The 55,212-nt window shown below is 70.1% G+C and carries 58 protein-coding genes, 1 tRNA gene and 1 riboswitch (2 of these 60 running past the window's edge); of the genes, 11 read left to right on the top strand and 48 right to left on the bottom strand.

Annotated features, from left to right (window positions below; all coding sequences use genetic code 11):
* The 11 genes from tatC to F9288_RS17570 form a co-directional block, all read right to left on the bottom strand.
* Positions 1-266, bottom strand: the 5' end (the start) of a protein-coding gene (gene tatC / locus F9288_RS17520; RefSeq protein WP_174837970.1) for a twin-arginine translocase subunit TatC. The gene continues 505 nt to the left of window position 1, outside the view; the window shows 266 of its 771 coding nt (coding positions 1-266); it begins with the start codon at positions 264-266; its stop codon lies beyond the left edge, outside the window.
* On the bottom strand, positions 263-649 hold the full coding sequence (gene tatB, locus F9288_RS17525; RefSeq protein ID WP_174837971.1) for a Sec-independent protein translocase protein TatB: 387 nt from the start codon (positions 647-649) through the stop codon (positions 263-265). The genes tatC and tatB overlap by 4 nt, the downstream gene beginning before the upstream one ends.
* 44 nt (positions 650-693) lie before the next feature.
* Positions 694-927, bottom strand: a complete 234-nt coding sequence (locus F9288_RS17530; RefSeq protein ID WP_174837972.1) for a twin-arginine translocase TatA/TatE family subunit — start codon at positions 925-927, stop codon at positions 694-696.
* A gap of 30 nt (positions 928-957) precedes the next feature.
* Positions 958-1,533, bottom strand: coding sequence for an SMC-Scp complex subunit ScpB (gene scpB / locus F9288_RS17535; protein ID WP_174837973.1), 576 nt, complete (start codon positions 1,531-1,533; stop codon positions 958-960).
* A complete protein-coding gene (locus tag F9288_RS17540; RefSeq protein ID WP_174837974.1) occupies positions 1,530-2,261 on the bottom strand; it encodes a ScpA family protein in 732 nt (243 codons plus the stop codon). Before F9288_RS17540 ends, scpB begins: the two co-directional genes overlap by 4 nt.
* 104 nt (positions 2,262-2,365) lie before the next feature.
* Complete coding sequence (gene nagZ, locus F9288_RS17545; protein WP_174837975.1) at positions 2,366-3,373, bottom strand: beta-N-acetylhexosaminidase; 1,008 nt, start codon at positions 3,371-3,373, stop codon at positions 2,366-2,368.
* A gap of 42 nt (positions 3,374-3,415) precedes the next feature.
* Positions 3,416-4,156: an SPOR domain-containing protein gene (locus F9288_RS17550; RefSeq protein ID WP_174837976.1), complete on the bottom strand. Its 741-nt coding sequence runs from the start codon at positions 4,154-4,156 to the stop codon at positions 3,416-3,418.
* A gap of 3 nt (positions 4,157-4,159) precedes the next feature.
* On the bottom strand, positions 4,160-5,884 hold the full coding sequence (gene argS / locus F9288_RS17555; protein WP_174837977.1) for an arginine--tRNA ligase: 1,725 nt from the start codon (positions 5,882-5,884) through the stop codon (positions 4,160-4,162).
* A gap of 90 nt (positions 5,885-5,974) precedes the next feature.
* Positions 5,975-6,769: a LysR family transcriptional regulator gene (locus F9288_RS17560; RefSeq protein WP_174837978.1), complete on the bottom strand. Its 795-nt coding sequence runs from the start codon at positions 6,767-6,769 to the stop codon at positions 5,975-5,977.
* Positions 6,766-7,164, bottom strand: a complete 399-nt coding sequence (apaG, locus tag F9288_RS17565; RefSeq protein WP_174837979.1) for a Co2+/Mg2+ efflux protein ApaG — start codon at positions 7,162-7,164, stop codon at positions 6,766-6,768. The genes F9288_RS17560 and apaG overlap by 4 nt, the downstream gene beginning before the upstream one ends.
* A complete protein-coding gene (locus F9288_RS17570; protein WP_174837980.1) occupies positions 7,161-8,369 on the bottom strand; it encodes a PLP-dependent aspartate aminotransferase family protein in 1,209 nt (402 codons plus the stop codon). The genes apaG and F9288_RS17570 overlap by 4 nt, the downstream gene beginning before the upstream one ends.
* Positions 8,370-8,454: 85 nt before the next feature.
* On the opposite strand from F9288_RS17570, the gene F9288_RS17575 reads away from it, so the two are divergent.
* Positions 8,455-9,708 carry a glycosyltransferase family 39 protein gene (locus F9288_RS17575; protein WP_174837981.1) on the top strand — a complete coding sequence of 418 codons (1,254 nt, stop codon included), beginning with the start codon at positions 8,455-8,457 and terminating at the stop codon, positions 9,706-9,708.
* Between the two features lie 10 nt (positions 9,709-9,718).
* Here the strand turns inward: F9288_RS17575 and leuB are convergent, their stop codons facing one another.
* The 6 genes from leuB to uvrC form a co-directional block, all read right to left on the bottom strand.
* The gene (gene leuB, locus F9288_RS17580; RefSeq protein ID WP_174837982.1) at positions 9,719-10,762 is read right to left on the bottom strand and encodes a 3-isopropylmalate dehydrogenase; all 1,044 of its coding nucleotides are present in this window, start codon (positions 10,760-10,762) and stop codon (positions 9,719-9,721) included.
* A gap of 45 nt (positions 10,763-10,807) precedes the next feature.
* Complete coding sequence (gene recO, locus F9288_RS17585; RefSeq protein WP_174837983.1) at positions 10,808-11,539, bottom strand: DNA repair protein RecO; 732 nt, start codon at positions 11,537-11,539, stop codon at positions 10,808-10,810.
* Positions 11,540-11,572: 33 nt separating this feature from the next.
* Positions 11,573-12,451 (bottom strand): GNAT family N-acetyltransferase, encoded by an 879-nt coding sequence (locus tag F9288_RS17590; protein WP_254620932.1) that lies wholly within the window; start codon positions 12,449-12,451, stop codon positions 11,573-11,575.
* The gene (locus F9288_RS17595) at positions 12,448-13,395 is read right to left on the bottom strand and encodes a polysaccharide deacetylase family protein (protein ID WP_174837985.1); all 948 of its coding nucleotides are present in this window, start codon (positions 13,393-13,395) and stop codon (positions 12,448-12,450) included. The genes F9288_RS17590 and F9288_RS17595 overlap by 4 nt, the downstream gene beginning before the upstream one ends.
* Before the next feature lie 76 nt (positions 13,396-13,471).
* Positions 13,472-16,267, bottom strand: a complete 2,796-nt coding sequence (locus F9288_RS17600) for a DUF3857 domain-containing protein (protein ID WP_174837986.1) — start codon at positions 16,265-16,267, stop codon at positions 13,472-13,474.
* A gap of 62 nt (positions 16,268-16,329) precedes the next feature.
* Positions 16,330-18,252: an excinuclease ABC subunit UvrC gene (gene uvrC, locus F9288_RS17605; protein ID WP_174837987.1), complete on the bottom strand. Its 1,923-nt coding sequence runs from the start codon at positions 18,250-18,252 to the stop codon at positions 16,330-16,332.
* A gap of 75 nt (positions 18,253-18,327) precedes the next feature.
* Here uvrC and F9288_RS17610 point away from each other — a divergent pair, with 75 nt between their 5' ends.
* Entirely contained in the window at positions 18,328-19,104 is a 777-nt protein-coding gene (locus F9288_RS17610) for a class I SAM-dependent methyltransferase (protein WP_174837988.1), read from the top strand.
* Here the strand turns inward: F9288_RS17610 and F9288_RS17615 are convergent, their stop codons facing one another.
* From F9288_RS17615 to F9288_RS17630, 4 genes are read right to left on the bottom strand one after another with little or no spacing between them, the layout of a single operon-like run.
* On the bottom strand, positions 19,105-19,785 hold the full coding sequence (locus F9288_RS17615; RefSeq protein WP_254620933.1) for a M24 family metallopeptidase: 681 nt from the start codon (positions 19,783-19,785) through the stop codon (positions 19,105-19,107).
* Positions 19,782-20,651, bottom strand: a complete 870-nt coding sequence (gene nudC / locus F9288_RS17620) for an NAD(+) diphosphatase (protein WP_174837990.1) — start codon at positions 20,649-20,651, stop codon at positions 19,782-19,784. Before nudC ends, F9288_RS17615 begins: the two co-directional genes overlap by 4 nt.
* Positions 20,648-21,997 carry a serine hydrolase gene (locus tag F9288_RS17625; RefSeq protein WP_174837991.1) on the bottom strand — a complete coding sequence of 450 codons (1,350 nt, stop codon included), beginning with the start codon at positions 21,995-21,997 and terminating at the stop codon, positions 20,648-20,650. Before F9288_RS17625 ends, nudC begins: the two co-directional genes overlap by 4 nt.
* On the bottom strand, positions 21,988-23,019 hold the full coding sequence (locus F9288_RS17630) for an A/G-specific adenine glycosylase (RefSeq protein ID WP_254620934.1): 1,032 nt from the start codon (positions 23,017-23,019) through the stop codon (positions 21,988-21,990). The genes F9288_RS17625 and F9288_RS17630 overlap by 10 nt, the downstream gene beginning before the upstream one ends.
* Positions 23,020-23,045: 26 nt before the next feature.
* Here F9288_RS17630 and F9288_RS17635 point away from each other — a divergent pair, with 26 nt between their 5' ends.
* From F9288_RS17635 to F9288_RS17650, 4 genes are read left to right on the top strand one after another with little or no spacing between them, the layout of a single operon-like run.
* A complete protein-coding gene (locus tag F9288_RS17635; RefSeq protein ID WP_254620935.1) occupies positions 23,046-23,555 on the top strand; it encodes a DUF721 domain-containing protein in 510 nt (169 codons plus the stop codon).
* The gene (locus F9288_RS17640) at positions 23,552-24,223 is read left to right on the top strand and encodes a thioredoxin domain-containing protein (protein ID WP_174837994.1); all 672 of its coding nucleotides are present in this window, start codon (positions 23,552-23,554) and stop codon (positions 24,221-24,223) included. Before F9288_RS17635 ends, F9288_RS17640 begins: the two co-directional genes overlap by 4 nt.
* Before the next feature lie 23 nt (positions 24,224-24,246).
* Positions 24,247-24,981 carry a thioredoxin domain-containing protein gene (locus F9288_RS17645; RefSeq protein WP_174837995.1) on the top strand — a complete coding sequence of 245 codons (735 nt, stop codon included), beginning with the start codon at positions 24,247-24,249 and terminating at the stop codon, positions 24,979-24,981.
* Positions 24,982-25,018: 37 nt separating this feature from the next.
* A complete protein-coding gene (locus F9288_RS17650) occupies positions 25,019-28,411 on the top strand; it encodes a chromosome segregation SMC family protein (protein WP_174837996.1) in 3,393 nt (1,130 codons plus the stop codon).
* On the opposite strand, the gene F9288_RS17655 is transcribed toward F9288_RS17650, so the two are convergent.
* Complete coding sequence (locus F9288_RS17655; RefSeq protein ID WP_174837997.1) at positions 28,378-29,172, bottom strand: GGDEF domain-containing protein; 795 nt, start codon at positions 29,170-29,172, stop codon at positions 28,378-28,380. The two genes, F9288_RS17650 and F9288_RS17655, sit on opposite strands and share 34 nt — an antisense overlap.
* 235 nt (positions 29,173-29,407) lie before the next feature.
* Between F9288_RS17655 and F9288_RS17660 the strand changes: the two genes are divergently transcribed.
* Positions 29,408-30,046: a DedA family protein gene (locus F9288_RS17660; protein WP_174837998.1), complete on the top strand. Its 639-nt coding sequence runs from the start codon at positions 29,408-29,410 to the stop codon at positions 30,044-30,046.
* On the opposite strand, the gene F9288_RS17665 is transcribed toward F9288_RS17660, so the two are convergent.
* The 11 genes from F9288_RS17665 to F9288_RS17715 form a co-directional block, all read right to left on the bottom strand.
* Positions 30,037-30,720, bottom strand: coding sequence for a DJ-1/PfpI family protein (locus tag F9288_RS17665; protein WP_174837999.1), 684 nt, complete (start codon positions 30,718-30,720; stop codon positions 30,037-30,039). The two genes, F9288_RS17660 and F9288_RS17665, sit on opposite strands and share 10 nt — an antisense overlap.
* A gap of 24 nt (positions 30,721-30,744) precedes the next feature.
* Positions 30,745-30,825, bottom strand: a riboswitch (ZMP/ZTP riboswitch).
* A gap of 36 nt (positions 30,826-30,861) precedes the next feature.
* A complete protein-coding gene (locus F9288_RS17670) occupies positions 30,862-31,392 on the bottom strand; it encodes a hypothetical protein (protein ID WP_174838000.1) in 531 nt (176 codons plus the stop codon).
* Positions 31,393-31,404: 12 nt separating this feature from the next.
* Positions 31,405-31,938: a demethoxyubiquinone hydroxylase family protein gene (locus F9288_RS17675; protein ID WP_174838001.1), complete on the bottom strand. Its 534-nt coding sequence runs from the start codon at positions 31,936-31,938 to the stop codon at positions 31,405-31,407.
* Positions 31,935-32,417, bottom strand: coding sequence for a disulfide bond formation protein B (locus F9288_RS17680; RefSeq protein ID WP_174838002.1), 483 nt, complete (start codon positions 32,415-32,417; stop codon positions 31,935-31,937). Before F9288_RS17680 ends, F9288_RS17675 begins: the two co-directional genes overlap by 4 nt.
* Entirely contained in the window at positions 32,414-33,781 is a 1,368-nt protein-coding gene (locus tag F9288_RS17685; RefSeq protein ID WP_174838003.1) for a S41 family peptidase, read from the bottom strand. The genes F9288_RS17680 and F9288_RS17685 overlap by 4 nt, the downstream gene beginning before the upstream one ends.
* A gap of 97 nt (positions 33,782-33,878) precedes the next feature.
* Positions 33,879-35,033, bottom strand: a complete 1,155-nt coding sequence (locus F9288_RS17690; RefSeq protein ID WP_174838004.1) for a murein hydrolase activator EnvC — start codon at positions 35,031-35,033, stop codon at positions 33,879-33,881.
* 4 nt (positions 35,034-35,037) lie between these two features.
* Positions 35,038-35,460, bottom strand: coding sequence for a 23S rRNA (pseudouridine(1915)-N(3))-methyltransferase RlmH (locus F9288_RS17695; RefSeq protein WP_174839156.1), 423 nt, complete (start codon positions 35,458-35,460; stop codon positions 35,038-35,040).
* Between the two features lies 1 nt (position 35,461).
* The gene (gene rsfS, locus F9288_RS17700; RefSeq protein WP_174838005.1) at positions 35,462-35,848 is read right to left on the bottom strand and encodes a ribosome silencing factor; all 387 of its coding nucleotides are present in this window, start codon (positions 35,846-35,848) and stop codon (positions 35,462-35,464) included.
* Positions 35,849-35,850: 2 nt separating this feature from the next.
* Complete coding sequence (locus F9288_RS17705; RefSeq protein ID WP_174839157.1) at positions 35,851-36,483, bottom strand: nicotinate-nucleotide adenylyltransferase; 633 nt, start codon at positions 36,481-36,483, stop codon at positions 35,851-35,853.
* A gap of 30 nt (positions 36,484-36,513) precedes the next feature.
* Complete coding sequence (gene aqpZ, locus F9288_RS17710) at positions 36,514-37,248, bottom strand: aquaporin Z (protein WP_174838006.1); 735 nt, start codon at positions 37,246-37,248, stop codon at positions 36,514-36,516.
* A gap of 140 nt (positions 37,249-37,388) precedes the next feature.
* Positions 37,389-38,651 (bottom strand): glutamate-5-semialdehyde dehydrogenase, encoded by a 1,263-nt coding sequence (locus F9288_RS17715; RefSeq protein WP_174838007.1) that lies wholly within the window; start codon positions 38,649-38,651, stop codon positions 37,389-37,391.
* A gap of 85 nt (positions 38,652-38,736) precedes the next feature.
* Between F9288_RS17715 and ispH the strand changes: the two genes are divergently transcribed.
* The 3 genes from ispH to rnhA are packed head-to-tail and all read left to right on the top strand — an operon-like array spanning position 38,737 to position 41,109.
* Positions 38,737-39,684, top strand: a complete 948-nt coding sequence (ispH, locus tag F9288_RS17720; protein ID WP_174838008.1) for a 4-hydroxy-3-methylbut-2-enyl diphosphate reductase — start codon at positions 38,737-38,739, stop codon at positions 39,682-39,684.
* A 10-nt stretch (positions 39,685-39,694) separates the two neighbouring features.
* A complete protein-coding gene (thrB, locus tag F9288_RS17725) occupies positions 39,695-40,654 on the top strand; it encodes a homoserine kinase (protein WP_174838009.1) in 960 nt (319 codons plus the stop codon).
* On the top strand, positions 40,651-41,109 hold the full coding sequence (gene rnhA, locus F9288_RS17730; protein ID WP_174838010.1) for a ribonuclease HI: 459 nt from the start codon (positions 40,651-40,653) through the stop codon (positions 41,107-41,109). Before thrB ends, rnhA begins: the two co-directional genes overlap by 4 nt.
* Before the next feature lie 66 nt (positions 41,110-41,175).
* Here rnhA and F9288_RS17735 read toward each other — a convergent pair whose 3' ends face one another.
* From F9288_RS17735 to F9288_RS17805, 15 genes are all read right to left on the bottom strand, one after another.
* On the bottom strand, positions 41,176-42,228 hold the full coding sequence (locus tag F9288_RS17735) for a Glu/Leu/Phe/Val dehydrogenase (protein ID WP_174838011.1): 1,053 nt from the start codon (positions 42,226-42,228) through the stop codon (positions 41,176-41,178).
* Positions 42,229-42,322: 94 nt separating this feature from the next.
* Positions 42,323-42,399: transfer RNA gene (locus F9288_RS17740), tRNA-His, on the bottom strand.
* A 49-nt stretch (positions 42,400-42,448) separates the two neighbouring features.
* The gene (gspN, locus tag F9288_RS17745; protein ID WP_254620936.1) at positions 42,449-43,165 is read right to left on the bottom strand and encodes a type II secretion system protein N; all 717 of its coding nucleotides are present in this window, start codon (positions 43,163-43,165) and stop codon (positions 42,449-42,451) included.
* On the bottom strand, positions 43,162-43,635 hold the full coding sequence (gene gspM, locus F9288_RS17750) for a type II secretion system protein GspM (protein WP_174838012.1): 474 nt from the start codon (positions 43,633-43,635) through the stop codon (positions 43,162-43,164). Before gspM ends, gspN begins: the two co-directional genes overlap by 4 nt.
* The gene (gspL, locus tag F9288_RS17755) at positions 43,632-44,720 is read right to left on the bottom strand and encodes a type II secretion system protein GspL (protein WP_174838013.1); all 1,089 of its coding nucleotides are present in this window, start codon (positions 44,718-44,720) and stop codon (positions 43,632-43,634) included. The genes gspM and gspL overlap by 4 nt, the downstream gene beginning before the upstream one ends.
* Positions 44,717-45,688 carry a type II secretion system minor pseudopilin GspK gene (gene gspK / locus F9288_RS17760; RefSeq protein ID WP_174838014.1) on the bottom strand — a complete coding sequence of 324 codons (972 nt, stop codon included), beginning with the start codon at positions 45,686-45,688 and terminating at the stop codon, positions 44,717-44,719. Before gspK ends, gspL begins: the two co-directional genes overlap by 4 nt.
* Positions 45,678-46,292 carry a type II secretion system minor pseudopilin GspJ gene (gene gspJ / locus F9288_RS17765; protein WP_174838015.1) on the bottom strand — a complete coding sequence of 205 codons (615 nt, stop codon included), beginning with the start codon at positions 46,290-46,292 and terminating at the stop codon, positions 45,678-45,680. Before gspJ ends, gspK begins: the two co-directional genes overlap by 11 nt.
* Positions 46,289-46,672, bottom strand: a complete 384-nt coding sequence (gene gspI, locus F9288_RS17770) for a type II secretion system minor pseudopilin GspI (protein ID WP_174838016.1) — start codon at positions 46,670-46,672, stop codon at positions 46,289-46,291. The genes gspJ and gspI overlap by 4 nt, the downstream gene beginning before the upstream one ends.
* Positions 46,665-47,132, bottom strand: a complete 468-nt coding sequence (locus tag F9288_RS17775; protein ID WP_174838017.1) for a GspH/FimT family pseudopilin — start codon at positions 47,130-47,132, stop codon at positions 46,665-46,667. Before F9288_RS17775 ends, gspI begins: the two co-directional genes overlap by 8 nt.
* Positions 47,107-47,556, bottom strand: coding sequence for a type II secretion system major pseudopilin GspG (gspG, locus tag F9288_RS17780; protein ID WP_174839159.1), 450 nt, complete (start codon positions 47,554-47,556; stop codon positions 47,107-47,109). The genes F9288_RS17775 and gspG overlap by 26 nt, the downstream gene beginning before the upstream one ends.
* Before the next feature lie 9 nt (positions 47,557-47,565).
* Positions 47,566-48,789: a type II secretion system inner membrane protein GspF gene (gene gspF / locus F9288_RS17785; protein WP_174838018.1), complete on the bottom strand. Its 1,224-nt coding sequence runs from the start codon at positions 48,787-48,789 to the stop codon at positions 47,566-47,568.
* Complete coding sequence (locus F9288_RS17790) at positions 48,782-50,296, bottom strand: GspE/PulE family protein (RefSeq protein ID WP_174838019.1); 1,515 nt, start codon at positions 50,294-50,296, stop codon at positions 48,782-48,784. The genes gspF and F9288_RS17790 overlap by 8 nt, the downstream gene beginning before the upstream one ends.
* Complete coding sequence (gene gspD / locus F9288_RS17795) at positions 50,293-52,494, bottom strand: type II secretion system secretin GspD (RefSeq protein ID WP_174838020.1); 2,202 nt, start codon at positions 52,492-52,494, stop codon at positions 50,293-50,295. Before gspD ends, F9288_RS17790 begins: the two co-directional genes overlap by 4 nt.
* Positions 52,491-53,279, bottom strand: a complete 789-nt coding sequence (locus F9288_RS17800) for a type II secretion system protein N (protein ID WP_368076164.1) — start codon at positions 53,277-53,279, stop codon at positions 52,491-52,493. The genes gspD and F9288_RS17800 overlap by 4 nt, the downstream gene beginning before the upstream one ends.
* Before the next feature lie 255 nt (positions 53,280-53,534).
* Positions 53,535-54,935 carry a short-chain fatty acyl-CoA regulator family protein gene (locus tag F9288_RS17805; protein WP_174838022.1) on the bottom strand — a complete coding sequence of 467 codons (1,401 nt, stop codon included), beginning with the start codon at positions 54,933-54,935 and terminating at the stop codon, positions 53,535-53,537.
* A gap of 104 nt (positions 54,936-55,039) precedes the next feature.
* On the opposite strand from F9288_RS17805, the gene F9288_RS17810 reads away from it, so the two are divergent.
* Positions 55,040-55,212, top strand: the 5' portion of a protein-coding gene (locus tag F9288_RS17810; protein ID WP_174838023.1) for a hypothetical protein. It continues 118 nt past the right edge of the window; 173 of the gene's 291 nt are visible here — the first part of the coding sequence; the start codon lies at positions 55,040-55,042; the stop codon falls past the right edge of the window.

Here is a 55,212-nt window from a genome sequence, read left to right on the forward strand (position 1 = left end):
TTGGCGATCACCGGGAAGGAGACCATCGCCGCCGCGAAAAAGGCGACCTTCACCTTGACGAAGAACGCCTCGAATATCTGCGTGTAGATCAGCCGGGTCTGCCCCGCCTGCAACAGCGGGCGGACGAGGACCGCGAAAATGTCTTCCGCGAAATAATAGCAGACGAAGAAGGCGACGATCAGCGCCGCGATGCAATAGAGCAGCCGTCGGCGCAGCTCGAGCAGATGCTCGAGCAACGGAGCCTTGGTGTCGTCGATATCCTTCATGGCGCCGGCTTTTCCACAGCCGCCGTATCGGCATCGGTCGGAGAGGTTTCCGGCGCCGGCGCGACGACCGGCTTCTCGACCATTACCGGCGGGCCATCCTCGTCATCGGCGGGCGTGGGCGCATGCTCGATCGTTTCGGGAGGCGTGGGCGGGTGCATGCGCATGATCCGCTCATTCTCCTCCTTCCACTTCTTTTCCATCTCGGCGAGTTCGGCCTCGCGGATCATCTCGTCGAAGCCGGCGCGGAACTGGCGCGCGACCGAGCGTGCGCGGCCGACCCAATAGCCGAGCACGCGCATGGCCTTGGGCAAGTCCTTCGGCCCGATGACGACCAGCGCCACCAGGGCGACGACCGCCCATTCGGAGAAGTTGAAATCAAGCATGATCGGGCCGGCAGCGCGGGCGGGTCAGCGAGCGCGGCAGGCGATCAGTGCGCCTTCTCGTCCTGGATGATCGTCTCCGCCGGGCGCACCGGCTGCTGCGCCTCGATGCGCGGCGCCGGCTTGGCGGGAACGTCTTCGTCCTCCTCCGCCATGCCCTTCTTGAAGTTCTTCACGCCCTTGGCGACGTCCCCCATCAGGTTCGAGAAGCGCCCGCCTCCCAACAGAAGGATGGCTATGATGGCGACGACGATCCAATGCAGCGGGCCAAACGTGCCCATGACAACTCTCCTGAGAAGCGAACCGCCTATCTAGTCGTCCTCGTCGTCCTTTTCCACCGCGAGTTGATCGAACGCCAAATCAACCGGATCGAGCAGGCCGGCCGCCCTCAGATCGTCGATGCCGGGCAGGTCTCGGCGGCTCTCGAGGCCGAAATGATCGAGGAAGCCCGGCGTGGTCGCGAACATCAGCGGCCGCCCAGGCACCTCGCGCCGCCCGGCGGGGCGCACCCAACCCGCTTCCATCAGCACGTCGAGCGTGCCCTTGGATATCTGCACGCCGCGGATCGCCTCGATCTCCGCGCGCGTCACCGGCTCATGATAGGCGATGATCGCCAGCGTCTCGATCCCCGCGCGGGAGAGCTTGCGCGCCTCCTCGCGATCACGGCGCAAGAGGTGGGCGAGATCGGGCGCGGTCTCGAAATGCCAGCGATCGGCGCGCTGGACGAGGTTGATCCCGCGCCCGGCATAATCCGCCGCCAGCGCGGCGAGCGCGCTTTTCACGTCGCCCTCGCCGACATGCGCGCGGATCGCCTCCGCCGTCATCGGCTCGGTCGCGGCGAACAGCACCGCCTCGACCGCCCGGACGAGATCATCGGGCGGGTTCATGCCGGCGCCCGCAGATAGAGCGGTGCGAACGGCGATTTCTGGGCCAGTTCCACCCGCCCCTGCCGCGCCAGTTCCAGCGCGGCGAGGAAGCTCGACGCCAGCGCCGACTTGCGGAACGTGCCCGACGCGCCCTCCGGCAGGAAGCGCTCGATCGCGGCCCATTCGATCGCCGTGCCGATCAGCGCCGAGACGCGCTCGATGGCGGATTCGAGCGTCATCACCTGCCGGTCATGGACGACGTGCATCACCGGGCGGGTGCGCGCGGAGATGCGGCCGTATGCGGCGATCAGGTCGTAGATCTCGGCCGTCCAGCGCGCCTTGCGCACGGTGCGCAACCCCTCCGGCGCGGCGCGGAGGAACACGTCGCGGCCGAGCCGGTCCCGCGCCATCAGCCGCGCGCCCGCCTCGCGCATCGCATTGAGCCGTTCGAGGCGGAGTTGCAGCCGCAGCGCCAGTTCCTCGGGGCTGGGCTCCACCTCGGGATCGCGCGGCAGCAGTAGGCCGGATTTGAGATAGGCGAGCCACGCCGCCATCACGAGATAATCCGCCGCCAGCTCCAGCCGCAGCGAGCGGGCCTGATCGATGAAGGCGAGATATTGCTCGACCAGCGCGAGGATCGAAATCTGCTTCAGATCGACCTTCTGCGACCGCGCGAGCGCGAGCAGCAGGTCGAGCGGCCCCTCCCATCCGTCGAGATCGAGCGTCAGCGTGTCGGCGTCGTCGGTCAACGCGGGGCTTCGGGGCGAAGGGACAAGGCCATCGCCTTATGCTGGCAGAACCATGGGGCCTTAGACAAGCACGGTCCGGGAACGATTTTCATACGGCGAGATTCTCAGCCCTCGGCCACCGCCAGCAAGGCGTCGCGCTTCGCGATCAACGCGGCGAGGTCGCCTTTCGCCGGGGCGGCGCTCGGCATCGCGCGATCGAGGCGTGCGCGAGAGATGGCGGAAATATCCTCCAGCCGCCCGGCGATCTCGACCATCTCGTCCATCCGCGCCCAGCAATCGAGCACCAGATCGCATCCGGCCGCGATCGCCCCGGCGGCTTTCTCCCCGGCGGTGCCGGATAGCGCCTTCATGTCGACATCGTCGGTCATCAGCAGGCCGTCGAAGCCGATGCGGCGGCGAATCACGTCCCCGATCACGACCGGCGAGAGCGTCGCGGGGCGTTCGCGGTCCCATGCCTCGAACACGATATGGCTGGTCATCCCCATCGGCGCGCCGGCCAGCGCGCGGAACGGCGCCAGGTCTTCCTCCAACTCGGCGTCGGATGCGGTGACGGTGGGAAGATGATGATGCGAATCGACGATCGCCCGGCCGTGCCCCGGCATGTGCTTGACCACGCCTACCACTCCCGCCGCCGCCAGCCCCTCCAGCGTCGCCCGCCCCATCGCCGCGACGCGCTTCGGCTCATGGCCATAGGCGCGCGAGGCTATCGCCTCGGTCGTCCCTTCACGCGCGATGTCGAGCAGCGGGAGGCAATCGACCGTGATTCCGACCTCCGCCAGCACCAACCCGATCGCCTGGGCATTGGCGCGCGCCGCTTCGATCGCGGACATCGGCGCGCGCTCATATAGTGCGTCGAACGCGGGGCCGGCGGGAAAGGCGGGCCATTCCGGCGGCCCGAGCCGCGCGACCCGCCCGCCCTCCTGATCGACGAGGATCGCGACGTCATCGCGCCCCTCCAGTTCACGCAGCGAATCGGTCAGCGCACGAAGCTGGGCGCGATCGGCGACGTTGCGCTTGAAGAGGATGTAGCCGGCCGGGCGCGCCTCGCGGAAGAAAGCACGCTCGTCATCGCTGAGAACCGGGCCGGCGAGGCCGAAGATCACTGGCTTCATGCCGCCGCGATACCGCCCCCGCCCGCGCCGGGAAAGCGCCGATCAGCCGCCCGTGACGAAGCAGCGCTCGCCCGCCACCTTGAGCCGGCCGCAGATATCCGCCGCCGCGTCCGCGCTGCCCGCGTTGACGCGCAGGCGATAGACCTTCCTGCCGTTGACCTCGGCGGCCTGCACCGATTTGCCCAGGGTCGCGAGATAGCTGAACCTCTTGGCCAGCGCGCTCCACGCCGCATTCGCCACCGCCTCGCTCGGGAAGGCGCCGAGCTGGACGAGCGCGCCGCCCGATCCCGCGCCCGGCACCGGCGCGCGCGGCGCGGAAACCGGCTCGGCGGCTGTCAGCTTCGGCGCGGAACGGGGCACCTCGGCCGCGACGGTGCGGCCGCCGGCGGTCGGCGCGGAGGTCGGCTTGCCGGCGGTGCGGCGGCCGTCGATCGGCGCTTCGGGCACGGCGGTGAGGTCGATCGCGGCGGACGAATTGGCGCCCGCGCTGGCGGCGATGGCCGAATCGCCCTCTCCGCTTACCTTCAGCCCGCCCGGCTCCTCCGGCTTGACCTTGTAGTCGCCAGCCGGCGCCTTGATCAGCGCGCCGTTGCCGTCCGTGGAAGCCGGGTGGCGCTGCATCTTGTAGACGCCGAAGATCACCCCCGCGAGGAGCAGCAGCCCCAGGATCACCCAGGCGACGGTGCGCAGCAGGCCGGGCTCTTCCTCTTCCTCCGGCTCCGCCGATTCCAGCCAGGGCAATCGATCGAGGTTGCCCAGATCAATCTCGTCCAAGCCCGTCATGGCTCACATCTCCGTGACCGCTTCCACCCCCATGATGGATAACCCGTTCCGGATAATTTGCGCGCACCCGTCCGCCAAGAGCAGACGCGCCGCGCTCGACGCCGAATCTTCAGGGACGAGGAAGCGGCGATCCGTGCGATCGTTGCCGACATTCCATAGCGAGTGAAAAGCAGCCGCCAAATCATATAGATAAAAGGCAATACGGTGCGGCTCACGCGCGGCGGCGGCGGTTTCCACGACGCGCGGGAATTGCGCGGCGAGCTTCACCAGCGCCAGTTCCTCCGTATCAAGACGGGACAGATCGGGGCTGGTCGCGTCAATTCCCGCCTCCGCCGCGCGGCGATGCAGCGAGGCGGTGCGGGCATGGGCGTACTGGACGTAGAAGACGGGATTGTCCTTCGACGCCTCGACCACCCTGGCGAAGTCGAAATCCATCTGGGCATCGGCGCGGCGGGTGAGCATGGTGAAGCGCACCACGTCCTTGCCCACCTCGCGCACCACGTCCGCCAGCGTGACGAAATTGCCGGCGCGCTTCGACATCTTCACCGGCTCGCCGCCACGCATCAGGCGAACCATCTGGACGAGCTTCACGTCGAAACGGGTACGCCCCTCGGTCAGCGCGGCCACGGCGGCGGTGATGCGCTTCACCGTGCCGGCATGGTCCGCGCCCCAGATGTCGATCAGCTCGTCGGCGCTCTCCGCCTTCTGGAAATGATAGGCGAGGTCGGCGCCGAAATAGGTCCAGCTTCCGTTCGACTTCCTGATCGGGCGATCCTGATCGTCACCGAACTTCGTGGAGCGGAACAGCGGCAGCTCCACCGGCTCCCAATCGTCCGGCACCTCGCCCTTGGGCGCGTCGAGCACACCGTCATAGACGAGATCGCGCGCGCGCAGCCATTTCTCGGCCGCCTCGGGCTTGCCCGCCGCCTGCAACTCCGCCTCCGAGGCGAACACCGCATGGTGGATGCCGAGCAATGCGAGATCGGCCTTGATCAGCGCCATCATCGCCGCAACCGCGCGGGTGCGGAACAGCACCAGCCATTCGCTTTCCGGCGCCTTCGCGTAGCGGTCGCCAAACTCGTCCGCCAGCGAGCGGCCCACCGGAACAAGATAGTCGCCGGGATAGAGGCCCTCGGGAATCCCGCCCACATCCTCGCCCAGCGCCTCGCGGTAGCGCAGATGCGCCGAGCGGGCGAGCACATCGACCTGCCCGCCGGCGTCGTTGACATAATATTCGCGCGTCACGTCATAGCCGGCGAACTCCAGCAGCGCGGCGAGCGCATCGCCCACCACCGCGCCACGGCAATGCCCCATGTGCATCGGCCCGGTCGGATTGGCGGAGACATATTCGACATTGACGCGCACGCCACGCCCGCGACTCGACCGGCCGTAATCGCCGCCGGCGTCGCGGATCGCGGAAAGCTCGGCGCGCCAGGTATCGTCGGTGAGGCGCATGTTGATGAAGCCGGGGCCGGCGATCTCGACCGCCGCCACCTCGTCCAGCCGGCGCAACTCCTCGGCGATCTGCTCGGCGAGCGCGCGCGGATTGGCCCTGGCGGCCTTGGCGAGCACCATCGCGGCATTGGTGGCGAGATCGCCGTGGCTCGCGTCGCGCGGCGGCTCGACCGTCACATTGCGGCGATCGAGATCGGCCGGCAGCGAGCCGGCGGCGGCCAAGGCGTCGAGCGCCGCATCGACATGCGCGGCAAAGCGGGAATAAAGTGTCATGGTTTCCGTTCAGGTGCCGGGAATGGGCGCGCGATAGACCAAGGCGGCGCGCGCTTCAAATCCGGGGCATGGAAAGGGCTTGAACCCGCCTCACGCCGTCAGCGCGTCGACCAGCGCCTGCACCTTCTTCTGCCGCCATTGCGGCAGCGGGGCGACCAGCCAATAGCCGAGCCGCGAGAGCCTTGCCTCGCCGACGCGCACGACGCGGCCCGCCGCCAGATCGCGCGCGGCGAGCAACTCCGGCACGGTCGCGCGGCCCAGCCCCTCGGCGGCGGCATCGATCGCGAGGCCGGCATCGGCCACGCGGACGGGCGACGACGCATCCTCCGCGCCGCAGCCGGGCCAGCCGATCCGCACGTCGCTCGCCGCGCCGCCCGGCCGCGCGACGGTGATCATCCCCTCGCTCTCCAGCGCCTCGCCCTCGTGCGTGCCCGGCCCCTCGCCCCAGCGGATCGCGAGATCGAGGTTGGCTTCGGTGAAATCGACCACATCGTCCGCCGCGACGAGGATGAAGCGCATTTCGCCATCCGCCCGCGCGATCTCGGCGAGGCGCGGCATCAGCCATTTCTGCGTCACATCGCGCGGCGCGGCGATGGTGAGCGACTTGGAGGACTGGCCCGCCTGCATCGCGCGCACCGAATCCTCGAAATGGAGGAAGCCGTCGCGCAGCGCCGCCAGCCCGGCCTCGCCCTCCGGCGTCAGCTCAAGCCCCTTGGTGGTGCGGCGGAACAGCACGACGCCGAGCGTATCCTCCAGCGCGCGGATCTGCTGGCCGACCGCCGCCGGCGTCACCGCCAGCTCGTCCGCCGCGCGGGTGAAGGACAGGTGCCGCGCCGCCGCATCGAGCACGCGCAGGCCATTGAGCGGCAGATGCGTGCGCTTCATGCCCCCACCGCCGGCGCGAGCAGCGCGAATTTGGGGATCGTGACATCGAACGTCGCGCCATCCTCCCCCACCATGCGATAGCTGCCCCGCATCGAGCCGGACGAGGTGGCGAGCGGGCAGCCGGAGACGTAGTCGTAGCTGCCGCCCGGCGCGATCACCGGCTTCTCGCCGACCACGCCCTCGCCCTCCACGGAATGCTGCGCGCCGCGCGCGTCGGTGATGATCCAGTGGCGCGTGAGAAGCTGGACAATCCGCTCGCCGCCGTTCTCGATGCGGATGTGATAGGCCCAGAACCAGCGCCCGCGCGCCGGCTCCGACTGCTCCGGCAGATAGCTGACGGCGACGCGCACCGTCACGCCGCGCGTGGTTTCGTCGTAGGGGAAGAGCGCCTTCACAACCCCGCCACGCGAAGCGCCTGATCGAGATCCTCGATCAGGTCGTCCGCGTCCTCCAGCCCGACATTGAAACGCAGCATCCCGTCGGTGACGCCCATCTCCAGCCTTTTGTCCTCGGCGACCGAATGATGCGTCGTGGTGGCGGGATGGGTCATCAACGACCGCGAATCGCCGATATTGTTCGAGATGTCGATCAGTTGCAGCGCGTCGAGCAGCGCATGGGCCTGCCTGCGCCCGCCATCCACCTCGAACGCGAAGATCGGGCCGGCGGCATCCATCTGCGACATGGCGAGATTGTGCTGCGGGTGGCTCGGCAGGCCGGGATGCAGCACCTGCGGCACGCGGCCTTCCATGAAGCGCGCGACCTTCATCGCATTCTCCGACTGCTGGCGCGCGCGCAGGTCCAGCGTCTCCAGCCCCTTCAGCACCACCCAGGCGTTGAATGGCGACAACGTCGGCCCGGTGTTGCGGGTGAAGGCGAGCAAGGTGTTCTCGACGAAATCCTTCGTCCCGCACACCGCGCCGGCGAGGACGCGGCCCTGCCCGTCCATCAGCTTGGTCGCGGAATAGGCCGTCACGTCCGCGCCGAACTCCAGCGGGCGCTGGAGCGCGGGGGTGGCGAAGGCATTGTCGACCACCGAGGTGATCCCCCGCTCCCGCGCGATGCCGCACACGGCGCGCAGATCGACGATATCCATCGTCGGATTGGCCGGCGTCTCGAAGAAGAACACCTTGGTTTCGGGCCGCGCCGCGTCGGCGAATGCCTGCGGGTCACGCGCGTCGATCACCGTCGTCGCGATGCCGAACTTCGGCAACAGGGTATCGACCAGCCAGCGGCACGAGCCGAACGCCGCGCGGCCGGCGACGACGTGATCGCCCGCCTGGAGCTGGCACAACAGTACCGCCGTCATCGCCGCCATGCCGGATGCCATGGTGCGGCACGCCTCCGCCCCTTCGAGCAGCGCGATCCGCTCCTCCAGCATCTGCACCGTGGGGTTCTGGAGCCGGGAATAGGTCATCCCCTGCTGCTCGCCGGCAAAGCGCGCGGCGGCGTCGCCCGCGCAATCGTAAGTATAGCCGGAGGTGAGGAACAGCGCCTCGGACGTCTCGCCGAATTCCGATCGCATGGTGCCGCCACGGATCGCGCGGGTGGCAGGGCGCCAGTTGGTGGTGATCGAGCGGTCTTGTCCGGTGCGGCGTTTCATGGCTTGCCCTTTGCCCGCAAACCGCCATCCACCGCAAGCGCCGTGGGCTTGTCGGCGCGACGCGCGCGGCGCTACAGCGCGAGGGATGAGCGAGAGCATCCGGCGGACGGTCGACCCGTGGCTTCCCCGCAAGCCGCTGCCGGTGGCGATCCTGCTCGGCGCGGTGGCGGAGGCGCTGTTCCTCATCCGCGTCGGCATGCCGCACAAGATGGTGTTCGACGAAATCTATTACGTCCCGGCGGCACGCACCTTCCTTGCCCGGTCGCGCCTGCTCAACGTCGAGCATCCCCCGCTCGCCAAGGAATTGATCGCGCTGGGCATCCGTTTGCTGGGCGATTCGCCGCTTGGCTGGCGCTTCATGTCGACGCTGGCGGGCACGGCGACGGTGGTCGCGGTGTTCGCGATCGTCCAGTTGATGACCGGGCGGCTGCGCGCGGCGCTGATCGCGGGCGTGCTGGCGATCCTCAACTTCACCATCTTCGTGCAGGCGCGGATCGCCACGCTCGACGTGTTCATGGCCGCCTTCCTCACGGTCGCGATCGCGATGATCGCCTGGGCGATGAAAAGCGGCGGCTGGGGGAAGTGGATCGCGGCGAGCGTGCTGCTCGGCGCGGCGACGGCGTGCAAATGGGCGGCGGCGCCCTATGTCGCCTTCGCCGCGCTGGCGTTCGTGCTGCTGAAGCGCGGCGACCCGCGCCGCTGGCCGGGGCTGCGCCCGCTGCCGGCACTGGCGCTGCTCGGCATCGTCTCGATCGCGACCTATTTCGCGACCTTCCTGCCGATCTTCCATTTCTCCGCCGACCCGCTGACCTGGCAAGGGCTGCTGCCACTCCAGAAATACATGTACGAGCAGCAGGTGCAGGTGCTGCCGTCGCACATCTATCAATCGAGCTGGTGGTCGTGGCCGCTGCTGATCCGGCCGATCTGGTATCTCTACGAGCCAATCGAGGGCGCCCAGCGCGGCATATTGATGATCGGCAATCCGCTCATCATGTGGAGCGGGCTGGTCGCGGTGGCGGCGTGCCTGTGGGGCTGGCTCAAGTCGCGCAGCCCGCGCCTGCTCGCCGCCTTCGCCCTGTGGACGGCGAGCGTGGCGATCTTCGCGATCATCCCCAAGTCACTGGGATTCTATTATTATTACTACCCGTCCAGCATCTTCCTGGTGATCGCCATCGCCGCCGCCTTCGATCACTGGCGCGATCGGCTCGGGCGGTGGGACACGGGCTTCACGCTCGCGGCTTTGGTGCTGGCGCTGTATTTCTTCCCCGCGCTGTCGGCCCTGCCGCTCGACGGGCCGAAGGCGTTCCATCACTGGACCTGGCTGCCCTCGTGGGTGTGAGGCGACGGGGTCAGAGCGCCGCCAGCACCGCCTCGCCCATCTCGCGCGTCGAGCAGGCACCGCCGAGATCGCCCGTCCGCTTGCCCGAGGCGAGCGCCGCCGCCACCGCCGCCTCGACGCGATCGGCCGCGTCCGCCTGCCCGAGCGAGTGGCGCAGCATCATCGCGGCTGAGAGGATCGCGGCGCACGGATTCGCCTTCCCCTGCCCGGCGATATCGGGCGCGGAGCCGTGGATCGGCTCATACAATCCCTTGCCCGCCGCATCGAGCGAGGCCGACGGCAGCAGCCCGATCGAACCGACGCACATGCTCGCCTGATCGGACAGGATATCCCCGAACAGATTGCCGGTCACGATCACGTCGAACTGCCCCGGCGAACGCACGAGTTGCATGGCGGCATTGTCGACATACATATGGGTCAGCTCGACATCGGCATAGTCCGCCGCCGTCTCGATCACCACGTCGCGCCAGAGCTGCGAGGTTTCCAGCACATTGGCCTTGTCTACCGAGCACAATTTGCCGCGCCGCCGCCGCGCCGCCTCGAAACCGGCGACGGCGATGCGGCGCACCTCCGCCTCGTCATAGCTCATCACGTCATAGCCCTGGCGCAGGCCGGCGGGGGTGGTGCGCATCCCCTTCTCGCCGAAATAGACATCACCGTTCAGTTCGCGGACGATCAGCAGGTCGATCGCGCGCGCCACTTCGGGGCGAAGCGCGGAGGCGTCCTCCAGCCCGGCGAACAATTTCGCAGGACGAAGGTTGGCGAACAGGGTGAGTTCCTTGCGCAGCCCGAGGATCGCCTGCTCCGGGCGCAAATGTCGCTCCAGCGAGTCGCAGGCCGGATCGCCGACCGCGCCGAACAGGATCGCATCCGCGCGCCGCGCCACGTCGAGCGTCTCCGGCGGCAGCGGGTGCCCGGTCGTGTGATAGGCCGCGCCGCCGACCAGCGCCTCCTCGAACGACAGGTCCAGCCCGAGCGCCTCCAGCACGCGCCGCGCCTCGGTGGTTACTTCGGGGCCGATGCCGTCGCCGGCGAGGATCGCGATCGTTGCCATGAGAGTCCCTTTCGTTCGGGCAGCGCTCTTACGGCGTAATCGGGGTCACGCAACCGCCCTTTTCAGCCGGTCGAGCAGCCGCGCGCGGGCAACCAGCGGCTCGGCGCGGCGGTCGGTCAGCACATCGCGGGCGAGGAAATGGCCGGTGAGATCGAGCGCGGCGAGCACATCGTCCCACCCCGCCTCGCCGCCTTCGCGCATGAAGGAGGGCAGCGCGAACAGCCGCGATTCATATCCCGCCGCCGCCGCGCGACTCACCGCCGCGCCGCTTTTCGGGCTGACGAAGGCGAGATCGTCCGCCCCGCCCGTCGCCACGCAGCGATCGAGATCAAGGCCGAAGCCGAGTTCGGCGAGCAGCAGCAATTCGTAGCGCGCGATGCTCCCCGCCCAGCCGCGCGCGGCCGGCGCGGCCTCGATCGCGTCGAGCACCCCGGCCAGCGCGGCGTGGAGGCGCGGAAAGGGCTGCGCCTCGGGCAAGGCGACGGCGGTGAGCGCGGCTAGCCACTCGATCGCGGCGGCGGGCAGCGGCGCGGCGAACAGGGCTGCGCGGCTGTGGAGCAACTCGACCGTCAGCACGGGTAGCTGCTCGTCGCTGCGCGCGCGCCACTCGCCCCGGATCAGGTTCGCCGGCTGGAGGATCGGCCCGATGCGGCGCGAGCGGCCGCCGCGCACATAACCCGCCCGCACCCCGTCCGCCGGGGTCAGCGCGCGCGCCACCGCGCCATGTTCGCCATGCGCGCGAACCGCGAGGACGATGGCATCGGCGATCAGGTGCATGACGGCGAATGTAGGCGGGCGCGGCGGCGCGCGCTATCGCCGTATGCGTCGGGCGAGGCCAGCCAGCGCGGGCGTCCGCGCGGCGCGTGAGGCGACCCGCATCGCCGCGTCGAACCCGCCGACCGCCGCCACCGCCGCGCGGTTGGCGAGCGTCGGACGGAGCAGCAGCAGGTCGCGGCAGGCCACGCCACCGCTCGCCAGCGCGCGCTTGTGCTGTCCCTCACCCTCGGTGAAGTCGAAGCGGTGGAAGCGATCGTCGAACAAGCCCATCAGCGCCTCGCCCAGAAGCACGCTCCCCGGCGACAGCGCATTGTGCGCCGGATCGTGGCCGACGTGCTCATAGCGCAGGGTATCGCCATCCGCGCCGCACCACAGATAGGCGATCGGCCGGTCGTGGAGGAACATCAGCCACGCGCGCACCTCGTCCCGCGCCGCCGCCTCCGTGCCGTGCGCGGGATCGTCCGGCAGCCCCGCGCCCATCAACCGCTCCTGATAGGTGGTGGCGGAAACGGCGCGGGCGAGCGGATGGAACACCGCCAGCTCCGCCGGCGTGCGATAGCGGCGCACGTCGAGCCGTCCACCGTTCGCCGCCGCCAGCTTCCGCGCCTTGCGCTTCAGCGTCGCGCGCGCCTGCCCCGAAAGCCCGGCGCGCCACGCATCCGCGCCTGCCGCGAGATCGACATGATAGCGGACGTAGCGCTGGCGGACGAAGGAGATGCCCGGCCATTGGAGCGCGACTGACTCCGGCAGCGAGGTAACGAGGAAGCCGTCCGCCCGCCCGTCGAGCGGCGGCAGTGCGGGCGCCGCGCCGGCCAGCGCCTGATCGAGCGACAACGCCACGCGGACGAGCCGGCGCGGTATCTCGCCGAGAGTGCGCGCGCCGATCTGGAACCTGAGCGCGCTGGCGCTCACACCGCGCGTTCCTCGACGATGTTCGACCATGCCTGCTCCACCTGCCGAAGGCGACGGCGGCTATAGTGCGGCGGCAGCGGCAGGTCGTCGCGGTCGAGCGGCAGCGTCGGGCGATCGATGAAATGCGCGGTCGGTGCCTCGGCGCGGCGCGCGTCGAGCAGCGCGCACAATTGCGCGAAGCGGCGCGTGTGGATCATGTTCGGGCGCGTCCCGCCACGCACCGCCAGCTCGAAGCTGTGACCGACGATGGTGGTCGCGACATGGCCGGCGGCGATCGCATGATCGAGCGCGGCGGCCTGTTCACGAATAGACAGCGCACAGACCTGGAACGGGCGGCGCTGATCCGGTTGATCCTCGATCACCGTCACCGGCACCTCGACCACGCCGTGCCGCGCGACCGGCGCGATCCGCGCCGGCGACAGGCCGATCGCGCTGGGCCACGGGTGTTCAGCGCCGTTGTGACTGCTGTCGTAGGCGAAACCGAGCGACGCCAGCGTGAGGAGCGTATCGTCGTTCGCGGCGTAACTGCCGCCGCGGAAGGCGATCGGCAACGGCGCGCCGGCTTCGGCCAGCAATTCCATGCCGCAGACGATCAGGTCGCGCTGCACGTTGCGCGGAAAGGCGCTCAGCTCGAACGCATCGTGCAGCCCGCGATCCTCCAGCGAAGCGCCGCGCCAATTGGGGTGGAGATGAAGCTGCACCTCCTGCCCCGCCGCCAGCACCGCCGAGACGACCGCGCGAAGCTGCGCGATGCCATAGACCAGCGCGGGCATCGGATCGACGAAGAAGGTCGCCTTCAGCCGATGCCGCGCGAGCAGATCGAGCTGATGCGCGATTCCCACCCCCGCCGGCTCGAGCGACCGCGCGACCACCTCCTCCGGCGGCAGGCCGGCGGCATGGTGCCTCCAGCTCAGCTCGGTGTCGATCGTCAGAAAAACGTGCATCCCGCCAAAGGTATATGATGCGGGGATGAACAAACCGGAAAGGCCGGACGGCCCGGAATCCAATGAATTGCGACGATCAGGGCACGATCCCGTAGCGGCTGTAGTCCCGATCGATCCGTGGCGACAGGAGTCGCGCCGCCGCGAGATCGGCCTCGCCTTCCTTCGTCTTTCCGGCCCGCCGACGGACCACCCCGCGCATGTAGAGGCTGGCCGCCAGATCGGGATCAATCGCCAGCGCCGCGTCAAGATCGGCGAGCGCGTCATCCAGCCGCCCCATGCGGAAATAGACCATCGCCCGGCTGTCCAGAGCCTGCGACGCGCCGTCGGCCAACTCGATCGCGCGGGTGCAGTCCTTGAGCGCGCTGTCCATCCCGACATTGCCGACGCCCTTCAGCCAGCACCGGCTGTTGAGCAGATCGGCATCGCCCGGTTTCAGCGCGATCGCGCTGTCCATCGTCTCGATCGCGCCGTCCTTGTCGCCAAGGCGCATCTGGAGATCAGCCTTCACCGCCATATAGGCGGCGCGGTTCTTGCCGCCCTGATCGATCCGCTCCTGCACCAGATCGAACGCCGCATCCTTCTCGCCATGCTCGGCGCGGGCGTCGGCGAGCCGCATGAGCGCATTGTCGTCCGACGGATCGAGCCTGTTCGCCTCCACCGCGTCGGCCAGCGCCTTGTCGTCGTTGCCTAGGCCCGCATAGAGGCTGGCGCGCTTCAGATAGGTCTGGGCGTCCGGCTCGAGCGCCAACGCCTTGTCGAGATCGGCAATCGCCGCCTTTCGGTCGTAGATTTTCTCAAGGAACCAGGCGCGGTTGAGGTAGCCCTCCCGCTCGTCCGGCCGCGCCGCGATATCGCGTGCGTAGATCGCGAGGATCGGCTCCAGCCGCCGCTCGCGCCGCGCGGCGGCGATCTCTTCCCACGAACTGGGGTAGTCCGCAGGCGCCACCGCGCGCGGCAGGTTCGCCTTGGCCGCGCTCAGCCGCCGCTTCTCGGCCGGGATATCGGCGGCGGCGATCTCCGCACCAGTGTTGATCGCCGCGTCATTGACGGTGATCCACTCGCCGTCCTGACTGACGGAGCGATCGATCGCGTTGCCGCCCAGCGTCGCCTTGTCCGCCTTCGTCCCGTCGATGACGAAACCCGCCGCCCCGCGCGGCAACCGCAGTCGCGCGCGGATGGCGATATAGGATGGCCCGTCGGTCCTGACCGGAATGTCCTTCCACGCGGTGCGTGCGCGATCCGGGCTGAAATCGATCGCCCCCACCACGCGATCGAGCGAGAGCCGCCAGCGTTCGTTCTCGCGCTCCCAGTTCGGGTAGGCCAGTCCGGTAATCGCGACGCGCGCGGTGCCGGCGGCATCGTCGAAGGAGATGTCCTGCGACACGACCTTCACATTCTTGTCGTATGAGCCGATCAGGGAACGCGCGAGCTTGTCGATATCGTCCTTGCTGCCCTGCGCCCTGGCCAACCGCGTCATCTCCGCCAGAGCGCCCTTCAGCGTCACCGTCGCGTCGAACGGCGCGGGCAGGCCGATGCCGGCGCTCTGGTCGTAATTCATGGCGACCGCGATATCTGGGCGAGCAGGCGCGCGCAGGTCGATCCGCATCGGCTCGGCGCCGCCCGCCCGCACCGGCAGGACATAGCCAAGCCCCGGCGTGTCATGGATATCGGCCAGCCGCGCGCCGGCGCCGGTCCCGTCGAGCCACAACGTCTCGCCGTTCACCGTCGCGCGGACGAACACATGGTCGAACGCCGCCGCGCCGGGCAACCGCGTCGGCACCATGTCGCCAAGCTTGGAATTGGCGAGCACCGGCTCCGCCTCGATCCCCAGCTCGTGGAGCAGGACGAGCAGCAACAGCGTCTTCGCCTTGCAGTCGCCGTAGCGCCCCTCCCAAGTCTTGGCCGGCGACTGGGGCACGTAATTGCCGGTGTCCATGCCCATGAGCAAATAGCGGATCTTCTCCTGCACCAGTTGCAGCGCGAGCGCGGCGCGCTTGAGCGGATCGCTCTCGGCCGCCTTGATCCGCGCGACCTCCGCCGCGAGCGGGCTGCCGGGCGCGATCAGCCCCTCCGTCGCGTAGAGCGGCGCCATCACCTTCGACACCGCCGCCCAGTCGGCGAAGCTGCTCGCCTCGATGATCGGCAGCTTGGCGAAACGGGCCGGCGCGTCGGTCGGCATGTCCGGCTGCTTGGGCAGCGGGAGGGTCACGTCGAGCGTATCGTAGCCGTTCTCCACCACCGGCCGCGCTGACAGCCCGTCGACATAGGATTTCCACCGCACGTCGCTTTTCGCCGGCCACGACAGGCGGACGCGTGCGAACCCCACCCGCGTCGGGGCGAACATCAGGGGCGCGAACGCCTGCATGTCGCCCTTCAGCGTCGGATCGCGGCGCGTGACGGAGAAGGCGAGATGCAGCACGTCGCCGACGCGCAGGCCCTCGACCGGCATGGTCGCGGTCAGCCGGCCATCGAGGATGCGCTGCTCCATGCCCTGCTCGCGGCGCAGCACGGTCAACGGATTGCCGCCCTTGATGAGGTCGATGTGCTCGGCGCCGCGGATGATCTCGGCGCGGTGGACGATCAGGTCGCCCTGCGACGGCTGCCATTGAAGCTGGATCGTGCCGATGCTGCCCAGTGCCTCGGTCGAGGCGGCGCGGGCGGCGGATTCGACATAGGACCAGACGCGCCCGTCCTCCAGCCGCTGCTGGTTGTCGAACAGCAGCAACACCGGCGCGTCGCCGGTCAGCTTCGCGGCGTCGACGGCAGGCGCCGGCTTCACCCATGCCGGCGCCGGCTGATACAACGGCTTTTCCCCCGCCTGTGCCATCGCGCTGGTGACAAGCAAGGCAACGAACAACGGCAAGCGCCGCATATATCCACTATCCCCCGGTTCTTACGCGCGGATGCTAGGCGGCGGGGCGGCCCGCCCGCAACTCATTTCGCGTGGTAGAAATCGTACACCTGCCGCGCCACCGCCGCCGACACGCCGGGCGCTTTCTGGAGATCGGCGAGGCTGGCGTCGCGCACCGCGCGCGCGGTGCCGAAGTGCATCAGCAGCGCTTTCTTGCGCGCCGGGCCGATGCCGGGCACCTCGTCGAGCGGGCTGGCCCCGATCGCTTTCGCGCGCTTCTCGCGATGCGCGCCGATCGCGAAGCGATGCACCTCGTCGCGCAGCCGCTGGAGATAGAACAGCACCGGCGCATTCACCGGCAGCGTGAATTCACGCCCGTCCATCAGGTGGAACACTTCGCGCCCCTCGCGGCCGTGGTGCGGCCCCTTGGCGATGCCGACCACGCAGATATCCTCGATACCGAGATCCTCCAGCACCGCTTTCGCCGCGTTGAGCTGCCCGCGCCCGCCGTCGAGCAGCACCAGATCGGGCCAGCTATCCGAATCGCGATCCGGGTCCTCCTCCAGCGCGCGGGCGAAGCGGCGCGTCAGCACCTCGCGCATCATCGCGAAATCGTCGCCGGGGACGGTATCCTTGTTGCGGATGTTGAACTTGCGATACTGGCCCTTGCGGAACCCCTCCGGCCCCGCGACGACCATCGCGCCGAGCGCGTTCGTCCCCTGGATGTGGCTGTTGTCGTAGATCTCGATCCGCTGCGGCGGCTCGGCCAGCCCGAACAGCTCGGCGACCTCGCGGTTGAGCTTCGCCTGCGTCGTGCTTTCGGCCAGCCGGCGCTCCAGCGCCTCCTCCGCGTTGCGGCGCGCCTGCTCCATCAGCCGGCGCCGCGTGCCGCGCTGCGGCACCTCGATCGCCACCTTGCGGCCGGCGGAGCCGGTCAGCGCCTCCGCGAGCAAGGGCGCTTCGGGCAGCGCGCGATCGACCAGCACGCAGCGCGCCGGCGGCACCTCCTCATAGAATTGCATCAGGAATTGCTGGAGCACCTCATCCTCCGGCACATCGGCGGTGTGCGCGGGGAAGAAACTGCGGTGACCCCAATTCTGCCCGCCGCGGATGAAGAACGCCTGGATGCCGATCACCCCCTCGTGCCGGGCGAGCGCGAAGATGTCCGCGTCCCCCACCCCCTCGGCGTTGATGAACTGGCTGCCCTGGATGAAGGTGAGCGCCTTCAGCCGGTCGCGCAGCACAGCGGCCAGCTCGAAGTCCATCGCCTCCGCCGCCGCCGTCATCTGCGCGCCGAGCTTGGCCTGCACGTCGGTCGCCTTGCCGGAGAGGAATTTCTTCGCGTCTCCCACCAGCTCGGCATAGCCCGCCGCGTCGATCCGCCCGACGCACGGCGCCGAGCAACGCCTGATCTGGTAGAGCAGGCACGGCCGGTCGCGCGTCTTGAAGAAGCCGTCGGTGCAGCTTCTGAGCAGGAACAGCTTCTGGAGCGCGTTCAACGTGTTGTTGACGCTGCCGGCGCTGGCGAACGGCCCGTAGTAATCACCCTTCGCGCGCCGCGCGCCGCGATGCTTCTGGATGCGCGGGAATTCATGGTCGGCGCGCAGCAGGATGAACGGGAAGGACTTATCGTCGCGCAGCAGCACGTTGTAGGCGGGACGGTAGCGCTTGATGAGCTGCGCTTCCAGCAGCAGCGCCTCCGCCTCGTTGTTGGTCGTGACGATCGTCATCGATCGCGTCAGCGCGACCATGCGCTGGAGCCGGCGCGGCAGCCGCTCGACCTGCGTGTAATTGGTCACGCGGTTCTTCAACGCGCGCGCCTTGCCGACATAGAGCACGTCGCCGCGCGCGTCGTGCATCCGATAGACGCCGGGCTTCAGCGGCAGCGTCTGCACCACGTTGCGGATCGCCGCGACGCCGCCCGTCAGATCGGGCGCGTCGGCGCCGCGCACGGCGTAGGTCGCCTTTTCCTCGTTGAAGCGATCGGGGGGGCCGTAACCAGACATCCGGTTGAATCTAGGGGCGCTCGCCGACGGCAGCAATGTGGTAGAGCAACCTCATACACATGGGAGGATGACCCGATGCGATTCGCAGCCATCACCGCTACCGCTCTATTGCTCGCCGTGCCGGTGGCCGCGCAGCAGCAGCCGATGCACGACATGAAGAACATGGGCGCGGGCGAACATGCGATCCACATGGCGCTCGCCGATCCGGCACGGCCGGAGGCGGACAAGGCGCGCGACGCCGCGCGTCACCCGGCCGAGCTGCTCACCTTCATGGGCGTGAAGCGGGGCGACAAGGTGGCCGATTTCATCATGGGCGGCGGTTACTGGACGCGCATCCTGGCCCCGCTCGTCGGCGCCAGCGGCAAGGTCTATGCCTATCAGCCCGGCGAGTCCGTCGCGCGCAACCCGGATGCCGCCGCGAAGCAGGATGCGGTGGTGAAGCCCTATGCCAATGCCGTCGCCGTCCGCGATCCGCTGACCAGCTTTGCCTTCCCCGAGAAGCTCGACGCGATCATCACGGTGGAGAACTGGCACGACCTGCACCTCGCCCGCGATCCGGCGGGCACGGGCGCGGCGGTCGCCAGGCGGCTCTACGATTCGCTGAAGCCGGGCGGCGTGCTGCTGGTGGTCGATCATGCCGGGCCGGCGGGCGAGGCGCCGTTCGCCTCCGCCGACACGCTCCATCGCGGCGACGCCGACGCGACGAAGAAGGAGATCGAGGCGGCCGGGTTCAGGCTCGCCGCGACCAGCCCGATCTACGCCAATCCGGCCGATCCGCACACCAACAAGGTGTTCGATCCCGCGATCCGGGGAAAGACCGATCAGTTCACGTTCAAGTTCGTGAAGCCCTGATCAGCCGTCGAGCATCAGGCGTTCGTAGAAGCCGCCGAACGCCCCGGCCGGGTCGACCAGATGGATTTCGAGGATCCAGAAGCGCTCCTCGCCATTCGCATCTGGGTCACGCAACCGGTCGGGGTTTTCGGGGCTGATGTGGTTGGCCTGCTTCGGCCCCGGCAGGCGGGCGTGGGGAAACTCCGCGACGATATGTCCCGCGATCTTCCCGCCGAAGCGCCAGCCCGCCGTCTCCGCCGATTCGCAGGCGAAGGCGTAGAGCGCATCGCCGGTGATGTCGCGATCGCGGAGGAAGCGTTCGCGCACCCGATCGAACTGTACCGCCAGCTCGCGGCATAACGCTTGCTTGCGCGCGTCCGGACCGAGCGCATAGCTGCGCCCGACATCGGCCTCCCACTCGCCCAGCACCGGGCCGAGATCGAGGAAGACGATGTCGTCCGGCGCGATCATGCGCACCGGCGGATTGTCCGACGCGGTGGCGAGCGTGTTCGCGCCGGCACGAACGATCCGCTTGTGCCAATGCTTCTCCACGCCGAACTCGCGCCCGGCGAGGGCGTAGATATCCTTCTCCACCTCGCGCTCGGTGCGACCGGGGGCGATCAAGCCGAGCGCCTCGATCCGGTCGAGCAGCGCCAGCGCGCGCTGTTCCGCCGCGACCAGCGCCGCGCGGCGGCCGGTCATCCCGCCCATTCGGTCAACAGGGTATGGGCGATCGCAAAGCGCGGCGGCGCCCCGAACGGCGCGGAGGGGTCGCCGGCCAGCGCCGCGTGCACCTCGTCGCGGGTGAACCAGCCGGCGGTTTCCAATTCGTTGGTGTCGATCGTCAGCGCGTCGCCATCCGCCACGCCGATACAGGCGACCATCAGCTGCGACGGGAACGGCCACGGCTGGCTCGCGACATAGCGCACCGCGCCGACCTTCACCCCCGCTTCCTCGTCGATCTCGCGGCGCACCGCTTCCTCCAGCGATTCGCCCGGCTCGACGAACCCGGCCAGCGCCGAATAGCGCCCGGCGGGCCAGCTCGGCTGGCGGCCGAGCAGCGCGCGCCCGTCATGCTCGGCGATCATGATGACGACCGGATCGACGCGCGGGAAATGCTCGGTGTCGCACGCCCCGCACTTGCGCCCCCAGCCCGCACGGAACATCGCGGTCGGCGCGCCGCAATTGGCGCAGAAGCGATGCCGGGCATGCCAGTCGAGCACCGAGCGCGCGGCGGCGAAGGTCGCGGCCTCGCCCTCGCGCAACTGATCGAGCATCCCGAACAGATTGGGCGAGCGGAACCCCGGCGCCGCCCCCTGCGACGGCTCGAAGGCGGCGAAGCGCGGGCGGCCCTGATCCAGCCCGAGGAACACGAATTCCGCCTCGTCCGACGCCTCGGTCAGCATCGTCCAGCCGAGCTGGCCGTCGTCGGTCACCTCCGGCTCCCACGCATGGAGCTTGAGCAGGCGCGCCTGCCAGTTGCCCATCGCGGCGGCGAGCGCCTCCTCGTCATGGCGCAACAGATCGGAGCGATCGAGCGTGCCGCCGGTGAAGCCGGGCGCGATCATCGGCGGAACCTCGCGACATCCTTCACCAACGCGGCGACGACTTCCTGCCGCAGCGGCCATTTCTCGGACGGGAAATATTGCACCATCACCGTGCCGCGCACCTTCTTCGCCGGATCGACCCAGGCGATCGTGCCGGCCGCGCCGCCCCAGCCATAGGTGCCCTTCGACGGCAAATCGCCCGGCCCGTCCTCCAGATAGACCGAGCCGCCCGCGCCGAACCCCATCCTGGCGGACATGTCGCCGCCCGTGCCGTCACCCAGCCCGGCGAAGGTGACGCCCGGCGGCATCAGGTTCGACATCGCGAGCGCCGCCGTCTCCGGCTTCATCACCCGCACCCCGTCGAGCGTGCCGCCGTCCTGCAACATGTGGAGGAAACGGTCATAATCGCGCGCCGACGACACCAGCCCCGCGCCGCCATAAGGGAAGCTCGGCGGCTGGAGCCAGGCGGAGGTCGCGCCCGGATCGACCGGCACGCGCTTGTCGCCGACGAACATGTAATTGGTCGACAGCCGCCCCGCGTCTCCGGCCGGGACGGTCCAGAAAGTCGAGGTCATCTTCAGCGGGTCGAGCAGCTTCACCTGCACGAAGCGGTCGAACGGCATCCCGCTGGCCTTCTCGATCACCGCCCCCATCACGTCGAGGCCGATCGAATAGCTCCATTTCGTCCCCGGCTGGGCGATCAGCGGCGCCTCGGCGACGCGGTTGGCGAACTCGGCCAGCGTGGCGGGGCGGGCCTTGCGCGCCTGCACCTCCATCTGCGCGTTGACCGCGCCGGGCAGGATGCCGAGCCGCTCATATTCCTTGAGCAACGGTCCCTTGGCGATGATGTTGTAGCTGAGACCGGCGGTGTGGGTCAGCAGCTCGCGGATCGTGATCGGGTTCTTCGCCGGCACGCTGTCCAGCGAGGTGTCCGGGCTGGTCAGCACGCGCATCTTCGCGAAGGCGGGGAAATATTTGGAGAGCGGGTCGTCGAGGCCGATCTTGCCTTCCTCGACGAGGATCATCGCCGCCATGCCGGTGATCGGCTTGGTCATCGAATAGACGCGCCACAGGCTGTCCGGCCCCGCCTGCGCGGCATCGGCGTCGTCGCTGATCCTGCCGGCGGAGACGAACAGGGTCGGGCGGTCGCCGAAGCCGAACGCGCCGACCACGCCCGGCATCTTGCCGTCCGCGACATAGCCGTCGAACAGCGCCTGCATGTTGGGCAGCAGCGAGTTCGCCCGCGCGGCGACCGTGGGCAGCGTCGGAACCGGCGCGGGCGCGGGCTGCGCCTGCCGCGCGAGACTCGCCCCCGCCGCGATCGTCGCCAGCGCCCCGCCGATGCCGGCCAGATGGATCAACCGCATAGCTCTCCCCTTATCGCCCGCGCGGCCTTGGCGAAGACGGTCGGCAGGCCCGCCGAATCGATCCTAGCCACCGGCCAATATTCTCCCGATGCGGGCCGTGTGTGCGCGTCCGCGTCGGCCACGGCAAGCGCCAGTTCGAGCGCGAAGTGCGTGAAAACATGGGATACGGCGATGTTCAGCATCCGCCATCCCGCCGCGACGGGCGCGTCCTCCAGGCCGGGCCGATCCTCCGCCCAAGGCCCGGTCGGCAGCGCGCGCATCCCGCCGAGCAGCCCGCGCGCCGGGCGGCGGACGAGCAGCACCTCGCCGCCGCGCTCCAGCCAGAAGATCGTGCCGTAGCGTTGCGGCCGCGCCTTCTTCGCCGGCTTGACCGGATAGCTTTCCTGCACGCCCTCCCTCCGCGCCGCGCAGCCCGCCGTCAGCGGGCAGAGCATGCAGCGCGGATTGCGCGGAGTGCAGACGGTCGCGCCGAGGTCCATCATCGCCTGCGCGAAATCGCCGGCGCGCTCATCGGGCGTGATCGTTTCCGCCGCGGCGCGGACGGCAGGCTTGCCGGCGGCTATGAACAGCCGCGCGACCACCCGCTCGACATTGGCGTCCACCACCACCGCGCGCCGCCCGAAGGCGATCGCCGCGACCGCCGCCGCCGTATAGTCGCCAAGGCCGGGAAGCGTGCGCAGCGCCGCCTCCGTATCGGGCAGCCGGCCACCGTGCTCGTCCGCCACCGCGCGCGCCGCCTTCACCAGATTGCGCGCGCGGGCATAATAGCCGAGGCCGGCCCAGGCCGCCATCACCTCCGCCTCGTCGGCGGCGGCGAGGCTGGCGATATCGGGCCAGCGCGCCACCCATGAGGTGAAGCGCGGGCCGACCGTGGCGACGGTGGTCTGCTGGAGCATCACCTCCGACAGCCAGACGCGATACGGGTCCGCCCGCTGGCCGGGACGCGCCCGCCACGGCAGGTCGCGCCGATGCGCGTCATACCATCGGAGCAGATCGGCGGCGATCGAATGCTTGGCGTCCACGCCCCGGCTATGGCATGAGCCGCCGAATGAGCAAGCGCCCGCGCGCCCCGTCCCCCGAACCCGTGCGCCAGAACCGGGCGCGCCAGGTCGCCGAGTTGCTGCCGGCGGTGGGCGGCGCGGCATTCCGCAAGTTCGGCTTCGTCCAGTCCGCCGTGGTGACGCGCTGGCCGGAGATCGTCGGCGAGAAACTGGCGCGCGCCAGCACCCCCGACTCGATCCGCTTCCCGCAGGGCAAGAAGCAGGACGGCGTGCTCACCCTCACCGTGCGCGGCGCCCATGCCGCGATGATGAGCCATATCACGCCGGAGATCATCGAGCGGGTGAACCGCTTCTTCGGCTATGCCGCCGTCGCGCGCGTCACCATCCGGCAGGGCGACGTCGCGCCGCGCGCCGTCCCCCGCCCGCGCGCCGAGCCGCGCCCCGTGCCGGTCGAGCTGGGCAACAGCCTGCGCGCGATCGGCGATCCCGAACTCAAGGCGGTGCTGGAGGCGCTCGCCGTCGGCGTCGCGACACCGAGGTTGCCGACCGTCCGATGACGAAACGCCTGCTCCCGATCCTCGCGCTCGCCTTCGCCGCCCCGCTCGTCGCGGCGCCCCGGTTGTGGACCAGCGTCGCCGCGCCCGCCGCGCAGGGCAGCTATGTCATCGGCAACCCCGCCGCGAGGGTGAAGCTGGTCGAATATGCCAGCTACACCTGCCCGCATTGCGGCCATTTCGCGCGCGATTCGGCCGCAGTGCTGAAGGGGAAGATGATCGCCTCCGGATCGCTGAGCCTGGAGATCCGCAGCTCGATCCACGATCGCTACGATCTGGTCGCGGCGATGCTGGCGCATTGTTCCGGCGCGGCGGTGTTCCCGAAGCTGCACGAGGCACTGTTCGCGCGACAGGAGCAATGGCTGCAACGCGCGATCGACTATGACGCCGCCAACAACGAGCGGCTCGGCCTCTACAGCGCGGCGGCGCAATATCGCGCGATGGCGGAAGGCGCCGGGCTGGACGCGATCGCGCGCGACGCCGGCATGACGCAGGCCGCGATCGACCAGTGCCTCGCCGATCCCAAGGTGGCGGAAACCGTGATCCAGCGCGCCGAGGCGATCGGCGGGAAGATTCGCGGCACCCCCGCGTTCGAGATCAACGGCAAGTTGATCGAAGGCGTCGACTGGGCGAAGCTGGAGCCGATGCTGCGCGCCGCCGGGGCAAAATGATCCTCTTTCGGAGTAAACCACCAATGACGCTTCGTTTCGCCGTTTCCGTCGCCGCGATCGCGCTGCTTTCCGCCTGCGGGAGCAAGGGCGGCGATTCCTCCGCCCCCGCCGCGCCGGTCGCCGCCGTCGCCGCGCCCGCCGGGCAGGACTGGACGCAGGTCATCTCGAAGACGCCGGACGGCGGCTATGTGATGGGCAACCCCAATGCCGCGATCAAGCTGGTCGAATATGGCTCGCGCACCTGCCCCACCTGCGGCGCGTTCGGGCAGACGGGGATGAAGCCGCTGGAGGAGAAATACGTCAAGTCCGGCAAGGTCTCGTATGAATTCCGCGACTTCCTCGTCCACGCGCCGGACCTTGGCGTCGCCGCGCTGGGCGAGTGCGTCGGCGAGGCGCCGTTCTTCCCGATCCTCGAGCAGATGTACATGGAGCAGCCCGCCTTCCTCGATAAGCTGGAGAAGGTGCCGGCGGACTTCCAGCAGAAGCTCCAGGCGATGACCCCGGCGCAGCAGGCGACCGCGTGGGTCGAGTTCCTCGGCTATATCGACTTCGTCAAGCAGCGCGGCGTCACCGAGCAGCAGGCCCGCGCCTGCCTCGCCGACGGCAAGAAGCTGGAGGCGATCGCCAAGATCACCGAGGCGGGGATGCAGCAGCACAACATCACCGGCACGCCGACCTTCATCCTCAACGGAAAGATGCTGGAAGGCGCGGTGACGTGGCCGCAGATCGAGGCCGCGCTGAAGAACGCCGGGGCCTGACGGCGGCGCGGCGGCGTCCGAGGGGGAGGCGCGCGCGATGCAGATCAAGCGGCTGAGGCTGTCCGGCTTCAAGAGCTTTGTCGACCCGGCCGATCTGCGCATCGAGCCGGGGCTGACCGGCGTGGTCGGCCCGAACGGCTGCGGCAAGTCCAACCTGCTGGAGGCGCTGCGCTGGACGATGGGCGAGAACTCGCCCAAGTCGATGCGCGGCGCCGGCATGGAGGACGTGATCTTCGCCGGCACCGCGACCCGCCCGGCGCGCGACTTCGCGGAGGTGTCGATCCTCGCCGAGCTAGACGGCGAGGAGAAGGAAGTCGTCCGCCGCATCGAGCGCGGCGCCGGCTCCGCCTATCGCATCGACGGGCGCGACGTGCGCGCGAAGGACGTGGCGCTGCTGTTCGCCGACGCGGCGACGGGCGCGCACTCCCCCGCGTTGGTGAGTCAGGGCCGGATCAGCGCGGTGATCGCCGCCAAGCCGGCCGAACGCCGCGCGATGCTGGAGGAAGCGGCGGGGATCGCCGGCCTCCACGTCCGCCGCAAGGACGCCGAGCAGAAATTGCGCGCGACCGAGGCGAACCTCCAGCGGCTCGACGAGGTGATCGCCGATCAGGAAGCGCGTGCTGCGGCGCTGCGGCGGCAGGCGCGGCAGGCGGAGCGCTATCGCGCGCTGTCGGACCAGATCCGCATTGCCGAGGCGCGACTGATCTTCAGCCGCTGGCGCGAGGCGGCGCAGGCCGCCGATGCCGCCAAGGCGGAAGCGGCGGAAGCCGAAACCCGCGTCGCGGCGGCGGCGGAAGCACAGCGCGCCGCCGCGGCCTATCAGGCGCGGGCGACGGAGACGCTGGCCGAGGCACGCGCCGCCGCGCTCGCCGCCCGCGACCGCGCGACCGATGCCGCGCACCGGCTCGCCGCGCTCAATGCCGAGAAGGCCGGGATCGAGCGCCGCCTCGCCGAACTGGCCGACGCGGCGACCCGCATCGTCGCCGACCGCGAGCGCGAGGGGCAGCTCGCCCATGACGCGGCCGAGGCGTTGGCGCGACTCGCGGCGGAGGGCAAGGCGCTGGAGACGGAGATCGCCACCGTCGCCGCCGACCTCCCCGCGCTCGATCGGGCGCAGGCCGAGGCGGAACGCGAGGTGCGCGACGCGGAAGTGGCGCTGGCGCAGGCGCTCGCGCATCAGGCGAGCGAGGCGGCGGAGACGCGCGTCGCCCATGCCGCGCTCGCCGCCGCCCGCGCCCGCGCCGAGCGCGCCGATCGCGAGGCGCGAACCGCCGCCGACGCGCTCGCCGCCCTGCCGGATGCCGCACCGCTGGAAGCCGGCCGGGCGGCGGCGGAGCAGGCGTTGACCGCCGCGCAAGGCGAGACGGCGCAGGCGCGCGACGATCTCGCCCGCGCCGACGAGGAGGAGAAAACCGCTCTCGCCGCGCGCGACGAGGCGCAAAGCCGCCGCGCCGCCGTTCGCGCCGAACTCGCCGCGCTGGAGAGCGAAGCGGCGACGCTCACCCGCGCGACGCAGCGATCGGGACGCGACCGCCTGCTCGATCACGTCCGCGCCGCGCCAGGCTACGAACGCGCGCTGGCGGCGGCGCTGGGCGACGATCTGGAGATCGGGCTGGATGCCAGCGCCGAGGCGCATTGGGCTGGCGCGGAGGCGCTGGCGGGTGACCCGGTCGTTGCGGAGACGCTCGCTGCGCAGGTCACCGCCCCGCCCCAACTCGGCCGCCGGCTCGCACAGGTCGTCGTCGGCCCGGAGGATGACGGACGCCCGCTCGCGGTGGGCCAGCGGCTCGTCACGCTCGCCGGCAAGCTTCGCCGCTGGGATGGCTTCGTCGCGCGCAGCGGCGGCGCGGCAGCGGCGGAGCGGCTGGAACGGCTCAACCGGCTCGCCGCGATCGAGGCGGCGTTGCCCGACGCGCGCGCGGCGACCGAGGCCGCCGACGCCGCGCTTGCCGCGATCGAGCAGCGCATCGCCGCCGCGCGCGCCGCCGCCGGCAACGCCCGCGCTTCCCTGTCGCGCGGCGATGCCACAGCACGAGACGCCCAGCAGCGCATCGACCGCGCCGTCACGCAGATCGAGCGGCTGTCGGGGCAGCGCACCGATCTCACCGCGCGCGCCGCGCAGACCGCCGCCGAACGCGACGCGGCTGCCGGCGAGGTGGCGCAGGCCGAGGCGGCAATCGTCGCGCTCCCCGATACCAGCGCCACCGCCGGCGCGGTCGCGTCGCTCCAGCGCGAAGCGGAAACGCGCCGCGCCGCCGTCGCGCAGACCCGTGCCGACCGGGCCGATCGCGAGCGCACCGGCGCGGCGGCACGCGAACGACTCGCCGCGTCGCTGGCCGAGACGAAAAGCTGGAAGAGCCGCGCCGGCGACGCCGCGCGCCGCATCGCCGACATGGCGAAGCGCGAGGCGGAGATCGCACAGGATCGCGAGGCGCTCGCCCCGCGCCCGGCGGCGCTCGCGGCGGAAATCGCCACTCTCACCGCCGAGCATGACACCGCGCGCGCCTCCGCCGAAACCCTCGCCGCCGCCGAGCGCGAGGCCGAAGCCGCCCTGCGCCGCTGCGAGGAAGCCGCGCGTGTCGCCGGGGAAGCGCTTGCCGCGATGCGTGAGGCGCGCGCGGGCGCACAGGCGCGGGCGGAGAATCAGGAATTGCGCCGCATCGAGCTGGGGCGCCTCTCCGGCGAGCGCTTCGAATGCCCCGCCCCCGTCCTCCCCGCCAAGGCCGGGTTCGACAGCGCGACGGTGCGCGCGCCACAGCAGGAATCGGCCGCCCACGACAAATTGACGCTCGATCGCGAGCGGATCGGCCCGGTCAACCTCGTCGCCGAGCAGGAGCTGGCCGAGCTGGAGGCTGGCGCGATCGGCAACGCGGCGGAGCGGGAGGAGCTTGGGCTGGCGGTCAACCAGCTACGCGGCTCGATCGGCACGCTCAATCGCGAGGGCCGGCAGCGGCTGCTCGCCGCGTTCGAGGCGGTGAACGGCCATTTCAAGCGGCTGTTCACCACGCTTTTCAACGGCGGGCAGGCGCATCTGGAACTGATCGATTCGGACGATCCGCTGGAGGCCGGGCTGGAGATCATGGCCCAGCCGCCCGGCAAAAGGCTTCAGTCGCTCACCCTGCTTTCGGGCGGGGAGCAGGCACTGACGGCGGTGGCGCTGATCTTCGGCCTCTTCCTCACCAACCCCGCGCCGATCTGCGTGCTCGACGAGGTCGACGCGCCGCTCGACGACGCCAATATCGAGCGTTTCTGCGACCTGCTCGACCGGATGACGCAGGAGACGCGGACACGCTACCTGATCGTCACCCACAATGCGGTGACGATGAGCCGGATGCACCGCCTGTTCGGCGTGACGATGATCGAGCGCGGGGTCAGCCGGCTAGTCTCGGTCGATCTTCAGGCGGCGGAGACCCTGCTCGCGGCGGAGTGAACCAGCGCCGGCCCGATCCCTTCCGCGCCGACCGTGCGGGCAGTGTGGCTGATGCGGTTCCTGCCGCCGTGCTTCGCGCCGTACATCGCGAAATCCGCCTTGCGCAGACTCTCCTTGATCGAGACGCCCCGCCCCGCCTCCGCCAGCCCGATGCTGACCGTCAGCGCGATGCCCAGCGCCGCGAACTCGGCCGCTGTCTCGATATTGCAGCGCATCCGCTCCGCGATCTGCGTCGCCGTTTCGGAGCCGGCGCCCGGCAGATAGACGCCGAACTCCTCGCCGCCGAGCCGGCCCACGACATCGCCCGAGCGAAGCGATTCCCGCAACACCCGCGCGACATGCTGCAACGCGCGGTCGCCCACGTCATGGCCGAATCGGTCGTTGATCGCCTTGAAATGATCGATGTCGAGCAGCAGCATCCAGCCGCCCATGTCGACGTTATGCGCCTCCGCCCGCTTCAGGAAGGCGGTGCGGTTGAGCACATCGGTGAGCTGATCGGATTCGGCGGCCTGACGCAATCGCACCTGCGCCGCCCGCAACTCGTCGTTGACGCGGCGAAGCTGCTCGCTCTGCGCCACCAGCCGCCATGCGACGAGGAACGACACCCCACCCGAGGTGAGCACCGCGAAAATCCAATAGGGCAGCGGCACCTCCAGCCCCGGCACATACGACAGCGCGTACATCGGACCCAAAGTCACCGCGAGCGACAATGCCGCCCAGAACAACGCCTTGCGAACAGCCCCCATGGCTTCCCCGCTCACTTCGACAATATCGTCACTCGCCTATAACGAACCGCTGCATATTCGGTCGCATCGGTTTGATGCACCATTGTCAAAATTCAGCGACAGGCCAGCCATTTCGGGACAAATGGGCCACAAATGACGATATACCGAGCCGAAACCTGTCCCTTGGGCTCACATTTTCGTTTGTAACCGTTGGTTTCCGTGCCCGACCGGCGATTGACCGCCGCGCGCCCTTCGCCCATGCACCGCGCCCATGATCGAAAAGCTGCTGGCCGCGCTCGCGACTTTTGCCGTTACCGTCATTTCCGCCGGAGGCTATTGGGGGATCGCTCTCCTGATGGCGATCGAAAGCGCCTGTATCCCGCTGCCGTCGGAGATCATCATGCCGTTCGCGGGCTATCTCGTCTCGACCGGGCGGTTCGATCTGGTCCTCGCCGCGACGGCGGGGGCGATCGGCTGCAACCTGGGATCGATCGTCGCCTATGAGATCGGCAAACGCGGCGGGCGGCCGATGGTGGAGAAATTCGGCAGATACGTGCTGATCGGGCCGGGCGAGCTGGATCTCGCCGACCGTTTCTTCAACCGCTGGGGCGGCGCGGCGATCCTGATCGGGCGGATGCTGCCGATCATCCGCACCTTCATCGCCTTCCCCGCCGGGGTGGCGCGGATGAAGCTGATCCCGTTCCACCTCTACACCTTCATCGGTTCGTGGCCGTTCTGCTTCCTGCTCGCCTGGGTGGGGATGAAGCTGGGCACGGCATGGAACAGCGACCCGCGGCTGAAGGCGTTCTTCCACCAAGCCGACCTCGCGATCGGGCTGGTGATCGTCGCGGCCGGCGGCTTCTACCTGTGGCACCGCCTGCACGGGCTGAAGAAGCGCCGTCAGGAATAACCGCGCAGCGCCGCCAGCCGGCGCAATTCATCGTCCCGGCCCGGCGCCAGCGCCGCGACGCGCCGTTCGTAGGCGGTGACGAGCGCCGTATCGGCGCGTTCCGGCGAGCCGGAATCGAACTGCGGATCGGGATCATATTCGAGGCTGAGCTGCACGAAGCGCGCATGCGCCTCGCCCCGGATCAGCGCCGTCAGGTGAAAGGCGAAATCGATCCCGGCGGTGACGCCGCCGCCAGTCACGCGGTTGCGGTCGATCACCACCCGCGCATCGACCGGCGTCGCGCCGAACAGCGGCAGCATGTGGCGCTGCCCCCAATGGCAGGTCGCGCGATAGCCTTCGAGCAGCCCGGCCGCGCCGAGCACCAGCGATCCGGTGCACACGCTCGTCACCCATCGCGCCTGCCCGCCGATCGCGCGCACCCAGTCGATCGTCCGGTCGTCGGCGATCGCGCCGTTTGTGCCGAAGCCGCCCGGCACGCACAATATATCCGCCGCCGTCACCTCTTCGAAGGTCGCGGTGGGCAGGATCGCGAAGCCGGCATCGGTCGGCACCGGATCGGGCGTCGCGGCGACAAGGTCGAGTCGCGTCCCCTCCCCCAGCCGCGACAGCACCTGCGCGGGGCCGGTCAGGTCAAGCTGGGTGACATTGGGGAACAGCAGGAAGGCGATGCGCATGGCGTGAGGCTCCTCTCGTCTCGCGAAGGGTGCCCAGGCGCGCGGCATCGAACCTGTCGCGCTTCCTCGTGGTGCCCCACCATTGCGCCAGTCACGCGACGGCGCGCTGCGTACCGCAAACCGCCGCGCGGCGCCAGCCGGTCAATATTTCGGCAGGTCCGGATTGGCTTCCTTCTCGCGTGCCCTCGCCTCGGCCTTGGCGCGCGTGGCCTGCTGAACGAAGCAGCCGGTCGCGCCGGCCGCGCCGACGGTCGAGCAGCTCCCGACACCGACCGCGCCGACATCGGCATTGCCCTTCTCGCGCACCGCCCAGGAGGCATTTTGAGGCGTCACCTCGAAATTGCGCAATTCCTTGGGAATGCGGAACTGCTCCTCGGCCGAGCGGCGGACGCACACCACCACTTCCGCGCCTTCCTTGTTGGTCGGGCAACGCTCGTTGCCGTAGAGCGTCAGCACGCCATTCACCGGCGCGTTGCGCGAGACTTCCGTGGAGACGCTCTGGCGGCTGACGTGCGGCGTGCCGGGCAGCGCCACCTCCTTCGCGGACGGCGGCGGGATGATCAGCGGCGGCGGCGCTTCCCTGGCGGAAGCGGCGGGAGCCGGCGCGGTCTGCGCGGCGAGCGCCGTGGGGGCCAGCGCGAGCGCGGCGATGATGAGGGTACGCACAGGCATCCTTCTCTCCCGTCAGATGCGTTTCGCCGTGGCGATGGCGACGCGGCAACCGAGCCGGATCGCCGCCGACAACAAGGGATAGGCCGGCGCATCCTCCGCCCCGCTGGCAAGCGCCGTCTCGCGATGCTCGACCTCCTCCGCCTGAAACTCGCGGACGGCGGTGGCCAGCTCGGGATCGTCGTCGCCCAGCGCGGCGAGCTGCTCGTCATAATGGCGATCGATCTCGGTTTCGACCGCCGCCGTGCAGGCCATCGCGGCTTCGGGTCCGATCGCCGCCGTCACCGCCCCCAGCGCGAAGCCGGCGACGTTCCAGAACGGCTGGAGCAAGGTCGGGCGCACGCCGCGCTCGGCGATCAGCCGGTCGAAGAAGGCGCGATGGCGCTCCTCCTGCATCGCCATGCCGCTGATCTTGCGGGCGGCTGGCGAGCGATGCCCCATGATCGCGAGCTGCCCGGCATAGATGCGCGTCGCGCCATATTCGCCCGCCTGGTCGACGCGGATCATCGAATCCGCCGCCTTGCGGCGATCGCCCGGCTTCCAGCTCATCCGCGCCTCCGCAGCAGCCACGCGATCACGCCGGCCCCGCCGAGCGAGAAGATCGCGTTGAACCCGGCGAGCGAGATACCGAACAGCCTCCATTGCGCCGCGTCGCAACGCACCACCGGCGCCGCGAGGATGCGGCGGAGCATCTCGTCGGTGCTGATCCCCTCGCCGGTCACGCTGGTCGAGCAGGCGGTGATCCCCTGCCACCAATGATATTCGACGCCGGCGTGGAATATCCCGATCATGCCGGAGACAGCGATCAGCGCCGCCGCGCCCGCGACCAGGGTCAGCCGCACCGACCGCCCCGGCACGACGAAGGCGAGCGCCGCCGCGACCACCGCCGCATAATGCGGCCAGCGCTGCCAGTGGCACATCTCGCACGGGTGGAGGCCGCCGATCAGCTGCGAGCCCCACGCCCCCGCCAGCAGCGCGGCGGGCAGCAGCAGCGCGATGGCGCGCGCGAGCCTTTGCGAACGGTTCACTTCGGCGCCACGTCCTTGTTGTCCTTCGCGTCCTTCTGCATCGCCGCGGTGACGGCGGCGACCTGCACCGGGCCACCGAGCCGCGCGACCGTTTTCAACGCATACCAGAGCTGGAAGTCGTCGATGCCTTCCTTCTTGAGCTGGTCCGGCGTGGCGGAGAAGCGCGGGTCTTCCTTGGTGTCCTCCTCCAGCACCTTGTTGTCGCTCTTCACCTCGTTGATGAGATGGCGGCGCAGGTCGGCCTCGCGGAACACCGGGCGCGCCTTGTAATCGGGGTCGGAAAGCTGCGGCACGGCGATATCCGGCTCGATCCCGCCCTCCTGCACCGAGCGGCCCGAGGGCGTGAAGTAACGCGCGGTGGTGAGGCGCAGCGCGGTGGTCGGGCCGAGCGGCAGCAGCGTCTGCACCGATCCCTTGCCGAAGGTGCGCTCGCCCATGATGAGCGCGCGGTGATGATCCTGGAGCGCGCCGGCGACGATCTCGCTGGCGCTGGCCGTACCCGAATCGGTGAGGACGATCACCGGCAGGCCGTGCGCGTCATCACCCGGCTTGGCGAAATAGCGCTGGTTCTCGCGCGGGTCGCGGCCGCGCTGCGAGACGATCTCGCCGTGATCGAGGAAGGCGTCGGACACCTCGATCGCCTGCGTCAGCAGCCCGCCGCCGTTCGAGCGCAGATCGATGACATAGCCGAGCGGGCGATGCCCCAGCGACTTGTCGATCGCCATCAGCGCGGCGCGGGTGTCGGCGCCGGTCGTCTCGGAGAAGGTGTTGATGTCGATATAGCCGACGTCGCCCTTCACCTGCCATTTCACCGGGCGGGTGACGATCACCTCGCGGGTCAGCGCCACGTCGAGCGGCTTGTCGCGGCCGGGGCGGACGATCGTCAGCGTCAGCTTCGTGCCCGGCTTGCCGCGCATCTGCGCAACCGCCTCGTCCAGCGTGCTGCCGTAGAGCAACTTGCCGTCGATATGGGTGATATAGTCGCCCGGCTTGATCCCGGCCTTCTGCGCCGGCGTATCCTCCTGCGGCGCGATCACCTTGACCGCGCCGTCCTCCATCGTGACGGAGAGGCCGAGGCCGCCGTAATTGCCCTCGGTCTGGATCTTCAGATTGTCGAAATCGCGGCCGTCGACATAGGAGGAATGCGGATCGAGCGAGGCCAGCATCCCGTCGATCGCGCCGCGGATGAGTTGCTCGTCGGTCACCTTGTCGACGTAATCCGCCTTCACGCGGTTATAGACGTCGAGGAACTTGTCCATCTGCCGATAGGTGTCGGTATCCACCGCCGCCATCGCGCCGGTCGCGACGGGCACGAGCGCGATCGTCGCGACAAGGGCAGTGGCCTGGAGCAGCTTGAACTTCATCTGGACGTCCTGACGAGAGGGGCGTTTCGGTCTTAGCCCCATATCGCCCCGCCAGCAAAGCGCCAGCACGACTGAACGGAGGCTGAGCGACACCGGATCAACCGATCAGCGCCGTGATATCGACCGGCTGGTCGCGGCGGCGCAGCTCGATCGTGATGCGCGGCTCATCGCCGCCGGGCGCGCTGCCGAGCAACTGGCCCGCCGCGACCGCCTGACCGCGCTTCACCGATATCGCGCCCAGCCCCGTGACGAGCGTGCTCCAGCCCGCGCCGTGATCGATGATCACCGTGCCGCCCCACACGCGGAACGGCCGCGCGAAGACCACCGTTCCGCCGGCCGGCGCCGCGACCGCCGCGCCCGGCGCGACCGCCAGCGTCAGGCCGCGCGCGCGCACGCCATTGTCGGAAACCTCGCCCAGCCCCGTCACCAGCCGCCCCGCGACCGGCAGGCGATAGGCGGCCAGCGCTCCGACGGCCCCGGAATCGACCGCCGGCGGGCCGGGGAGCCGTTCGAGCGCGGCGAGCGTCTGCCGCTCGTCGCCGATCGCCGACATCCGGTCGACCAGATCGCGCGCCTCCTCGCCCATCGCGATCGCGCGGTCGGCGGCGGTGCGCGCGTCCCGATCGAGGCGCGCGGCGGCGCTGTCGTGGCGGTCGCGGAGCGCGGCCAGCCGCCCGCGCTCCGCGACGAGATTGGCGCGGCCGTCGCGCAGCTCCTTCGCCGCCTGTGCCGAGGCCTCCGCCAGCCGACGCGATTCGGCCAGTTCGGCGCGGACATCGGCGGTGCGCGCGTCGATCGCCGGGCGGGTGGCGGCGAGCGCGGCGCGGAGGTGAACCATGTCGGTGATCGACCCCCGCTGCGCCACCGCGACGATCGCCGGCCGACCTGCGAGCGAGGCCAGCCCAGCGAGCAGCCGCGCGATCGGCTCCTGCCGCCGGGCAAGCTCCTCGCGCTGGCGTTCCTGCAAGCCGGCGACGATCGCGACGCGCGCCTCGGCGGCGGCGAGATCGGCCTCGGCGCGGCGGATGCGCGCGGCGACCGCCTGCTCCTCGACACGGAAGCGGGCGGAGGCGTCGCGTTCAGCCCCCGCCCGCCGCTCCAGTTCGGCGGCGTTGCGCGAGGCCTCGTCGGCGGCGGCGCGGGCCTGCTTCAGGCGAACGCGTGCCGCCGCCAGCGGATCGATCTCCGCCGGCGCCGGCGCGGCGAGCAGCATCGCCGCCAGCCCGACCAGCATCGCCCCCTTGCCCCTCATCGGCTCAACCTTCGCGATGATAGGGGTGGTTGGCAAGGATCGCGGTGGCGCGGAACAATTGCTCGGCCAGCATCGCGCGGGCGAGCAGGTGCGGCCAGGTCGCGCGGCCGAAGGAGAGCAACAGGTCCGCCTCCGCCCGCGCGGCATCGTCGAACCCATCCGCCGCGCCGAGCATGAAGCGCGCCTCGCGCACGCCGTCGTCGCGCCAGCGGCCGACGAGTTGCGCGAAGGCGAGCGAGCCCATCACCTCGCCACGCTCGTCGAGCAGCACGCGGCGGGTCTGCGGCGGCGCATCGGGGATGCGGCCGCCGCTGTCGGGCAGTTCGGTGACCTTCGTCGGCCACGCGATCCGCTTCAGATAGCGGTCGACCAGCTCGGCTTCCGGCGAGCGGCCGATCCGGCCGCGCGCGACGACGTGCAGCAGCAGCTCAGGCGTTCCCGGCCGGCGGCGCGTCCCCGAACGACCACATCCGCTCGAGATTGTAGAAGGTGCGCACCTCCGGGCGGAAAAGATGGACGATCACGTCGCCCGCGTCGATCAGCACCCAGTCGGCGGTAGGCAGGCCCTCGATCCGGGGCGTCTGCCCGGTCTTCCCCTTGATCTTCTCGGCGAGCTTCGACGCCATCGAGGCGACCTGCCGGGTCGAGCGGCCCGACGCGATCACCATGTGATCGGCGATCGAGGATTTCCCGGCGAGCGGGATCGAGATCATATCGACGGCCTGATCGTCATCGAGGCTGTCGAGCACGAGCTTATGGAGCGCCGCGACGCTGTCGGCGTCGGGCGATCGATAGGCGTTGGCGGATGCGGGCAAGGTTACTCCTGGGCAAAGGGTTTGGCGGCGGCGCCTGAACTTCGGTTTCCCGAGAATCGGCGATACCAGGACGGGTCGGCGGCGCGAAGCCGCGTCGCGGAAGTCGGGTCGGGTCGGAAACGCAACAGCACCAGTGCCGGCACACTCCACTCGGTCCAGTTCCTCGCCTGGCGCGCGGGCCTCTGGAAGCGCCGCAGCCAGCCCATCGCGGGTGCCGCGTGGGCGGCGCCATCATATCCCGGCCGCGCGATCACCGCAATCGGAACCGTGCGCGCGATCCTCCGCCAGTCGCGCCATTGGTGGAACTGGGCGAGATTGTCCTCCCCCATCACCCAGATGAAGCGCCGCCGCGGATAGCGACGCACCAGCGCGGCCAGCGTATCGACGGTGTAGCGCGTGCCGAGCCGAGCCTCGATATCGGTGGGCCGGATCGGCGCGTGGCGCGCCATCGCCCGCGCCGAGGCGAGCCGCGCCGGCAGCGGCGCCATGCCCTCCACCGGCTTCAACGGATTGCCCGGCGAGACGAGCCACCACATCTCGTCCAGCCCCAGCGCGCGGATCGCCGCCAGGCTGATCCCGCGATGCCCGCGATGCGCCGGGTTGAACGACCCGCCAAGAAGGCCGGTGCGGATCAGTTGCCGCACCGCGACCGGCCATCCCTCATATCACAGCGGCTCGCCGACGATCGGCGGAGCAGGCGGCGGATCACCCGCGAGCAGGCGATAGCCCAGACCGGCCAGCACGCCCCCGAGAATCGGGGCGACCCAGAACAGCCAGAGCTGCTGCAACGCCAACCCACCGACCATCAGCGCCGGGCCGGTGCTGCGCGCCGGGTTCACCGAAGTGTTCGTCACCGGGATGCTGATGAGGTGGATCAGCGTCAGCCCCAGCCCGATCGCGATCGGCGCGAAGCCGCTCGGCGCGCGCGTGTCGGTCGCGCCCATGATGATGGTGAGGAAGCCGAAGGTCATCACCACTTCCATGATGAACCCGGCATAGAGGCTGTAGCCGCCCGGCGACTGCTCGCCATAGCCGTTCACCGCCAGCCCGTTCGGTGCGAGCGTGAAGCCCGCCCTGCCGCTGGCGACGCAATAGAGCAGCGCCGCCGCAACGATCGCGCCGACGAGTTGGGCGATGACATATGGGATGATGTCCTTCGCCGGGAAACGCTTGCCCGCCCACAGGCCGATGGTGATCGCCGGGTTGAGATGGCAGCCGGAGATATGGCCGATCGAATAGGCCATGGTGAGGACGGTCAGGCCGAAAGCGAGCGCGACGCCCGCCAGACCGATGCCGACTTCGGGGAATTTGGCGGCGAGGACGGCGCTGCCGCATCCCCCGAGCACCAGCCAGAAGGTTCCGAATGCCTCCGCGACGCAACGCTTGTGAATTGGCACCATATCCCCGCTCCTCCGTGCGATAGCAAAATCCCGTATTTCTATTTCTATGACGTAACGGAGGATAATGCGGGAATGCGCCGGCTGGCAAGCAGATGTTAACGCTGCTTTATCGCACGGTCAGGACAACGGGACAGGGCGTCTCAGCCGCGCACCTGCCCCGTGCCCAGCCCGATCCATTTGTAGGTGGTCAGCCCCTCCAGCGCGACCGGGCCGCGCGCGTGGAGCCGGCCAGTGGCGATGCCGATCTCCGCGCCCAGCCCGAACTCGCCGCCGTCGGCGAACTGGGTGGAGGCGTTCCACAGCACGATCGCCGAATCGACCTCCGCCAGGAAGCGCCGCGCGGCATCCTCGTCGGCCGCGACGATCGCGTCGGTATGGTGCGAGCCGTGGCGCGCGATATGCGCCAGCGCGCCGTCCAGCCCGTCGACCATCGCCACCGAGGCGATCGCGTCGAGATATTCGGTGTCCCAATCCTCGTCGCGCGCCGCCGCTATCCCCGGCGCGATGGCCGAGGCGCGGCCGTCCCCGCGCACCTCGCAGCCGGTGCCGGCCAGCGCGGCGATCAGCGCGGAGGCGGCGGGATAGCCCGTATCGATCAGCAAGGTCTCCATCGCGCCGCAGATGCCGGTGCGCCGCATCTTGGCGTCGAGCACGATCCGCTCCGCCATCGCCGGATCGGCCGACGCGTGGACGACGACGTGGTTGATCCCGTCGAGATGCGCGAGCACCGGCACCCGCGCCTCCGCCTGCACGCGCGCGACGAGGCTCTTGCCGCCGCGCGGCACGATCAGGTCGATCAGGCCGTCGGCTGCCAGCATCGCGCCGACCGCCGCGCGATCCGTGGTCGCGACGCGCTGCACCGCGCCGGCCGGCACCCCGGCCTCGGCCAGCCCGGCGACGAAGGCGCGATGGATCGCCGCATTGCTCTCCACCGCTTCCGATCCGCCGCGCAACACCACCGCGTTGCCCGACATGACGCACAGCGCCGCCGCGTCGGCCGTCACGTTCGGGCGGCTTTCGTAGATGATGCCGATCACCCCGATCGGCACGCGCACGCGGCGCAGCACGAGGCCGTTGGGCCGCGTCGCCTCATCGATCACCGCGCCGACCGGATCGGCCAGCGCCGCCACCGTCGCCACGCCGTCCGCCATCGCCGCGACACGCGCCTCGTCCAGCCGCAGCCGGTCGAGCATCGCCGGGGTCAGGCCGTTGGCCGCGCCGCGCGCCATGTCGATCGCATTGGCGGCGAGGATTTCCGCCGTCGCCGCGCGCAGCGCCCCGGCGGCGGCAACGAGGCCGGCGCGCCGTCGCTCGGTGGGAAGCAGCGCCAGCGCGCGGGCGGCGGCGCGCGCCTCTACCGCCATGGTCGCGATCATCGCGGAGGGGGATTGGCTGTCCAGCATGATGAAGCGCGCCTATCACGCCCGTGCGCCGCTGCCGAGTCGGTTCCCATTGCCGATCGCCGCCCCGCCCCGTAAAGGCCGCCTCATGTCCGACAAGCCCGTGCTCGACCTGCTGATCGCCGCCCCGCGCGGCTTCTGCGCCGGCGTGGATCGCGCCATTCGCATCGTCGAGCTGGCGATCGAGAAACACGGCGCCCCGGTCTATGTCCGCCACGAGATCGTCCACAACAAATTCGTGGTGGACCGCCTGAAGGCGCGCGGCGCGATCTTCGTCGAGGAACTGGACGAGGTGCCGGACGGCGCGCCGGTGGTCTTTTCCGCGCACGGCGTGCCCAAATCGGTGCCGGCCAACGCGGTCGAGCGCGGCCTCGACTATCTCGACGCCACCTGCCCGCTGGTCAGCAAGGTCCACCGGCAGGCTGAGCGACTGGTCGAGGCGGGTCGCCACATCGTCTTCATCGGCCACGCCGGCCACCCGGAAGTGATCGGCACGTTCGGACAGGTGCCCGAAGGCGCGATGTCGCTGGTGGAGAATGTGCGGGACGTCGAGGCGCTGCAACCCGCCGATCCCGCCAACCTCGCCTTCCTCACCCAGACCACCTTGTCGGTGGACGACACGGCGGAGATAGTGCGCGCGCTACAGCGCCGCTTCCCGGCGATCCAGGCGCCGCGCGGCGAGGACATCTGCTATGCCACGTCGAACCGACAGGCGGCGGTGAAGGCGATCGCGGCGGCGTGCGACGCGATGCTGGTGATCGGCGCGCCCAATTCGTCCAATTCGATGCGGCTGGTCGAGGTGGCGGAACGCGAAGGCGTCCGCGCCGCGCTAGTGCAGCGCGCCGCCGATCTCGACTGGGCGTTCCTCGACGGGGTACGGACGCTGGGCATCACCGCCGGCGCCTCCGCGCCGGAGCTGCTGGTGCGCGAACTGGTCGATCGCCTCGCCACCCGCTTCACGATCAACGAGCGCGAGGAGGAGACGACGCGCGAATCGATCGCCTTCAAGCTTCCGCGCGGACTGGAAGCGGCCTGAGGGGCGGAAGATGGCGGTTTACACGCAGGTGTCGGCCGAGGCGCTGGCGGCGTTCCTGACGCGCTACGACGTCGGCGAGCTGGTCTCCGCCAAGGGCATCGCCGAGGGGGTGGAGAATTCCAATTTCCTCATCGAGACGACGCGCGACCGCTTCATCCTGACGCTCTACGAAAAGCGCGTCGCGGCGGCCGACCTGCCGTTCTTCATGGCGCTGCTCGATCATCTCGATGCCAGGGGGCTGCCGGTGCCACCCGCGATCAAGGATCGCGAGGGCATCGAGATTCAGGAGCTTGAGGGCCGCCCCGCCTGCCTGATCCGTTTCATGCCCGGCGTGTCGCTGTCGCACCCCACGCCGGTTCAGGCGCTCGCCGCCGGCGAGGCGATGGGCGAGATGCACCGCGCGGTCGCCGATTTCGCCCCGACGCGCGACAATTCGATGGGGGTCGATACGTGGCGCCCGCTGTTCGAGCGTTGCGGCCGCAGCCTCGACGGGATCGCCGCCGGCCTGCACGACGATCTCGCCGAGGCGCTCGAGAAGGTGGAGGCGGCATGGCCGCGCGACGGGTTCGATCGCATCGCGATCCACGCCGACCTGTTCCCGGACAATGTGCTGATGCTGGGCGACAAGGTTACCAGCCTGATCGACTTCTATTTCGCCTGCACCGATATCCGCGTCTATGATCTGGCGGTCATGCACAGCGCCTGGTCGTTCGACGGCGCGGGCCGCAATTATGACGCGGCGGTGGGCGATGCGCTGCTCGCGGGCTACGAGCGGCATTTCCCGCTGTCCGGGATGGAGCGCGCGCAATTCGCCACACTCGCCAGCGGCGCGTGCATCCGCTTCGCGCTGTCGCGCGCGTGGGACTGGCTCAACACGCCGCCCGACGCGCTGGTGATGCGCAAGGACCCGCTCGCCTATATGCGCCGCCTCCGCCATTACGACCCCGCGCTGGCGGCCCGCGTCGCATGAGCGAGTTGCCGAGGGTCGAGGCCTTCACCGATGGCGCGTGCAAGGGCAATCCCGGCCCCGGCGGCTGGGGCGTGGTACTGCGCATGGGCGCGCGCGAGAAGGAATTGTCTGGCGGTGATCCCGCGACCACCAACAACCGCATGGAGCTGACCGCCGCGATCGAAGCGCTCAACGCGCTCACGCGGCCGTGCCATGTCCAGCTCTCCACGGACAGCCGCTACGTGATGGACGGCCTCACCAAATGGATCCACGGCTGGCAGCGCAACGGCTGGCGCACCGCCGACAAGAAACCGGTGAAGAACGCCGAGCTTTGGCAGGCGCTGCTCGCCGCGACGAAACGCCACCGCATCGACTGGGAATGGGTGAAGGGCCACGCCGGCCACTCGGAAAACGAGCGCGCCGACAAGCTGGCGAGCGACGCCGCGCTGGCCGCCGCCGGCCGGGCGGGCGGCTAGGGATTGGCCCAGCCCTGAACCGCGTCATCCCGGCTCTCGCCGGGCCGACCGGCGGGCGAGTTCCCTTCAGCCCCGCCCGATCAGCCGCTGCGCGATACGATCGGCGACGACCGAGGCGGGATCGCCGCTTGCTTCGCTCTCGTTCCACACCTGATCGAGCCGCTCCGGGATACGGGCGATGCGCGCGCGCACCTCCGCCTCGTCGCCCTGCCCGAGATATTCCAGCCCGACGTTGATGATACCGCCGGCGTTGGCGACATAATCGGGCGTGTAGAGGATGCCGCGTTCGTGGATGCGCCGGCCGTCCTCGCTCGTCGCGAGCTGGTTGTTCGCACCGCCCGCGACCACCCTGGCCTTCAGCGCGGCGATCGACCGCTCGTCCAGCACCGCCCCCAGCGCATTGGGACTGACCAGATCGACGTCGAGCGAGAGGATATCCCCGGTCGCGGCGACGCGCGCGCCGATCTCCGCCGCCAGCGCCTCCGCGCGGCCACGATCGACGTCGGCGATCGTCAGCACCGCGCCGTCCTTCGCCAGCAATCGCGCGACGCCGCCGCCGACCGAGCCGACGCCCTGCACCGCGATTCGCACGCCCTTCATGTCGCTCGCGCCCAGCCCGCGCTTCGCCGCCGCCTTGACGCTGAGATAGACGCCCAGCGCGGTGAAAGGCCCCGGATCGCCACCCGCCGCGCCGCTCGCGACCGGCAGGCCCGAGACGTAGCGCGTTTCGTCCGCGATCACCTTCATCCGCTCGACGGACATGCCGACATCCTCGGCGGTGACGTAGCGGCCGCCGAGCGACTCGACAGCACGGCCGAACGCCTTGAGCTGTTCTTCGCTGATCGTCGCGCCGGGCGCGGGGGCGAGCACCACGCCCTTGCCGCCGCCCAGTGCCAGCCCGGCCATCGCATTCTTGTAGCTCATGCCGCGCGACAGGCGCAGCGCATCGGTGATCGCGTCGCGGCCATCGGCATAATGCCAGAAGCGCGCGCCGCCCATCGCCGGGCCGAGCGCGGTGGAGTGGATCGCGATGACCGCATGAAGCCCCGACGCCCGATCGGTGAACAGATGAACGCCCTCATGGGCGTCGAAATCGGGGAAGCCCCAGTCCATCGTCATCGCAGCTTCGCCTCCTGCGCAATAAAAACACTCGGAGACGTAATAAAGTTATAGCCAGCCGAACGCCAGCCAATTCGCCGATGGTGGAGGAAGATGGGGCGATCGACGGGACTTGAACCCGCGACCCTCGGTACCACAAACCGATGCTCTAACCAACTGAGCTACGATCGCCGCATGGGATGCGCGCCCCTAGCGGGGGTGCGGGCATCTGGTCAAGCTGTCAGAATCTCCCCTCGATCGCCAATTGCATCCCCCGATCGGTCTGGACGAAGCCGAACCCCTGCAAACGCGCCGCCTGCGCCGGATCGGCGGCGGCCAGCGTGAGGTCCGCGCGATAGCGGCCGTCCGGCCAGATGCGGATCGTCGAGCCTTCGCCCGCCGGGCTGGTGAGCGGCAGCAGCAGCGCGCCGGAATCGCAGCGCGGCGTGCCGCTCATCGAGGTGGGGATCGCCTGCCCCGCGACGTCGCCGGTCAACACCGCGCGCACCCGGCCCGCCGCGCGGTCGCAACGATCGTCGGCGAAGCGGACATCGACGTCCTCCAGTTCCAGCGTCGTCACCGGCACGGGATTGAAGGCGCTGCCCACCGGCAGGCCGGCGGTGACGCCACGCAGGCCGATCGTGTGGCGCGTCATCTCCACCGCGCCGGCCACGCGCGGACCCGCCGTTCCCTCCGGCGCGGCGAGCGCGACACGGGCGTGGCCGAGCAGCAATTGCAGGGGCGAGACGCGCGCCGAAAGGTCGCCCAGCGCGATATCACCGAACCGCGCCTCCGCCAGCGAGCCGGACCAGATGCTGCCGCGCACCTCGCGCGCGGTCATCCCCGCCTCGGCCAGCCCGAACCACCCCAGCGCCAGCCGCATCGGCAGGAACAGGACCAGCGCGGCGACCAGCATCGCCACGAACAAGGTGCCGCGACCGGTCGCCAGGCGGATCACGGGCGCCGCGCCTTGAGCGTCAGTTGCGCGGCGACCGTGCCGTCGCCGTTGCGGGTGATCGTGCCGGCATCGACCAGCACGCCATCGCCCTCCAGCCCCGCGAGCCAGCCGAGCAGCGGCGCGCCCTTGGCGCTGGCGATCGAGACGCGCACGCGGTCGCCGTCGGGATCGAGGCCGGCGAGCGGGAAGCCGGCGGCATCGGCGCGCTCGCGCACCGCGTCCGGCAGCGGCGCCTCAAGCGGCGCGGGGCGCCCGCGCAGGATCGCATGGACGGCATTGGCGCGCGTCCGCGTCTCGCCGAGCCGGATCACCGCGTCATTATAGCGTTCGCGGGTGGCGGACAGCCCATCGCGCACCGGGCGGATCACCCCGGCCCACACCAACGTCACCGCGAGCAGCGCGAGCATCACCAGGATCAGCCGCCGTTCCCGCAATGAGCGCGAGTCGAACCATGTACGGAGCGCGCTCATCGCGAACTCACCGTAAGCTGCCCCTTCAATCGCCCGCCGGTCGACTCGAACGCGCCGCCGCTCACCGCGAAGCCGGCGTCGCGCAGGCGGGCCTGGAGCGCATTGGCCACGGCGTCGCCGTCCACCGTCACCGTGATGCCGAGATCGCCGTTGGGCTGGAAATCGAGCGCCTCCACCTCCGCGCCCTGCACCGGGCGGATCGCGGACAGCGCGGCGGCGACCGTCCGCGTGAAGCCCTGCCCCGGCCCGCGCAACCGCGAGAGCCGCTCGTCGAGCGCGCGGCTCGCGTCCGCCACCGCGCCGGCGTCGCGGGGCAGCGCCCGACGCGCGATCGCATCCGCCTGCGCCTCCAGTCGATCGGCGGCGAGCGCATAGCGGGCGATCGTCGCCAGATCGATCGCCAGCGTCGCCAGCAGTATCAGCGCGAGCAACAGCGCAAGCCGCCGCGCCAGCGCCCAGTCGATCGCGCGGCGACGACGGCGCATGAACGCCCCCTGCCGCAGGTTGAGCGGCGGCGCGGCGGCCGCGCTCGCCAGCGCCCGCTCCAGCGCCGCGCGGTCCAAAGTCTCGGGCGCGACGCCACCGGTGATGAATTCGGTGAGGCCCTGCTCGTCGGCGAATCCGCTCGCCGGCCCGCGCACCACTGCCTGCCCGCCGAGATCGGCGCGGACGAAGCCGTCCTCCGTCGCCGGCAGCAGCAACGGGGCGGGGATCATCGTCGCGGGATCAACGCCGATCGCCAGCAGCGAATCGAGCCACTCCCGCATCCGGGCGGCGGAGACCACGCCGATCGGACGGTCCTCGCCCTCCGCCTCGCCGACCGCGACGTGGAGCTGCTCCTGCGGCGTCGCGCTGGCGTCGCTCACCACGATCCGCGCGGCGGCAGCGGCCTGCGCGATCGAGCGCGCGGGCAAGGCGGCCCAGTGCAACGTCACCGCGTCGGCGGGCGCCACCGCCACGACGGGCGCGCCGTCAGCCTCCGGCACGCCCTCGCCGCGCGCGGCCACGGCATCGCCATCGATCCGCAGCCAGCGCCACGGATCGCCGATGCGCGGCGGGAGAAAGAGCAACGTCGCGGTCGTCACAATTCCCCCCATTGCCGCGAGACGAGCCGCGCGGGAAGTGTGCTCGCGTCGATCAGCCCGCGTTCCTCCATCGTTATGCCGCGCACCGTAACCTCCACGCGCAGCGCGAACCAGCGCGAGGTGACATCCACCTGACCGGCCGCGAGCGGATCGGCGCTGATCCCGGACTGGCCGGCCGGTTTCCAGATGGCGTCGCGATTGGCATAGCCGTCGGGCGGCCGGCGCATGAGGATCGCGCGCGCGCCGGCCATGCCGCTACCGTCCGGCAGCAGCATCGCGAGCAGCGGGGCCTGTTCGGGCGTGAGCGTGTTGACGTTGATCCGCGATCGCTCGGCGCGCGGCAGGGCGCAGATCCACGGCCGCAGCTTCGCGTAGCTTTCGGCCGTCACGCCGGCGACGGCGCGCAATTCACTGGGATCGGCCATCAGCGTGCCGGAAGTGCGATAGCCGGGCTGGCCACCGAGATAGGCCGCGTCCTCAGCGCCGCCCGGCAGCGGCGTGTCGTCGCTGTCGATCCAGTCGGCGGCGGCGGCGGCGATGCCCTCGCCATTGCTGACGCCGATCAGCCGCATCAGCCGCGCGAACTGGTCGACCGCGGGCGTGTAGGCGGCGTAGCGCCCGTCCGGTCCATGCGTGACGAGGCTGTTGAGGTTGAAGCAATTCCCGCCGTCCGTGACGCGCGCGATCGCCGTCCCCTCCGGCAGCGGCAGCGCGATGGGGCGGCCGCTCCATCCGCCGGCCAGCGTGACGCGGCTGGCGTCCTGCCGCAGCAACGCGGTGATGCGGGTCGTCGCCAGCGTCTCCGCCGCCTGCGCATAGGCGCGCGCCTGTTCGAGCGCGATGGCATTGCCGCCGAGCCGCGTCGCCAGCCGCAGCTTCTCCAGCCCGGCCGCCGCCATCACCGCGATCACCGCGACGAGCAGCAGCACGGTGAGCAGCGCCGCGCCACGCTCGCGCTCAGAGGACATTGTTCCTGCCCGTCCCGAGCGGCGCGTAGCCGGTGCCGGCGAGGAACATTTCGCGCAGCGTCGTGCCATCCCGGCGCGTGATCGTCAGCTCCACCGCCTCCGGCAGCGGCGCACCCTGCGTCCCGTCCCAATGGTCGCTCCACGCGCCTTGAAAGCGGTAGCGCAGCGCGATCGCCTTGACCCCTTCCAGCATCGCGCCGGGGGGATAAGGTTCGACGCCGTCGAGCATCGGATAGCCGACGCGCTCGATCGCCTCTCCGGCGAGCCGGTATTCGACCTTCTGCAAGGAGGCGCGCGGCGCATCGTCGATATTGCCCCAGCCGCCGCGCACCAGCCGCAGCGTCGTCGCGGTGCCGACGAAGGCCGGCAGCAGCACGCCACGCTCGTCGCGTGCCGGCCGATCGACCGCCTGCGCCAGATCGGCGCCGAGGATCGACGCGAGCCGCTGCACCGCGCCGATATCGTCGAGCCGCGCGCCCGCCGTGCCCTGCGCCCGGATGCTGAACGACAGCATCGCCACGCCGGCCGCCGCGATCATCCCGAAGATCAGCAGCGCGATCATCACCTCGACCAGCGTGAAACCGGCTGTACGATGCGCGCTCATTGCGTCTGCTCCGCCGGCGGGCGGACCATCGTCATCCGGGCGGCCTCGCGACCGTCCTGGCCCGAAACGGTGACGTCGATCCGCATCACCTGCCCGTCGCCGATCGTGCGCGCCTCGCGCGTCCAATGCCAGTCGCGGCCGCCGTTACGCTCGCTGCCCTCGATCCTGCCCGCGGTGGGCGGACGGGCATCGGTGACCGCCTCGATCGCGATATTGCGCGCGACGGTCTGGGCGAGGAGCGTCGTATCCAGCACGCCGGTCGAGCGGATCGTCGCGCCCTCCAGCCGGATCAGCGCCAGCGCCGCGAGGCTGAACACCGCCAGCGCGACCATGATCTCGATCAGCGTGAAGCCGCGTTCGGACAGGCGCCGCTCAGCCATCGACGCGCACCGCGCCGGTCGGGTCGATCGTCACCGTCGCCCGCGCGCGCTCGCGCAGCAGCGGAATCGCCGCCGGACGATCCGCCATGCCGGTCGCGTCGAAGGTGACGCGCAGCCGGTCGCCGATCGTCGCGGTAGTGCCCCGCCCCCATTGCGCAACCGTCAACGGCTTCTCATCCATCGCCACCCAGCGTCCGCCCTCCCAGCGATCGAAGCCATAGCCGCCGGGCGTCACCCACACGCTCACCGGCCGCGCGTCGACGATCGCGCCGTCACGCGCGGCGCGGACGCGCAAGGCGAAGCGCGCCGCCTCATCGATCACGCGCCCGCGCGGATCGGGCATCGCCAGCACCGCCGCCGCCGTCGCCAGCGCGATCACCAGCATGACGACCATCAACTCGATCAGCGTGAAGCCCGCCGATCGGCCCGGATAGCTATTGCCAGGAGCCGATATCGCCATCGACGCCCTCGCCGCCTTCCTTGCCGTCCGCGCCGAGGCTCCATACGTCGGCGGCGGAATGCTTCCCCGGCGCGGCATAGAGATACGGTCGGCCCCACGGATCGTCCGGTAGCTTCTTGAGATAGCCGCCCGCCTGATAGCGCGCCGCGTCCACGCCCTGCGGCGCCGTCACCAGCGCGCCCAGCCCCTGCGTCGTCGTGGGGTAGCTGCCGATCTGGAGCTTGTAGAGTTCCAGCGCCTGCTCGATGTTGGCGATATCCGCCTTCGCCTTCTGGATGCGCGCGGAGTCGCCGGACGGCAGCACGTTCAGTGCGACGATCGTGGCGAGCAGGCCGATGATGACGATCACCACCATCAGCTCGACAAGGGTGAACCCCTCCTCGCGGCGGCGGCGGCGGCGGCGCTTCTGTTCCTCGGTACGCATCATCATCCTCTACTGGCCGGCAAGCGTGTTGAGCTGGAGAATCGGGAGCAGGATCGACAGCACGATCGTCGCCACCACGCCGCCCATCACGACGATGATCGCCGGCTCCAGCAGCGAGAGCGCGGTGGCCGTGAAGCGATCGAACTCGCGCTCCAGGTAATCGGCGGCGCGCTCCAGCATCTCGTCGAGCCGCCCCGCCGCCTCGCCCGACGCGGCGAGATAAGTGAGCAAGGGCGGGAATACCCCCGTCCGCCGCATCGCACCGGACAGGCTGCCGCCGCCGCGAATCGATTCGGTGATCTCGTCGGAGGCAAGGCGCAGGCGGCGATTGTGGATCGTGCCGGCGGTCAGCGCCAGGCCCTCCAGCAGCGGCAGCCGGCTCGCCACCATCGTCGCCAGTGTCCGCGCCATCCGCGCGGCATGGAGATCGCGGATCAGCCGACCGAGGAACGGCACGCGCAGCAGCCAGCTATCGAAGCGCAGCCGGATCGGCGGCTGGCGCAGCGCCAGCCACGCCGCGCACGCGCAGGCGGCGAGCAGCAGCAGGATCGCCCACCACCAACGGACCAGCAGGTGCGACAGGCCGATCACGATCCGCGTCAGCAGCGGCAGTTGCTGCCCGACCGTATCGAACTGCTCCACCACCTGCGGCACGACGAACGCCATCAGCGCGAGCACCACGCCCATCGCCACCACCGCCAGGATCGCGGGATAGGTGAGCGCGGTCAGCATCTTGCCGCGAATCTCCGCTTGCCGCTCGAGCAGCACCGCCAGTCGGTCGAGGATCGTCGGCAAGGTGCCGGAGCTTTCGCCGGCCGACACCATCGCGCGGTAGAGCGTCGGGAAGCTGCGCGGCTCCCGCCCCATCGCGTCGGCCAGCCGCCGCCCCTCGACCACGCCGGCATGAACGGTGGCGACGATCGCGCGCGTCCCCTCCTGCTCGGCCTGCCGCGTGATCGTGCGCAGCGATTCCTCCAGCGGCGAGACGCGGTTGAGCGTGGCGAGCTGGCGGGTGAACAGGGTGAGCTGCTTCGTCGACATCCGCCCGGCGAGCAATTGCAGCCCGAACAACGGCTTGCCCCGCGCCGGCCGTGCCGCGCCCGGCTCGATCTTCACGACATAAAGCCGCCGCCGGTCGAGCATCGCCCGCGCCGCATCCGCATCGGCCGCCGCGACATGGCCGCGCGTCTCGTTGCCGCGCGTGTCGATCGCGAGAAAGTCGAAGTCAGCCATCGGCCGGTTCGGCTTCCATCGCGTCGTGGCGGGAGACGCGCACCGCTTCCCCGGCTGTGGTAACGCCCTGCTCCACCAGCCGGCGCGCGGCGGCGGCAAGCGTGTCGCCGGCGGCGAAGGCGCGGCGGGCGATCGCCGCCTCGTCGCCACCCTCGTTGATCAGGCGGCGGACCGTCTCGTCCACGCGCACCGCCTCGAACACGCCGACGCGGCCCTTGTAGCCGCTGTGCGAGCATTCCGCGCAGCCGCCCGGCTCGTAAACCGGCGCATCGGGCGCGATGCCCAGCAAGGTGGCGACCGTCTCACCCGCCGTCACCGGCCGACGGCACGACGGGCACAGCCGCCGCACCAGCCGCTGCGCCACCACCGCGCGCAGGGTGGAAGCGAGCAGGAACGGCTCGACCTTCATGTCGCGCATCCGCGTGATCGCGCCCACCGCGTCGTTGGTGTGGACGGTGGACAGCACGAGATGCCCGGTCAGCGACGCCTGCACCGCGATCTCCGCCGTCTCGCGATCGCGGATCTCGCCGACCATCACCACGTCCGGGTCCTGCCGCAGGATCGCGCGCAGCCCGGCGGCGAAGGTCAGCCCGACCTTGGGGTTGACCTGCGTCTGCCCCACCCCGTCGACGGCATATTCGACCGGGTCCTCCACCGTCAGGATGTTGCGGCTGCCGTCGTTGAGCAGGCGCAGCGCTGCATAGAGCGTGGTGGTCTTGCCGCTGCCGGTCGGACCGGTGACGAGGACGATGCCGTTCGGCTCGTGGATCGCGCTGTCGATCAGCGCGTGCATCCGCCGCGTCATGCCGAGCGCGTCGAGGTCGATCCCGGCATTGTCCTTGTCGAGGATGCGCAGCACCACCCGCTCGCCCGCGCGGCTCGGCAGCGTGGAGACGCGCACGTCGAGTAATTTCCCGCCCAGTGTCAGCCCCATGCGACCGTCCTGCGGCACGCGCCGCTCGGCGATATCGAGCCGCGCCATCACCTTGATGCGGCTCACCACCACCGGCGCGACATGCGGCGGCATCCGCAATGTCTCGCGCAGCACCCCGTCGATCCGCATGCGGACGACGAGGCCCGTCTCGTAAGGCTCGATATGGATGTCGCTCACGCCGTGCCGCGCGGCATCGGCGATCACGCCATTGATGAGGCGGATCGCGGGCGCGTCGTCGGCGGTGTCGAGCAGATCCTCCGCCGTGGGTATGCCGTCGGCCAGCAGGTCGAGCTCATCGCCCATGCCGACCGCCGCCAGCGCGGTCGCCTGCCCGTCCATCGCGTAATTGTCGCTCAGCAGCCGATCGAACGCGGCCGGCTCGACCAGCTCGACGGGGAACGGATGGCCGACGACGCGCCGCACCTCGATCAGCGCCCTGGGATCGGCCCCCGCACGCAACGCGACCCGCTCGCCATCGAAGATCACGCCGAAACGCCGCGCGAAGGCATAGGGAAGCTGCGCCGCCACCGCGACTGCGGCGGGCCCCTCCCCGTCCTCCACCGGCGCGTTCATTTTGCCTTCCCGCGCTTGATCGTCACCGTCGAATTGCGCTGCACCGGCACGTTGACGCGCGGGTCCTCGATATTACCCGGCACCGGCGCGGAGGGGATCGGCGGCGCGGCGCCCATGTAATCGCGCACCAGCTCGTCGATCGACGGCTCGCGCGTCCGGTCCTGTGTGCCCTGCTGGAGTCGCAGATAGCCGTAGCGCTGCTCGGTGACGCGGCGATTGTCCTCCGGCGTGCGCAGGATCGTCGGGCGGATGAACACCATCAGGTTGGTCTTGGTCCGCGTCTTCGCCTTGGAGCGGAACAGGTGCCCCAGCGCCGGAATGTCGCCGAGCAGCGGAATCTTCTCGATCGTGCGCCGCTCATTGTCGTCGAGCAGGCCGCCGATGATCGCGATCTGTCCGTCGTCGACGGTCAGCGTCGTCTCCACCTCGCGCTTGTTGAGGATCAGGTCCGAATTGTCGCTGGAGACCGGCCCGGCGATCGAGCTGACCTGCTGGTGCAGGAACAATTTGATCGAGCCGGAGGAATTGACCTGCGGCCTGACCTCGAGCTGGATGCCGACATTCTCGCGCTGCACCGTGCGGAAGGCATTGTCGAAATTCTGGCTCAACGCCTGACCGGTGGTGATCGGGATCTCCTGCCCGACGAGGATGCGCGCTTCCTGATTGTCGAGCGTGATGAGGCTCGGCGCCTGCAACAGGTTCGACGTCGTGTCCGATTTCACCGCATTGATGATCGAGCCGAAGATCGTGTCGCCGATCTGGCCGCCATAGCCCGCCAGCGCGCCGCTCGACCCGAGGATCGAGTTCACCGCCTGCTGCGCCAGGGCGTCGCTGATGCTGCTGTCGGTGCTGGTGACGGTGGTGGTGCCGTTGACGGTGGTGGTGGTGGTCGCCAGCTTCCGCGCGCCGATCGCGCCGGCGATGGTCAGCAGATTGGGCGCGGAACTGGCAAAGCTGGTCGCGCCGAACGCCCCGCCCTTCAGGCTGCCGAGCAGGAACTGGAAGCCGAGCTTGTTGGCGGTCGCGTCGGAAACCTCCGCGACGATCGCCTCGACCAGCACCTGCTCGCGCCGCGTGTCGAGCTGGCGGACGACCTCCGAAAGCTGGCGCTGGATGTCGGCGGGCGCGGCGATGACGATCGCGTTCGCGCCGACGAAGCGCGTCACCACCGCCGGGGCGCGGCCGCCCTGCGTCGTGATCGCCGCCTGCCCGGCGTTGCCGCTGCCAGGCGCGGCCTGCGCCTGCGTCTGGGAGGCGACCATCGCCGACAGCGAGTTGCCGCCCGTGCGCGCCGTGCCGCTACCGCCGGAGGAGGAGGAAGCGCCGAAATTCGATTGCGTCAGCGTGGTCTGCGGAATCTGGTCCGGCGTCTGTCCGACGAGTTGTTGCAGCACCGGCAGCAATTGCGCGGCGTCGGCGTGCTCGAGGAAGACGACGCGGATTTCGGTGCCGCTCTTGGCCTTCTGGTCCAGATCGACCGCGACCTGCGCCAGTCGCGCCACGGTCGTCGGATCGCCGCGCAGCGCGACCGAATTGGCCCCCTCCACCGCGACCACGCTGGTCGTCTGGCCGCCACCCTGCGCCGAGGTGCCGATCAGCCCTTGCAGCGCGGTGGCGATGTCGCGCGCGCCCGCGTTCTTGAGCGCGATCACGCGAGTCGAGGCGCTGTCCGTGTCGATCCGTTGCAGCACCTCGCGCACGCGGCGGATATTGTCGGCGAAATCCGCGACGACGATCGAATTGCCGCCGCGATTCGCCGTCACCGATCCCTGCGGACTGACCAGCGGGCGCACCGTATCGACCGCGCTCTGCGCGTCGATCGAGCGCAAGCGGACGATCTCGGTCACGAACTGGTTGCGCGCCGCCCCCGCCAGCCCGACGCGGCCGGGCTGGGCGGCGGCATTGTCGATCGGCTGGACGCGCAGCGCGCCGTCGCTCGTCGGCACCGCGACGAGGCCGTTCGCGCGAAGCGTCGAGAGGAACACCTCGAAATATTCGGATTTGCTGAGCGGCCGGTCGGTGACGACCGTCACCTTGCCTTGCACCCGCCCGTCGATGATGAAGACGCGCCCCGTCACCTTCGCCGCGTCGGCGATGAAGGCGCGGATATCGGCGTCGCGCACGTTGAGCGTCGTCTGCGCGAATGCTGGCGCGGCCAGCGCCAGCGCGATTCCGGTCGCGAGCGGAAGCAGCCTCATCGCGGCGCCACCGGCACGGACAGCGGCAGCGGCTGCCCGCCGCGCAGCACCGTCAGCGACAGGGTGCCGCCGTTCTTCAACCCACCGAGGATAGCGTCGAAATCGGCCGGGCTGTTCACTGGCCGGCCTCCAATCGCGGTAATGATGTCACCCTCCATCAGCCCGGCGGCACGGAACGCCGCCGCCGAGCCTTGCGGCCGCACGACGAGGCCGATGATCCGCCCGCCGTCGATTCGCGGCACGAAGCCGATATCGGCCTGAAACCTGTCGACCGCGATCGGCTCGCCGGCGGCAAGCGATTGCGGCCCTGCCGCGGCGGCCGGAACGGATGCCGGCGCCATGCTCGCGCCCGCACCGCCGCCGCTCGACTGGTCGAGGAAAAGATCCTCCCGCGCGCCGCCGCGATCGAGCGTCACATGATCGAACGCCACCTCCCTCAGCACCACGCCGGGCGCGACCTCCTCGCCCACCGCGACGCTTTTCTGCACGCCGTCCGGCCCGGCGATGATCGCCGAGCCACGCCCGGTCGCCTCATTGATCCGCGTGCCGTATAAAATGAGGTGCAGCGAGGTGACCACCGCCGACGCGCCGCCGTCCGGTGCGCCGCCGCGATAAAAGGGATCGGCGCCGCGCAACACGTCGGCCGGCGCCATCGGGATCGTCGGGCCGGCGGGCCGCCACTCACCCAGCGGCGCGACCGGCGTCACCACCGTCCAGGCGAGCCGCGCCACCTGCGCCGCCAGGCCGGCGAGCAACAGGATTTCGAGCACCGAATAAGGATTCACGGCCGGCAATCGTTTCAGGATCGCCCGCGCGCGAGCGTCGAACGTCAATTTCATGTAGCGTAACCATACCCCGCGACCGCGCGGAGCGACCCTAACCCGAGATCGCGCGCTTGTGTAATTTTTCTCGCGCTCTCGCGCCGCATCCGGCGACGGCGCGCCACCGTTCGCCGCCATCGGGCACTGTGCCTGGGGCGACGTATCTGGTGATGGGCGCGATTTCACGCTTCACCGCCGCGATCTCGCCGTCAGCAAGCGTCACGCGACCGGATAGGGAACGGAGGTCGCGAGGTTCTCGTCAATGGTCAAGGCGCGGCCGATCGGCGGGAACGCGCGCTGCGGACATGCGGGGCGATCGCATACCTTGCACCCCGCGCCGATCGGCGTAGCGGCGCTCGGATCGGCGAGATCGAGCCCGCGCGAATAGATCAGTTGGCCGGCGTGGCGGATGTCGCAGCCCAGCCCGACCGCGAAGGTCTTGCCGGGCTGGCCGAAGGCGCCGCCGCCGCTCGTCACCGTCCGCGCGATCCACAGATAGGTGCGGCCATCGGGCATCCGCGCGATCTGGCGGAGCACGCGGCCCGGTTGCGCGAACGCCTCATAGACCTTCCATAATGGGCAGGTGCCGCCGACGCGCGAGAAGTGGAAATCGGTCGCCGACTGGCGCTTCGAGATATTGCCGGCGCGATCCACCCGCACGAAGAAGAACGGCACCCCGCGCGCGCCGGGGCGCTGCAAGGTCGAGAGGCGATGGCAGATCGTCTCGAACCCGACGCCGTAGCGCCGGCCGAGGCGCTCGATATCATAATGCTCGGCCTCCGCCGCCGCGAGGAAATCGCCATAAGGCAGCACCAGCGCGCCCGCGAAATAATTGGCGAGGCCGATACGGGCGAGCCGCCGCGCCTCCTGATCGGCGAGGATCGCGTTCTCCGCCAGCCGCCCGATCTCCTCGTCGAGTTCGAGGAAGGCGAGCTGCGTCGCCATCTGGAACACCTGCTGGCCCGGCGAGAGATCGGCGGAGAGGTGCAGCAGATGGCGCGGCGCGTCAAAGCGGCGCGGGGCAGTACCTGCCTCCTCGATCGCCACCTCCACTCCATGCCGCCGCCTGAGCCAAGCGATCAGCCCGGCATGGGTCGTGCGCGGTGACAGCGCGGCATCGCGATAGATGCGCTCGGCGGCTTCATCGAGCGGCGCGACATGGTTGTGGCGCGCGTAGAAGAAATCGCGGACCTGCTCGAACGGCTGGCGCGCGCGGCCGCCGGCGGTCCATTCGTCGCCCAGCTCGGCCGCCATGGCGTCGCCCCGCTCGATCGCCTCGCGATAGCGCCGGTGCAGCGCGACGAGCGTGCGCCCCACCGCCGGCATGTTCGCGGCCAGCTCGCGCAGCTCGGCGATCGACACGCTCTCGCCGCCATCGGCGATCGCGTCGCGCACGTCGGTGATGAGCCGCGCCTCCTCGTCCTCGGAGAATAGCTGGACGTCGATCCCGAACACCGCGTTGAGCTTGAGCAGGATCGGCACCGTCAGCGGGCGCTGGTTCTGCTCGAGCTGGTTCAGGTAGCTCGGCGAGATGCCGAGCGCCTGCGCCAGCTCGACCTGCTTGAGGCTCCGCTCCTCGCGCAACCGTCGCAGCCGCACGCCCATATATGCCTTGCGCATCGTCATCCGATCTTCGCAAAATTCGCTAATTCGCAACCTGGCATTTGCAGCCCTTCGCTCTTTCAGCCCTTCCAGCTACCAGCCGCATTGCGGATTATGCGAATATGCCTGACCGCATCCATCCGCAAGGGACCGACCTGTTCCAGCGCATCATCGATGCCGCTGCCGCGCGGGCGCGGATCGCGCTGGGCGACCGGCCGATGCTCCGCCGCTGCGAGGATGTGACGATCGGATGCGGGCACGGCGAATTGCGATTCGAGGCGTGGTGCGTCCGCGA

The sequence above is a fragment of the Sphingomonas sp. CL5.1 genome, from assembly GCF_013344685.1.
Taxonomy (GTDB): Bacteria; Pseudomonadota; Alphaproteobacteria; order Sphingomonadales; family Sphingomonadaceae; genus Sphingomonas.

Excerpts from the sequence above, each read along its gene's own strand:
- F9288_RS17675 (WP_174838001.1), bottom strand. The coding sequence starts at position 31,938 with ATGAGCTGGAAGCCGGGCGATCGCCGCAAGGCGGCGGATTCGATGATC.
- leuB (WP_174837982.1), bottom strand. The coding sequence starts at position 10,762 with ATGGCAACGATCGCGATCCTCGCCGGCGACGGCATCGGCCCCGAAGTA.
- tatB (WP_174837971.1), bottom strand. The coding sequence starts at position 649 with ATGCTTGATTTCAACTTCTCCGAATGGGCGGTCGTCGCCCTGGTGGCG.
- F9288_RS17610 (WP_174837988.1), top strand. The coding sequence starts at position 18,328 with ATGCGATTCGCAGCCATCACCGCTACCGCTCTATTGCTCGCCGTGCCG.
- F9288_RS17530 (WP_174837972.1), bottom strand. The coding sequence starts at position 927 with ATGGGCACGTTTGGCCCGCTGCATTGGATCGTCGTCGCCATCATAGCC.
- F9288_RS17560 (WP_174837978.1), bottom strand. The coding sequence starts at position 6,769 with ATGAAGCGCACGCATCTGCCGCTCAATGGCCTGCGCGTGCTCGATGCG.
- F9288_RS17685 (WP_174838003.1), bottom strand. The coding sequence starts at position 33,781 with ATGAAGTTCAAGCTGCTCCAGGCCACTGCCCTTGTCGCGACGATCGCG.
- gspF (WP_174838018.1), bottom strand. The coding sequence starts at position 48,789 with ATGGCTGACTTCGACTTTCTCGCGATCGACACGCGCGGCAACGAGACG.
- nagZ (WP_174837975.1), bottom strand. The coding sequence starts at position 3,373 with ATGAAGCCAGTGATCTTCGGCCTCGCCGGCCCGGTTCTCAGCGATGAC.
- F9288_RS17575 (WP_174837981.1), top strand. The coding sequence starts at position 8,455 with ATGAGCGAGAGCATCCGGCGGACGGTCGACCCGTGGCTTCCCCGCAAG.
- gspG (WP_174839159.1), bottom strand. The coding sequence starts at position 47,556 with ATGCGTACCGAGGAACAGAAGCGCCGCCGCCGCCGCCGCCGCGAGGAG.
- F9288_RS17660 (WP_174837998.1), top strand. The coding sequence starts at position 29,408 with ATGATCGAAAAGCTGCTGGCCGCGCTCGCGACTTTTGCCGTTACCGTC.
- gspI (WP_174838016.1), bottom strand. The coding sequence starts at position 46,672 with ATGGCTGAGCGGCGCCTGTCCGAACGCGGCTTCACGCTGATCGAGATC.
- nudC (WP_174837990.1), bottom strand. The coding sequence starts at position 20,651 with ATGATCGCGCCCGGCTTCACCGGCGGCACGCTCGATCGCTCCGATCTG.
- F9288_RS17670 (WP_174838000.1), bottom strand. The coding sequence starts at position 31,392 with ATGCCTGTGCGTACCCTCATCATCGCCGCGCTCGCGCTGGCCCCCACG.
- F9288_RS17625 (WP_174837991.1), bottom strand. The coding sequence starts at position 21,997 with ATGCGGTTGATCCATCTGGCCGGCATCGGCGGGGCGCTGGCGACGATC.
- F9288_RS17645 (WP_174837995.1), top strand. The coding sequence starts at position 24,247 with ATGACGCTTCGTTTCGCCGTTTCCGTCGCCGCGATCGCGCTGCTTTCC.
- F9288_RS17615 (WP_254620933.1), bottom strand. The coding sequence starts at position 19,785 with ATGACCGGCCGCCGCGCGGCGCTGGTCGCGGCGGAACAGCGCGCGCTG.
- thrB (WP_174838009.1), top strand. The coding sequence starts at position 39,695 with ATGGCGGTTTACACGCAGGTGTCGGCCGAGGCGCTGGCGGCGTTCCTG.
- ispH (WP_174838008.1), top strand. The coding sequence starts at position 38,737 with ATGTCCGACAAGCCCGTGCTCGACCTGCTGATCGCCGCCCCGCGCGGC.
- F9288_RS17570 (WP_174837980.1), bottom strand. The coding sequence starts at position 8,369 with ATGAAACGCCGCACCGGACAAGACCGCTCGATCACCACCAACTGGCGC.
- F9288_RS17635 (WP_254620935.1), top strand. The coding sequence starts at position 23,046 with ATGAGCAAGCGCCCGCGCGCCCCGTCCCCCGAACCCGTGCGCCAGAAC.
- scpB (WP_174837973.1), bottom strand. The coding sequence starts at position 1,533 with ATGAACCCGCCCGATGATCTCGTCCGGGCGGTCGAGGCGGTGCTGTTC.
- gspK (WP_174838014.1), bottom strand. The coding sequence starts at position 45,688 with ATGTCCTCTGAGCGCGAGCGTGGCGCGGCGCTGCTCACCGTGCTGCTG.
- F9288_RS17650 (WP_174837996.1), top strand. The coding sequence starts at position 25,019 with ATGCAGATCAAGCGGCTGAGGCTGTCCGGCTTCAAGAGCTTTGTCGAC.
- gspM (WP_174838012.1), bottom strand. The coding sequence starts at position 43,635 with ATGAGCGCGCTCCGTACATGGTTCGACTCGCGCTCATTGCGGGAACGG.
- argS (WP_174837977.1), bottom strand. The coding sequence starts at position 5,884 with ATGACACTTTATTCCCGCTTTGCCGCGCATGTCGATGCGGCGCTCGAC.
- uvrC (WP_174837987.1), bottom strand. The coding sequence starts at position 18,252 with ATGTCTGGTTACGGCCCCCCCGATCGCTTCAACGAGGAAAAGGCGACC.
- recO (WP_174837983.1), bottom strand. The coding sequence starts at position 11,539 with ATGCACCTGATCGCCGATGCCATCGTCCTCGCGGTTCGCGCGCATGGC.
- F9288_RS17640 (WP_174837994.1), top strand. The coding sequence starts at position 23,552 with ATGACGAAACGCCTGCTCCCGATCCTCGCGCTCGCCTTCGCCGCCCCG.
- F9288_RS17775 (WP_174838017.1), bottom strand. The coding sequence starts at position 47,132 with ATGGCGATATCGGCTCCTGGCAATAGCTATCCGGGCCGATCGGCGGGC.
- gspD (WP_174838020.1), bottom strand. The coding sequence starts at position 52,494 with ATGAGGCTGCTTCCGCTCGCGACCGGAATCGCGCTGGCGCTGGCCGCG.
- gspJ (WP_174838015.1), bottom strand. The coding sequence starts at position 46,292 with ATGAGCGCGCATCGTACAGCCGGTTTCACGCTGGTCGAGGTGATGATC.
- F9288_RS17600 (WP_174837986.1), bottom strand. The coding sequence starts at position 16,267 with ATGCGGCGCTTGCCGTTGTTCGTTGCCTTGCTTGTCACCAGCGCGATG.
- F9288_RS17595 (WP_174837985.1), bottom strand. The coding sequence starts at position 13,395 with ATGCACGTTTTTCTGACGATCGACACCGAGCTGAGCTGGAGGCACCAT.
- F9288_RS17805 (WP_174838022.1), bottom strand. The coding sequence starts at position 54,935 with ATGCGCAAGGCATATATGGGCGTGCGGCTGCGACGGTTGCGCGAGGAG.
- F9288_RS17550 (WP_174837976.1), bottom strand. The coding sequence starts at position 4,156 with ATGACGGGCTTGGACGAGATTGATCTGGGCAACCTCGATCGATTGCCC.
- F9288_RS17735 (WP_174838011.1), bottom strand. The coding sequence starts at position 42,228 with ATGACGATGGACTGGGGCTTCCCCGATTTCGACGCCCATGAGGGCGTT.
- F9288_RS17715 (WP_174838007.1), bottom strand. The coding sequence starts at position 38,651 with ATGCTGGACAGCCAATCCCCCTCCGCGATGATCGCGACCATGGCGGTA.
- F9288_RS17790 (WP_174838019.1), bottom strand. The coding sequence starts at position 50,296 with ATGAACGCGCCGGTGGAGGACGGGGAGGGGCCCGCCGCAGTCGCGGTG.
- aqpZ (WP_174838006.1), bottom strand. The coding sequence starts at position 37,248 with ATGGTGCCAATTCACAAGCGTTGCGTCGCGGAGGCATTCGGAACCTTC.
- rnhA (WP_174838010.1), top strand. The coding sequence starts at position 40,651 with ATGAGCGAGTTGCCGAGGGTCGAGGCCTTCACCGATGGCGCGTGCAAG.
- F9288_RS17665 (WP_174837999.1), bottom strand. The coding sequence starts at position 30,720 with ATGCGCATCGCCTTCCTGCTGTTCCCCAATGTCACCCAGCTTGACCTG.
- F9288_RS17690 (WP_174838004.1), bottom strand. The coding sequence starts at position 35,033 with ATGAGGGGCAAGGGGGCGATGCTGGTCGGGCTGGCGGCGATGCTGCTC.